This window comes from Umezawaea sp. (assembly GCF_036375055.1).
In the GTDB taxonomy this organism is placed as follows: domain Bacteria; phylum Actinomycetota; class Actinomycetes; order Mycobacteriales; family Pseudonocardiaceae; genus Umezawaea.
In genome coordinates, this window is sequence record NZ_DASUSQ010000042.1 from 1 (window position 1) to 57,671 (window position 57,671).

Annotated in this window: 45 protein-coding genes and 2 pseudogenes (1 of these 47 running past the window's edge); 21 read left to right on the plus strand and 26 right to left on the minus strand. The window is 73.1% G+C overall.

Annotation, left to right across the window (positions count from 1 at the left end):
- Window positions 1–424, minus strand: a pseudogene (locus VFZ92_RS12780) (ABC transporter ATP-binding protein); the annotation flags it as partial.
- 243 nt (window positions 425–667) lie between these two features.
- On the opposite strand from VFZ92_RS12780, the gene VFZ92_RS12785 reads away from it, so the two are divergent.
- On the plus strand, window positions 668–2,299 hold the full coding sequence (locus VFZ92_RS12785) for a long-chain fatty acid--CoA ligase (RefSeq protein ID WP_330876094.1): 1,632 nt from the start codon (window positions 668–670) through the stop codon (window positions 2,297–2,299).
- A 10-nt stretch (window positions 2,300–2,309) separates the two neighbouring features.
- Here VFZ92_RS12785 and VFZ92_RS12790 read toward each other — a convergent pair whose 3' ends face one another.
- Window positions 2,310–4,091 carry a helix-turn-helix domain-containing protein gene (locus VFZ92_RS12790; protein ID WP_330876095.1) on the minus strand — a complete coding sequence of 594 codons (1,782 nt, stop codon included), beginning with the start codon at window positions 4,089–4,091 and terminating at the stop codon, window positions 2,310–2,312.
- A gap of 143 nt (window positions 4,092–4,234) precedes the next feature.
- Here VFZ92_RS12790 and VFZ92_RS12795 point away from each other — a divergent pair, with 143 nt between their 5' ends.
- Both VFZ92_RS12795 and VFZ92_RS12800 read left to right on the plus strand, forming a co-directional pair.
- Window positions 4,235–5,623: an MFS transporter gene (locus VFZ92_RS12795; RefSeq protein ID WP_330876096.1), complete on the plus strand. Its 1,389-nt coding sequence runs from the start codon at window positions 4,235–4,237 to the stop codon at window positions 5,621–5,623.
- Between the two features lie 188 nt (window positions 5,624–5,811).
- Window positions 5,812–7,308, plus strand: a complete 1,497-nt coding sequence (locus VFZ92_RS12800; protein WP_330876149.1) for a tannase/feruloyl esterase family alpha/beta hydrolase — start codon at window positions 5,812–5,814, stop codon at window positions 7,306–7,308.
- 106 nt (window positions 7,309–7,414) lie between these two features.
- Here the strand turns inward: VFZ92_RS12800 and VFZ92_RS12805 are convergent, their stop codons facing one another.
- Window positions 7,415–7,831 carry a VOC family protein gene (locus VFZ92_RS12805; RefSeq protein ID WP_330876097.1) on the minus strand — a complete coding sequence of 139 codons (417 nt, stop codon included), beginning with the start codon at window positions 7,829–7,831 and terminating at the stop codon, window positions 7,415–7,417.
- An 87-nt stretch (window positions 7,832–7,918) separates the two neighbouring features.
- Here VFZ92_RS12805 and VFZ92_RS12810 point away from each other — a divergent pair, with 87 nt between their 5' ends.
- Both VFZ92_RS12810 and VFZ92_RS12815 read left to right on the plus strand, forming a co-directional pair.
- The gene (locus VFZ92_RS12810; RefSeq protein WP_330876098.1) at window positions 7,919–8,974 is read left to right on the plus strand and encodes a YafY family protein; all 1,056 of its coding nucleotides are present in this window, start codon (window positions 7,919–7,921) and stop codon (window positions 8,972–8,974) included.
- A 274-nt stretch (window positions 8,975–9,248) separates the two neighbouring features.
- Window positions 9,249–10,688, plus strand: a complete 1,440-nt coding sequence (locus VFZ92_RS12815) for a trypsin-like serine protease (RefSeq protein ID WP_330876099.1) — start codon at window positions 9,249–9,251, stop codon at window positions 10,686–10,688.
- A gap of 46 nt (window positions 10,689–10,734) precedes the next feature.
- On the opposite strand, the gene VFZ92_RS12820 is transcribed toward VFZ92_RS12815, so the two are convergent.
- A complete protein-coding gene (locus tag VFZ92_RS12820) occupies window positions 10,735–10,884 on the minus strand; it encodes a hypothetical protein (protein WP_330876100.1) in 150 nt (49 codons plus the stop codon).
- A gap of 411 nt (window positions 10,885–11,295) precedes the next feature.
- Here VFZ92_RS12820 and VFZ92_RS12825 point away from each other — a divergent pair, with 411 nt between their 5' ends.
- From VFZ92_RS12825 to VFZ92_RS42585, 5 genes and pseudogenes are all read left to right on the plus strand, one after another.
- Window positions 11,296–12,096 (plus strand): M15 family metallopeptidase, encoded by an 801-nt coding sequence (locus tag VFZ92_RS12825; RefSeq protein ID WP_330876150.1) that lies wholly within the window; start codon window positions 11,296–11,298, stop codon window positions 12,094–12,096.
- Window positions 12,097–12,217: 121 nt separating this feature from the next.
- A complete protein-coding gene (locus tag VFZ92_RS12830) occupies window positions 12,218–13,738 on the plus strand; it encodes a substrate-binding domain-containing protein (RefSeq protein ID WP_330876101.1) in 1,521 nt (506 codons plus the stop codon).
- Window positions 13,735–15,474, plus strand: coding sequence for a hypothetical protein (locus VFZ92_RS12835; protein WP_330876102.1), 1,740 nt, complete (start codon window positions 13,735–13,737; stop codon window positions 15,472–15,474). Before VFZ92_RS12830 ends, VFZ92_RS12835 begins: the two co-directional genes overlap by 4 nt.
- Before the next feature lie 92 nt (window positions 15,475–15,566).
- Window positions 15,567–16,301, plus strand: coding sequence for a class I SAM-dependent methyltransferase (locus VFZ92_RS12840; RefSeq protein WP_330876103.1), 735 nt, complete (start codon window positions 15,567–15,569; stop codon window positions 16,299–16,301).
- A gap of 50 nt (window positions 16,302–16,351) precedes the next feature.
- Window positions 16,352–19,426, plus strand: a pseudogene (locus tag VFZ92_RS42585) (alpha-(1->3)-arabinofuranosyltransferase); the annotation flags it as partial.
- A gap of 900 nt (window positions 19,427–20,326) precedes the next feature.
- Here VFZ92_RS42585 and VFZ92_RS42470 read toward each other — a convergent pair.
- The gene (locus VFZ92_RS42470) at window positions 20,327–21,532 is read right to left on the minus strand and encodes a lipopolysaccharide biosynthesis protein (RefSeq protein WP_414719886.1); all 1,206 of its coding nucleotides are present in this window, start codon (window positions 21,530–21,532) and stop codon (window positions 20,327–20,329) included.
- A 101-nt stretch (window positions 21,533–21,633) separates the two neighbouring features.
- Between VFZ92_RS42470 and VFZ92_RS12850 the strand changes: the two genes are divergently transcribed.
- The 3 genes from VFZ92_RS12850 to VFZ92_RS12860 are packed head-to-tail and all read left to right on the plus strand — an operon-like array spanning window position 21,634 to window position 24,207.
- Entirely contained in the window at window positions 21,634–23,307 is a 1,674-nt protein-coding gene (locus tag VFZ92_RS12850; RefSeq protein WP_330876105.1) for a hypothetical protein, read from the plus strand.
- 2 nt (window positions 23,308–23,309) lie between these two features.
- Window positions 23,310–23,477 carry a hypothetical protein gene (locus tag VFZ92_RS12855; protein ID WP_330876106.1) on the plus strand — a complete coding sequence of 56 codons (168 nt, stop codon included), beginning with the start codon at window positions 23,310–23,312 and terminating at the stop codon, window positions 23,475–23,477.
- A gap of 1 nt (window position 23,478) precedes the next feature.
- On the plus strand, window positions 23,479–24,207 hold the full coding sequence (locus VFZ92_RS12860; RefSeq protein WP_330876107.1) for a class I SAM-dependent methyltransferase: 729 nt from the start codon (window positions 23,479–23,481) through the stop codon (window positions 24,205–24,207).
- Here VFZ92_RS12860 and VFZ92_RS12865 read toward each other — a convergent pair.
- From VFZ92_RS12865 to VFZ92_RS12895, 7 genes are all read right to left on the minus strand, one after another.
- Window positions 24,204–25,190, minus strand: coding sequence for a DUF3068 domain-containing protein (locus tag VFZ92_RS12865; RefSeq protein WP_330876108.1), 987 nt, complete (start codon window positions 25,188–25,190; stop codon window positions 24,204–24,206). The two genes, VFZ92_RS12860 and VFZ92_RS12865, sit on opposite strands and share 4 nt — an antisense overlap.
- Window positions 25,187–26,353, minus strand: coding sequence for a glycosyltransferase family 4 protein (locus VFZ92_RS12870; RefSeq protein WP_330876109.1), 1,167 nt, complete (start codon window positions 26,351–26,353; stop codon window positions 25,187–25,189). Before VFZ92_RS12870 ends, VFZ92_RS12865 begins: the two co-directional genes overlap by 4 nt.
- Window positions 26,354–27,109 carry a glycosyltransferase gene (locus VFZ92_RS12875; RefSeq protein WP_330876110.1) on the minus strand — a complete coding sequence of 252 codons (756 nt, stop codon included), beginning with the start codon at window positions 27,107–27,109 and terminating at the stop codon, window positions 26,354–26,356.
- An 841-nt stretch (window positions 27,110–27,950) separates the two neighbouring features.
- Entirely contained in the window at window positions 27,951–29,075 is a 1,125-nt protein-coding gene (locus VFZ92_RS12880) for a HAMP domain-containing sensor histidine kinase (RefSeq protein ID WP_330876111.1), read from the minus strand.
- Entirely contained in the window at window positions 29,068–29,751 is a 684-nt protein-coding gene (locus tag VFZ92_RS12885) for a response regulator transcription factor (protein WP_330876113.1), read from the minus strand. The genes VFZ92_RS12880 and VFZ92_RS12885 overlap by 8 nt, the downstream gene beginning before the upstream one ends.
- Window positions 29,752–29,994: 243 nt before the next feature.
- Window positions 29,995–32,802, minus strand: a complete 2,808-nt coding sequence (locus tag VFZ92_RS12890) for an AfsR/SARP family transcriptional regulator (protein WP_330876114.1) — start codon at window positions 32,800–32,802, stop codon at window positions 29,995–29,997.
- Between the two features lie 79 nt (window positions 32,803–32,881).
- Entirely contained in the window at window positions 32,882–33,814 is a 933-nt protein-coding gene (locus tag VFZ92_RS12895) for an AraC family transcriptional regulator (RefSeq protein WP_330876115.1), read from the minus strand.
- A gap of 115 nt (window positions 33,815–33,929) precedes the next feature.
- Between VFZ92_RS12895 and VFZ92_RS12900 the strand changes: the two genes are divergently transcribed.
- From VFZ92_RS12900 to VFZ92_RS12910, 3 genes are read left to right on the plus strand one after another with little or no spacing between them, the layout of a single operon-like run.
- The gene (locus VFZ92_RS12900; RefSeq protein ID WP_330876116.1) at window positions 33,930–34,451 is read left to right on the plus strand and encodes a (2Fe-2S)-binding protein; all 522 of its coding nucleotides are present in this window, start codon (window positions 33,930–33,932) and stop codon (window positions 34,449–34,451) included.
- Complete coding sequence (locus VFZ92_RS12905; RefSeq protein ID WP_330876117.1) at window positions 34,448–35,434, plus strand: xanthine dehydrogenase family protein subunit M; 987 nt, start codon at window positions 34,448–34,450, stop codon at window positions 35,432–35,434. Before VFZ92_RS12900 ends, VFZ92_RS12905 begins: the two co-directional genes overlap by 4 nt.
- Window positions 35,431–37,668 (plus strand): xanthine dehydrogenase family protein molybdopterin-binding subunit, encoded by a 2,238-nt coding sequence (locus tag VFZ92_RS12910; RefSeq protein ID WP_330876118.1) that lies wholly within the window; start codon window positions 35,431–35,433, stop codon window positions 37,666–37,668. The genes VFZ92_RS12905 and VFZ92_RS12910 overlap by 4 nt, the downstream gene beginning before the upstream one ends.
- 555 nt (window positions 37,669–38,223) lie before the next feature.
- On the opposite strand, the gene VFZ92_RS12915 is transcribed toward VFZ92_RS12910, so the two are convergent.
- From VFZ92_RS12915 to VFZ92_RS12930, 4 genes are all read right to left on the minus strand, one after another.
- Entirely contained in the window at window positions 38,224–38,658 is a 435-nt protein-coding gene (locus VFZ92_RS12915; protein ID WP_330876119.1) for a VOC family protein, read from the minus strand.
- A gap of 314 nt (window positions 38,659–38,972) precedes the next feature.
- Entirely contained in the window at window positions 38,973–39,659 is a 687-nt protein-coding gene (locus tag VFZ92_RS12920; RefSeq protein ID WP_330876120.1) for an SDR family NAD(P)-dependent oxidoreductase, read from the minus strand.
- A 145-nt stretch (window positions 39,660–39,804) separates the two neighbouring features.
- The gene (locus VFZ92_RS12925; RefSeq protein WP_330876121.1) at window positions 39,805–40,413 is read right to left on the minus strand and encodes a TetR/AcrR family transcriptional regulator; all 609 of its coding nucleotides are present in this window, start codon (window positions 40,411–40,413) and stop codon (window positions 39,805–39,807) included.
- Window positions 40,414–40,422: 9 nt separating this feature from the next.
- Entirely contained in the window at window positions 40,423–41,058 is a 636-nt protein-coding gene (locus tag VFZ92_RS12930) for a TetR/AcrR family transcriptional regulator (protein ID WP_330876122.1), read from the minus strand.
- 49 nt (window positions 41,059–41,107) lie between these two features.
- Between VFZ92_RS12930 and VFZ92_RS12935 the strand changes: the two genes are divergently transcribed.
- The 5 genes from VFZ92_RS12935 to VFZ92_RS12955 all read left to right on the plus strand — a co-directional run bounded on the left by VFZ92_RS12935 (window position 41,108) and on the right by VFZ92_RS12955 (window position 46,737).
- A complete protein-coding gene (locus tag VFZ92_RS12935) occupies window positions 41,108–42,064 on the plus strand; it encodes a quinone oxidoreductase (protein ID WP_330876123.1) in 957 nt (318 codons plus the stop codon).
- Window positions 42,065–42,153: 89 nt separating this feature from the next.
- Window positions 42,154–43,215, plus strand: coding sequence for a hypothetical protein (locus tag VFZ92_RS12940; RefSeq protein WP_330876124.1), 1,062 nt, complete (start codon window positions 42,154–42,156; stop codon window positions 43,213–43,215).
- Between the two features lie 57 nt (window positions 43,216–43,272).
- Window positions 43,273–43,944, plus strand: a complete 672-nt coding sequence (locus tag VFZ92_RS12945) for an AIM24 family protein (protein ID WP_330876125.1) — start codon at window positions 43,273–43,275, stop codon at window positions 43,942–43,944.
- Window positions 43,945–44,223: 279 nt separating this feature from the next.
- Window positions 44,224–44,679 carry an SRPBCC family protein gene (locus tag VFZ92_RS12950; protein WP_330876126.1) on the plus strand — a complete coding sequence of 152 codons (456 nt, stop codon included), beginning with the start codon at window positions 44,224–44,226 and terminating at the stop codon, window positions 44,677–44,679.
- A gap of 276 nt (window positions 44,680–44,955) precedes the next feature.
- The gene (locus VFZ92_RS12955; RefSeq protein WP_330876127.1) at window positions 44,956–46,737 is read left to right on the plus strand and encodes a thiamine pyrophosphate-requiring protein; all 1,782 of its coding nucleotides are present in this window, start codon (window positions 44,956–44,958) and stop codon (window positions 46,735–46,737) included.
- 87 nt (window positions 46,738–46,824) lie between these two features.
- Here VFZ92_RS12955 and VFZ92_RS12960 read toward each other — a convergent pair whose 3' ends face one another.
- The 10 genes from VFZ92_RS12960 to VFZ92_RS13005 all read right to left on the minus strand — a co-directional run.
- On the minus strand, window positions 46,825–48,081 hold the full coding sequence (locus tag VFZ92_RS12960; RefSeq protein ID WP_330876128.1) for a glutamate synthase-related protein: 1,257 nt from the start codon (window positions 48,079–48,081) through the stop codon (window positions 46,825–46,827).
- Complete coding sequence (locus VFZ92_RS12965; protein WP_330876129.1) at window positions 48,078–49,061, minus strand: asparagine synthetase A; 984 nt, start codon at window positions 49,059–49,061, stop codon at window positions 48,078–48,080. The genes VFZ92_RS12960 and VFZ92_RS12965 overlap by 4 nt, the downstream gene beginning before the upstream one ends.
- 85 nt (window positions 49,062–49,146) lie before the next feature.
- Window positions 49,147–50,382, minus strand: a complete 1,236-nt coding sequence (locus VFZ92_RS12970; protein WP_330876130.1) for an ATP-grasp domain-containing protein — start codon at window positions 50,380–50,382, stop codon at window positions 49,147–49,149.
- Window positions 50,379–51,620, minus strand: coding sequence for a methylaspartate mutase (locus VFZ92_RS12975; RefSeq protein WP_330876131.1), 1,242 nt, complete (start codon window positions 51,618–51,620; stop codon window positions 50,379–50,381). Before VFZ92_RS12975 ends, VFZ92_RS12970 begins: the two co-directional genes overlap by 4 nt.
- A 1-nt stretch (window position 51,621) precedes the next feature.
- Window positions 51,622–53,106 (minus strand): hypothetical protein, encoded by a 1,485-nt coding sequence (locus VFZ92_RS12980; RefSeq protein ID WP_330876132.1) that lies wholly within the window; start codon window positions 53,104–53,106, stop codon window positions 51,622–51,624.
- Window positions 53,103–54,338 (minus strand): ATP-grasp domain-containing protein, encoded by a 1,236-nt coding sequence (locus VFZ92_RS12985; RefSeq protein WP_330876133.1) that lies wholly within the window; start codon window positions 54,336–54,338, stop codon window positions 53,103–53,105. Before VFZ92_RS12985 ends, VFZ92_RS12980 begins: the two co-directional genes overlap by 4 nt.
- Window positions 54,326–54,781 carry a cobalamin B12-binding domain-containing protein gene (locus VFZ92_RS12990; RefSeq protein ID WP_330876134.1) on the minus strand — a complete coding sequence of 152 codons (456 nt, stop codon included), beginning with the start codon at window positions 54,779–54,781 and terminating at the stop codon, window positions 54,326–54,328. Before VFZ92_RS12990 ends, VFZ92_RS12985 begins: the two co-directional genes overlap by 13 nt.
- Window positions 54,778–56,019 (minus strand): MFS transporter, encoded by a 1,242-nt coding sequence (locus VFZ92_RS12995; RefSeq protein WP_330876135.1) that lies wholly within the window; start codon window positions 56,017–56,019, stop codon window positions 54,778–54,780. The genes VFZ92_RS12990 and VFZ92_RS12995 overlap by 4 nt, the downstream gene beginning before the upstream one ends.
- Window positions 56,016–57,080 carry an LLM class flavin-dependent oxidoreductase gene (locus VFZ92_RS13000; protein WP_330876136.1) on the minus strand — a complete coding sequence of 355 codons (1,065 nt, stop codon included), beginning with the start codon at window positions 57,078–57,080 and terminating at the stop codon, window positions 56,016–56,018. The genes VFZ92_RS12995 and VFZ92_RS13000 overlap by 4 nt, the downstream gene beginning before the upstream one ends.
- Window positions 57,077–57,671 carry the end of a cation:proton antiporter gene (locus tag VFZ92_RS13005; protein ID WP_330876137.1) on the minus strand. 806 nt of this gene lie beyond the right edge of the window, so the window shows 595 of its 1,401 coding nt (coding positions 807–1,401); its start codon lies beyond the right edge, outside the window; its stop codon occupies window positions 57,077–57,079. Before VFZ92_RS13005 ends, VFZ92_RS13000 begins: the two co-directional genes overlap by 4 nt.

Below are 57,671 nucleotides of genomic sequence, written 5' to 3' on the forward strand. Positions count from 1 at the left end.
ACGCGAAGCTCAGCAACCGCTTCGTGAGCGACCCGGCGAAGTTGTCGTGGAAGAACGCCGCGTCCTTGCCCAGCAGCTCGTCCACCGCGAACGCCGACAGGTTCTCGATCCCGCGCCCGTCCACGCGGTTGAGGCAGTGGAAGCCGATGCGCCACAACACCTCCGAGAGCAGCATGAGGCCGCCGAAGGCCAGCACGTACGGCAGCACCGCTCCGAGGCGGGTGTCCCCACCGCCCGCGAGGTGCCCGACGAGGGCGCCCACCGCCAGCGGCGCGAGGTAGAGCTGGCACGTGACGCCCAGCGCCGGCGAGACGAGGGCGCCCGCGGAGAGGAACCCGTGGCGCCGCAACTCCCTGCCGTACAGGCGCAGGGCGAGCAGAACCGCGTTCTCGCGGACGGGTTCGCCCGCCCCTGGCGCGTCCATCCGACTCCCTCCGGGAGCACCTCAGCGTCTTTTCATGGTGCCGCAGGAGGACGGGTCGCAGCGATCGAATATCGGGCGCGCTCCGCCGTCGCGAGGTGTGGGGAACCGCCGCCGAACCAGGCGGATGAGTGGCAGTTTCCCACCTCTTTCCCTTCCAGCATCGCATTTATGGTGACTAGCGGCAGCCGGCTCGACACCGCGTCGAGAGGGCGCCCGCCCCGTCGTACCGAAGGAGAACCGCCCATGCCCGATCAGTCCACCGTCGTGAACGGGCTGATGCAGCCGCGGCCGCTCACCATCGCGCACGTCCTGGAGCGCGCCGAGCGGCTCCACGCGCACAAGCTCGTCACGACGGCGGACGTCGAGCGGCTCACGTACGCCGAGGTGGCCGACCACACCCGGCGCCTGGCCACCGCGCTGGACCACCTCGACGTCCCGGTCGGGGCCCGCGTCGGCACGTTCGCGAGCAACAGCAGGCGCCACCTGGAGCTGTACCTCGCCGTGCCCGCCACCAAGCGGGTGCTGCACTCGATCAACATCCGGCTCTCGGCGGAGCACCTGGAGTACATCGCCGACCACGCCGAGGACGACGTGGTGTTCGTCGACCGCGCCCTGCTCCCGCGGATCTGGCCGAGCGCCGACCGGTTGCCGCGGGTGCGGTACTGGGTGGTGCTGCCCGACGGCAGCGACGAGGCGATCCCGGTGGACCCCAGGGTCCTGGACTACGACGAGCTGGTGTCCAGCGCCCCGTTCACGGGCTCGTTCGAGGACGCGTTCACGCTCGCGGACGAGAACCTGGCCTCCGGGCTGTGCTACACCTCCGGGACGACCGGACCGCCCAAGGGTGTGCTGTACAGCCACCGGTCGACGGTCCTGCACTGCCTCGGGACGCTCGCGGCCGGTCTCATCGGCATCTGCGAGAGCGACGTGGTGATGCCGATCGTGCCCATGTTCCACGCCAACGCCTGGGGCCTGCCCTACGGCGCGATCATGGCGGGCGCGTCGCTGGTCCTGCCCGGCGCGTCCGCCGAGCCCGCCCACCTGCTGCGGCTGATGGAGGCCGAGCGGGTGACGGTCGCGGGCGCCGTCCCGACGGTGTGGACGAGCCTGGTGCCGGAGCTGCCGTCCTACGACCTGAGCGCGACGCGGTTCCTGCTGGGCGGCGGCTCCGCCATCGCCCCCGCGCTGTCGGAGACCTACCGCGCGGTGATCGGGGTGCCGATCACCCACTCCTGGGGGATGACGGAGATCAGCCCGGTCGGGACCATCGGCGGCACCCGCACCCGGCACCGGGACGCCACCGAGGACGAGCGGGTGGCCGTGCGGGCCGCCCAGGGCCAGCCCCTGCCGCTGGTGAACGTGCGGGTGGTCGACGTCGAGACCGGCCGGGAACTGCCCCGCGACGGCCGCGCCGTCGGCGAACTCCAGGTGGCGGGCCCGTGGGTGGCGGGCGGCTACTTCCGGGTGGACGCCGCCGAGAGCTTCACCGCCGACGGCTGGCTGCGCACCGGCGACCTGGCCACCCTCGACGCCGAGGGCTACCTGCGGCTCGTGGACCGGATCAAGGACCTGATCAAGTCCGGGGGCGAGTGGATCTCCTCGGTGGAGTTGGAGGCCGCCATCGTCTCGCACCCCGACGTCGTCGAGGTGGCGGTGGTCGCCCGCCCCGACCCGCGGTGGGTGGAGCGGCCCGTCGCCTACGTCGTCGTGCGCGACGGCAGCACCACCACGGCCGAGGATCTCCTGCGGCACATCACGCCGATGGTCGCGAAGTGGTGGCTGCCCGACGAGTTCGTCTTCCTCGACTCGCTGCCCAAGACGGGCACCGGCAAGCTGTCGAAGACCACCCTGCGCGACTCCGCCCGCATCGCCTGAACCGCACGGCTCAGGCCGACCCAGCCGCAGCCACCCTCAACTGGTGCAACCTCAACCCGAGCCGCAGTTCCAGGTCGTTGTCCTGGCGCCAATCCACACCGAGAACCACGCCCGCACGGTCCAACCGCTTGATCAACGTGTTCACGTGCAGGTGCAACGCCCTGGCCGTCGCCGCGACGTTCGCTCGGTGCAGGTAGAACGCACCGAGGGTGTCCACGAGGTTCGAGCCGCGCCGCTGGTCGTGGTCCAGGAGCGGGCCGATGGAGTCGGCGAGGAAGCGGTCGAGTTCGTGGACCCGTTCGGGGTCGAAGACCGTGGCGTACAGGGCGTACCGGCCCGTGGTGGTGCCCAGGTCGGTGTGGCCGAGCGCCCGCGCGACGGCCCCGCAGCGGCCCGCCAGGGCGAACGCGCGCGCCCAGTCGTGGTGAACGGCCCGCTCCCCCACGACCACGACGGGGGCGCCCGAGGTGCGGCGCAGGCGCTGGTGGACCTCCTGGACGGTCCGGTCGTCGTCGGCGCTGTGCAGGATCATCGTCGCCCTGCCCAGGTGCTCGCCCGCCAAGCCCGCGCGCTCGCGGGCGATGTCGTGCAGGTGGCGCGAGAGGTCGGTGGACGACAGCGTGGGCGAGTCCGCCACGAGGACCAGGTCCAGGCGGTCGGCGTCGATGCCGCGGGCCCTGGTGCGGACGCGCTGGGCGGGGCTGATCCCTGGGCTGCCGACCATCAGTTCGGTCAGGAGTTCGCCGCTCAGCCGTTCGCTGGCCTCGGCGACGGCCTGCTCCTTGAGGATGAGCAGCCCCAGGATGTGGGTGGCCCGTTCGAGGGTGCGCAGGTCCACGTCGTCCGGGGCCGACTCCCGGCTCCACGCCAGCGCGCCGAGGTGGCTGTCGCCCGCCTGGATCGCGGCGACGCTGCGGGCGATCCCGTCGGCGTCGATCGAGGTGGTGCAGCGGCCCGAGCGGCGCGCCCTCTCGACGGCGTCCGCGAGGTCGCCCTCGGCCGGGGCGCCGCACGGGCTCGACGCCGAATCCCGGCGGAGGTCGGGCGCACCGCCGCGGTCGAGGAGCGTGACGCTCCCGCCGAGCTGGTCGGCGAGGAGCTGCGCGACGTCCCCCGGTGACCCGCCGCCCAGCACGGCACCGGTCAGCGCCTCGTGGATCGCCTGCGCCCGCTCCACGACGGCCACGTGCTCCTCGATCCGCCGGTAGGCGACCCTCAGCTCCCGCAGGGCGTCCCGGCTCTCCTCGTAGAGGCGGGCGTTGTCGAGCGCGACGGCGGCGTGGTCGGCGAACGCGCTCAGCAGCGCGATCTCACCGGGCTGGAAGGACCGCTCCGAGCGGTCGGCGGCGAACAGCGCGCCCACCGCCTCGCCCCGGATCACCAGCGGCACACCGAGGAGCGCGACGAGCGCCTCCGTGGTGACGAGGCGGTCGAAGTTCGGGTCGTGGTCGATGAGCGTCGAGGCGGCGTAGTCGCGCACCCAGTGCGGGCTCCGCGACGCCAGCACCTTGCCGCCGAGCCCCACGCCGACCGGGATGCACGCCGTGAGGAAGGAGGCGGAGATCGTGCCCTCCGACGCCCTGGCCGACAGCTTGCCGTCCGCGCCGACCAGCGAGAGGTAGGTGAAGTCCGTGCCGATCAGCTCGTGGGCGTGGTGGACGATCGACTGGAGCACGTCGTCCAGCTCGCCCAGCGCGGTCAGGGACTTGGCGGTCGCGTACAGCGACGCCAGTTCGCGCTGGCGGCGCACGAGGGCGCGCGACTCCACCTCACCGTCGGGATCTTCGGCCACGGTGCCGCCCTCCTTCGACGTCGGGTGGAGGAAAGACCCACCGATCGGCACGAGACGTGTGTGATGCGTACCTCATCCACAGCGTAACCGCGCCCTAACATGACCGTCATCACCTGCCTGTGCTCTCGACGAAGGCGGCATGTATGGCGACCCCGCTCACGCAACCCGAAGAAGAGTCCGGCAGCCTCGGCGGCGCCGTGCCCGCGACCCGAAGCCGAGCGTTCCGCAAGCTGCTGACCGCGGGGCTCGTCGGCAGCTCGATCGAGTGGTACGACTTCTTCCTCTACGGCACCGCGGCCGCGCTGGTGTTCCCCCGCGTGTTCTTCCCGAACTCCTCGGCGCTGACGGGGACCCTGCTCGCCTTCAGCACCTTCTGGGCGGGCTTCGTGGCGCGGCCGATCGGCGGGGTGCTCGCCGGGCACTTCGGCGACAAGTACGGGCGCAAACCGGTCGTCGTGGCGTGCCTGGCGCTCATGGGGGCCGCGACGTTCCTGATCGGCTGCCTGCCCAGCGCGGCGTCGGTCGGCGCGCTGGCCCCGACGCTGCTGGTCACGCTGCGCTTCCTCCAGGGGCTCGCGGCGGGCGGCCAGTGGGGCGGGATCATGCTCCTGCTCACCGAGTCCGCCAGCCCCAAGCGGCGCGGCTTCGCCGGGACGTTCGGGCAGACCAGCGTTCCCGTCGCCGTGATCATCTCGAACCTGATCTTCGTCGCGGCCAGCGGCCTGATGCCGAACGACGCGTTCCTCAGCTGGGGCTGGCGCATCCCGTTCCTGGTCAGCGTCGTGATGTTCGCGGTGGTGCTCTACATCCAGACCAGGGTGGAGGACACGCCGGAGTTCCGCGAGTTGCAGCGGCAGGTGTCCACGCCCAAGGCCGCCGTGGTCCGCGCTCCGCTCGCGAAGGTCGTCCGGAGCAAGTGGCGGACCATCCTCCTCGGCTGCGGGCTCCTCTCGGCCACCAACAGCCTCTTCTACGTCAGCATCGCCGGGCTCCTGAGCTACGGCACGAACTCCCTGGGGCTCCAGCGCAACGCCCTGCTCGCGGTGGTGCTGCTCAGTTCCGTGGCGATGGTCGTGGTCATCCCCTGGTCCGGCCACCTCTCGGACAGGGTGGGCCGCAGGCCGCTGATCCTGATCGGCGGACTGGGCGTCGCGCTCTGGGCCTTCCCGTACTTCGGGCTGGTGGACACGGCGTCGCTGCCGCTGATCTTCGTGGCCGTGGTGGTGGGCTTCGTGCTCCAGTGCCTCACCTACGGCCCGATGGCGGCCTACCTCGGTGAGCTGTTCGCGCCCAACGTCCGCTACTCCGGGGCGTCGCTGTCCTACCAGCTCTCCGCGATCATCGTCAGCGGCGGCACGCCGTTCCTCATGACGGCGCTCATCGCGAAGACCGGGAGCACCGCGTCGGTCGCCGCCTACATCGCGGCCATGGGGCTGATCACCTTCGCCAGCGCGTGGTTCCTGCCCGAGACGAACACGGCCGAGGTCCGCGCGGACCCGACCGCCATCCCCGGCACCCACCTCTACCGCTGAAGACCCAGGAGGACACCGGCGTGATCAGCACATCCGCACCGCCGCGCACCGGGACCCGTCGGCTCGCCGTGCTGGCGGCCGCGGTCCTGGTGGCGACCGCCGCCCACGTCGCCCCCGCCGCCGCGGTGGCCCCGACCGCGGTGCCCGCGTGCGCCGGGCTGGCCGGGTTGGGGATCCCGGCGTCGGTGATGAGCCTGCCGACCAGCGGGGGCGTCGTCCGGTCGGCCGTGACCAGGACCGCCGTGGTCAGCGGCGAGACGATCGAGTACTGCCAGGTCGACGCCGACATCCTCCCCGTCGACCCGGCCGCGCCCGCCATCAAGGCGCGGGTCGCCCTCCCCCGCGACTGGAACCGCAGGGCGCTGATGTTCGGCGGCGGCGGCTACAACGGCACCGTTCCCGACCTGACGATGACCGTGCCCTTCGGCCCGGCCGACCGGCCCGCGCCCCTGGCCCGGCGGTACGCGACGTTCGCCAGCGACTCGGGGCACCAGCAGAGCCCGACGGCCGTCCCCTCGCTCGACGGGTCGTTCGGCGTGAACGACGAGGCGCTGAGGAACTTCGCCGCCGGTGACGCGCTGAAGAAGACCCACGACGCGAGCCTGTTCATCATCCGGCACGCCTACGCCTCCGCCCCGGTCGAGGTGTTCTTCGCGGGGGGCTCCACGGGTGGCCGCGAGGCGCTGGAGGTCGCCCGCCGGTGGCCGCACGCGTTCGACGGCGTGATCTCCGCCTACCCGGCCTGGAACAACCTCAGCGAGGTCCTCTACCTGGGGTACCTGACGCAGGTGCTGTCCCGGCCCGGCGCCTTCCCCGGTCCCGAGAAGCAGAAGCTGCTGTACGACAGCGTCGTCGACGCGTGCGACGGCTCGGACGGCGTGGAGGACGGCGTCGTCTCCAACCAGCGGGGTTGCCACTTCGACCCCCGCGCGCTGCGCTGCCCCGACGGGCTCGACACGGGCCCGACGTGCCTGTCGGACGCCCAGGTCGGGGCCGTGACCGCGATGTCGACGCCGTTCCGGTGGCCGTACCGGATCGCCGGCGGCGAGACGCACTACCCCGGCTTCCCGTTCCTCTCGGGAGCGGACATGCGGACCCCGTTCCTCGGGTTCGGCACCACCGCGCCCGCCAACCCCATGCCCGTGACGAGCGGCTACGGGATGCAGTACTGGGAGCAGTGGGTCAAGCACTTCCTCACGCGGGACCCCGGCCACGACTCGCTCGCCGTCGATCCCCGCGACCCCGGCGAGTGGCTCGCCCGGATCAGCCACCTGTCCACCGTCCAGGACCGCAACGACGTGGACCTGCGCCCGTTCGCCCGCGCGGGCGGCAAGCTGATCCTGCTCCACGGCGCCGCGGACGAACTGGTGTCCCACCGGTCGACGAACGACTACTACCAGCGGGTGCGGGACCTGCTGGGCCCCGTCGCGACCGACCGGACCCTGCGGTACTACCTCGTGCCGGGGGCCAACCACGCGAACGTCGGCGCGCCGGCGTTCGCCGCGAACTGGGACTCCCTCTCGGCTCTGGAGCGCTGGGTCGACCGGGGGCAGCCGCCTGCGAACCCGGTCGTGGTCGACGCGAACCACGACCGGCGCACCCGGCCGCTCTGCGAGTACCCGGCCTGGCCCCGCTACCGCGCGGGCGACCCGAACAGCGCGTCGAGCTTCACCTGCGTGCGGTGAACCCGGTGCGGTGACCGCGCTCCTCCAGGGGCGCGGTCACCGCGCTACCGCTCGAACCGCCCCTCCCGAGCCCCCGCACGGCCGGGAGCGGGCGCTCGGTGGCCTCTCACGAGGCCGCCCGCCCCACACCGGAGAACTTCTCGACGGCCGCCGGGGTGACGGGCGTGAAGAAGTTCACCAGGTTGCCGTCGGGGTCGCGGAACAGCAGCGCGCGGTTGCCCCAGGGCATCGTGGTGGGTTCGGTGACGAACTCCCCCACGACGTCGACCAGGTTCCGGTGCACGGCGTCCACGTCGTCGACGAGGAACTCGACGACGACGCTGCGGTTGTCGGCGGGCCGGGCGGAACCGGGTGCGAACAGCGGCACGGTGCGGGTGCTCGCGATGGCGAGCGTGGCCGAGGCGGTCCTCAGCTCGGCGAAGTCCTCGGTGGCCCGGTCGGCCCGCACGCCGGTCACGCGCTCGTAGAAGGTGACGAGGCGGGCGACGTCGTCGGTGATGACGCGGATGGACACGAAGTTCACGGGATCTCCCTCGGTAGTGGTCGCACCCGGCACGCTAGAGCGGATACCGGGCGAAACCCGCCCGGTACGGCTGGGAGGATTCCGGGGGTGACCCGACCCGTGTCCCGCGTGCTCGCCCTGCTGGAACTCCTCCAGTCGGGAGGGCTCCGGACCGTGGCCGAACTCGCCGACCGGCTCGGTGTGGACGAGCGCACGGTGAGGCGGTACGCCCAGCACCTCACCGACCTGGACGTGCCGGTCGAGTCGGTGCGCGGTCGCTACGGCGGCTACCGGCTCGCGCCGGGCTACCGGATGCCCCCGCTGATGCTGAGCGACGAGGAAGCGCTCGCCGTGCTGCTCGGCCTGGTCGCGGGCCGCCGGGCGGGTCTGACGACGGCCGCGGGCACGGCGAGCGAGACGGCGGCGGCCAAGGTCCGCCGCGTGCTGCCCGAACGGCTGGGCCGCAGGCTCGACGCCGTGCTGGGCTCGCTCGCCTTCACCGCTCCGGCGGACGAGCACCCCGCCCCGGACGCCGCGGTCCTGCTGCCGATCGCCGACGCGGTGAGCCACCACCGCCCGGTGTCGATCCGGTACACCGCCGCCGACGGCGGGCGCAGCGAACGCGTGCTGCACCCGCACGGGCTCGTCGCCCACGCGGGCAGGTGGTACGTGACGGGTGCCGTGCCGGGGACCGGCGAGGACCGGACGTTCCGGCTGGACCGCATCACGGGCGCGACGACCCTGCCGGGCTCGTTCGACCCGCCCGACGGGCCGGACCCGGCGCGGCGCCTCCTGACGAGCCTCGCGACCGCCGCGTACCGGTACGAGGTGACCGTGCGGGTCCGGGGGACCGCCGCGCAGGTCCACGCCCGCCTCCCGGCGAGCGTCGCGGTCGTGACGGAGTCCCCCGGCGGCGCGGGGTCGTGGTCCCTCGTCGAACTGCGCGCCGAACGGCTCGACTGGCTGCCCGCCGCGCTGGCGTCGCTGGACCTGCCGTTCGTCGTCGAACGGCCCGCCGAGCTCCGCGACCTCGTCGTGGCGTTCGCCGACCGACTGGTCCGGTCGGCCCGGAGCCAGCGCGCCCGGAAGAAGTCGGGCGGGTCGGGTTCCTCCCGCGGCGACTCGGAGGAGCCGGGAGGACCACCGTGCGCCGACGGGATGTGACGCACATTCGCCACGTTCGCGTGCCACGCCCGTTCACCGCCGGGAACGCTTGCCAGATCGGGACGCTTGGTGAATCATCCGGTCAGCCGTCCCCCGCCCACCCGAGCACGGTGAACAGGGTGTGGAGTCTCATGTGGAGGGCGGCGGGCCGAGTTCGACAGGAACCGAAGAGCACGAACACGCGAGTGGTGATGAATCGGATGCGTGCTCGTTCCTCGGTTCATCCGGTTCCGCTCGCGGACAGGGCTCTTCGGCGAGGACGGAAAGGACGTTCATGCGGAGTGCGGGGAAAACAGCGATCACCATCTCCGCGGTGGTCGCGCTCGCCGCAGGCACGACGGGGGTGGCGACGGCTCAGCAGCCGGGGGTCGCCGCCGATTCGGTGCGCGGGTCCATCGCGTACCTGGTGGACCGGTACGGCGTGAGCCAGGCGGAGGCGCTCCGGCGGCTCGACCTCCAGCGGGTCTCGTCGCACCTGGACAAGCTGTTCAAGACGGCCTTTCCCGACAACTACGCCGGGATGCGGATCGACCAGGACGGCGGTGGCGTGCTCAGGGTGTCGTTCAAGGACCCCTCGGCCGCCACCGGTGCCCTGGCCGACGTGGCCGACCGCGCGCACGTGACGACCGAGCGGGTGGAGCACTCCCTCGCCGATCTGACCGCGGCGCGCGACCGGGTCGCCCAGGAGGTCGACGCCGGGCCGCTCTCGGCGTACCTGCCCGCGATCAGCCAGGCGGAGAACCGCGTGGTGCTGTGGGAACGGGAGTGGGTGGCCCAGGACACGACGCGCCTGGACTCGCCCGCGCGGGCGGGTGCCTCGGCCGCGGCCGAGGCGGACGCCGCCCGTCGTGCGGTCGCCGCCGACCCCGGTGTGGTCGTGGCGCGCACGCTCGTCGAGCCGAAGCCGTTGGCCGCCCAGGTGGTCGACCCCGACCAGTGCCACCCGCTGTCGTGCCTGGACCAGGGCCCGATGCGCGGTGGTATCCGGTTGAACCTGAAGCGGGACAACGGAACCTGGGGCGGGTGCACGGTCGGGTACAACGTGCGGTCCTCCGGTGGTGGGTTCGCGGGCAAGCCGTGGGTCCTGACCGCCGGGCACTGCATGGCGACGAAGACCAACAACACCCCGACCCAGCACCACGGGGTCGACGTCGTGGCGCAGCACGGGATCGAGAAGAACTCCTACCCCTACGACTACGCGGCCGTCCCCTACGTGGACGACGCCACCGCGCAGGAGTGGCTGGAGGGGCACTCGGAGCGCAACCTCGTGCTGAAGTGCGAGGGGGTGGGCGGGTGCGACACCCCGTCCACCCAGCAGATCACCACGGTGCACCCGCTCGCCGACATCATCCCCGGTTGGGTGGTGTGCGCGGCGGGCTCCGGCTCCAGCGCGGCCGACCACCCGGCCGAGGTCGACAGCGGGGCGGGCGCGGGCTACCAGCCCGGCACGCACTGCGGCCAGGTCCTGTCCACCGACGTCGGCATCAACACCGACGTGTGCGCACGCGCCGGGGACAGCGGCGGTCCGCTGTTCACCGAGGTGGACCGGGCGGGGCTGGGCATCCTGGAGGGCAGCCAGCAGGAGCGCAGCGGTCCGTGCGCTCCCGGTGAGCTGAACAACTACTCGCCCCTGGACACGATCCTGACGGATCTCGGGGAGCGGGTCGCGAGCCAGGGCTCGGTGTTCTCGGTGATCACGTCGCCGCAGGGCTGACACGGGTTCGGGGGTGGTGCGCCCCGGTGGCGCACCACCCCCGACCTCACCGGACGCGGAACGTCCACCGGCCCGATCCCACGTCGTGGACGGCCGTGCGGTCGTCGACCCGCACGAGTCGGGCTCCCGTGGTGGCCCTGAGCCGGTGGTCGCCCTGGAGCGGCACCTCCACCCTCGCGGTCGTGCCGACCGGCACCGCCACCTCCGGGCGGGACTCGCGGTCGGTCCCGCGCCAGCCGGACGCGACCGGACCGCGGCGACGGACGCCGAGACGTGGTCGAGCGTCGCGCGGACGTTCTCCGGCGGCACCAGCCCGAAGGCCTGCGGCACGATGCCGGCGACCTGGCGCCCACTGCCGCACGTCGTGCCGTCCGGGCTGATCAGGTGCGCGGTGAACGCGTCCCCGATGCTCACCGGGGTACTGCGCCTCGGCGGCGCCGCTGGGCAGCGCAGCCCGAATTGAAGCGATTCGTTCCCGCTCGACGCTACAAGCCGGGCGGGCGACGCGGAACGGCCCGACGGCCGAACCGCCGGTGCACCCGTCCGGTGGGAGCCGCCGTCCCAGCGGTTCCGCGAACGGGTCGCACGCGGTAGAACCACTGGCGTGATGCGACGCCGTTCCCGAACCCTGCCCGCCCTGCTGGCCGCGCTGACCCTCGTCCTCGTCCCCGCTCCCGCCTCGGCGGAGACCGGGCGGGCCGGGTTCGTCACCCTCAGGTCGATCGACCCGACGATCGTGCAGGAGATCCGCTACACCACACCCCACAACTTCGTCGGTGTCCCGATCGACGGCTACCTCGAACCGACCTGCCTGCTCACGAAGCAGGCGGCGAAGGCGCTGCGGACCGTGCAGCGGCGGGTGCGCCCGCTCGGCCTGACCCTGAAGGTCTACGACTGCTACCGCCCGCAGCGGGCCGTCGACCACTTCGTGCGCTGGGCCGAGGACCTCGACGACACCACGACGAAGGCCGAGTTCTACCCGCGCGTCGACAAGACCAGGCTGTTCCTCGACGGCTACATCGCCGAGCGCTCCGGGCACAGCCGCGGCAGCACGCTCGACGTCACGCTGGTGCGGCTGCCCCCGGCCCCGCAGCGGCCGTACGTGCCCGGCGAACCCCTGACGCCCTGCTACGCGCCGGTGGGCGAGCGCTTCCCGGACAACACCGTCGACATGGGCACGGGGTACGACTGCTTCGACACCCTCTCCCACACCGCCGACCCGCGGGTCACCGGTGTCGCGCGGCAGAACCGCGACCTGCTCGTGACCGCCATGGACGCGGCGGGCTTCACCAACCTGGCCGAGGAGTGGTGGCACTTCACCCTGCGCGGCGAACCGTTCCCCGACACCTACTTCGACTTCCCCGTGGCCCGCTCGTCGGTGGGCGGGCGTGCGGCGGACCGCGGGTGACGGATCGAACACGGCTGCCCGGCGACCCCTCGGTTTGCCGGGCGGTTTCGCCTACTCTGGCCCGACCGGTCAGCGGCGACGGGGGGTTGGTGCTGTGGCTCGGCGTTCGGACCCACCGGTGGTGGTCCTGAGCATCCTGCTCGTGCTGTCGCTCGCCGGGTGGTTCGGTTTCGACTACCTGCACGACCGGCTCTCCGCGTCGGACTGCGACGCGGTCACCGCGCTCAGCGTCGTCGCCGCGCCGGACGTCGCCCCGGCCGTGGCCCGCGTGTCCGAGCAGGGCGGCGACCCGTGCTACCGGGTCGAGGTGGTGTCGAGGGAGTCCGCCGAAGCGGTCGAGACCCTCGCGGCCGTCAAGCCGGACGTGTGGATCCCCGAGTCGTCCCTGTGGCTGCTGCGCGCCCAGCGCGGGGGTGCGTGGAACATCCCCGTCACCGGTCCGTCGATCGCGTCCTCCCCCGTCGTGCTGGGGCTGACCGAGACGGCCGCGCGGCAGTTCGGCTGGCCCGCTCGGGCTCCGACGTGGGCGCAGGTGTTCAGCGGCGAGACCGCGCTCGGGTTCGTCGACCCGGCCGTCGACCCGACCGGTCTGTCGGCGTTGATCGGCACCGGCGAGCTGACCGCGTCGGCCCCGGACCCCGCCGCGTCCTACGCGCTGATGCTGCGCAAGCTCACCAGGAACACCGTCCAGCGGCCCGCCGAGCTGTTCGACCCCGCGCGGCGGCTGGACGGCGTCGTGACCCCGGAGTCGGCCCTGGCCGAGCACGGCCTGGTCGGGGTGTACGCCGATCCCGCCGTGCCGTCGCTGGACTACCCGTACGTCGTCCTTCCCGGCTCCGACCAAGCGAAACGCGATGCGGCGCAACAACTCCTGAGCCGCCTGCTCGACCAGTCCTCGGCGGGGCCGTTCACCGAGGCCGGGCTGCGCGCGCCCGACGGCCTGCCGCTCGGGGGGACCACCGCCCCCGCGGTGCGGCCGGTCGCGCCGCCCGCCGACCCCGACCAGTTGCTCAACCAGTGGGCGGCGGTCAACCGCAGCGCCCGGATGCAGGTGCTGCTGGACGTGTCCGGGTCGATGGCGCAGGCCGTTCCCGAGGCCGACGCCAACCGGATGACGCTCACCATCCAGGCCGCCGAGTTGGGCATCAGGCTGTTCAAGCCCACCACCAAGGTCGGCCTGTGGCGGTTCTCCACGAACCTCGACGGCGCACGGGACCACCAGGAACTGCTGCCCGTGCGGCCGGTGGGCGAGCAGCTGACCGACGGCTCGCTCGACCAGCTCCGCCGGGTCAGGGCGATCCCCAACGGCGCCACCGGCCTGTACGACTCGGTGCTGGCGGCCTACACCTCGGCGCGGGAGAACTGGGAGCCCGGCCGGATCAACCTGGTCGTGGTGCTCACCGACGGCAAGAACGAGGACCCCTCGGGCATCACGCAGGAGGAACTGCTCGCCAGGCTGGCCGAGCTCCAGGACCCGAAACGACCGCTCCAGGTCATCGGGATCGGGATCGGCCCGGACATCGACCCGGTCGAGCTGCGGACGATCTCGCAGGCGACCGGTGGAGACGCCTACACCACCCCGGACCCGACCAAGATCGTCGACGTGTTCTACGCCGCGATGGGGAGGTTGCTGGAAACGTGACCACCACGACCACCGAGGAACCGCAGATCGTCCTGGCCCGGCCGCGCCCCGTCGTCCTGGCCGCGGTCGCGGTCGGCGTCGTGCCGTTCGCGCTGCACGCGTGGATGGCCCTCACCGGCTACTTCGGACACGACGACTTCGTGATCCTGCACCGGGCCGCGGCGCACGGCCCGTTCGACCTCGACTACCTCTTCCAGGACTACAGCGGCCACCTGGCGCCGGGCATGTTCCTGCTGGCGTGGTTCGTCACCGCGGTCGCGCCGCTGAGCCACGTGTTCGCCGTGCTCCCGCTGCTCGTCGTGCAGGCGGTGGCGTCCGTGCTGTTCTGGCGGGTGCTGACGCGGTGCTTCGGGTCGCGCTGGGCGCTGCTGCCGGCGTTCGCGGTGTACGCGTTCTCCCCGCTGGTCCTCTACCCCACGCTGTGGTGGGCCTACGGCGTGCAATTGTTCCCGTTGCTGCTGACCGTGTTCGGCGCGATCAACGCGCACCTGACCTACCTGCGCACCCGCGCGCCGAAGCAGGTCGTCCCGACCCTGCTGTGGATCGTCGCGGGCATGGCCTTCTACGAGAAGGCAGCGCTGGTCGTCGCCGTGCTGTTCGGGCTCACGCTCCTGCTGGGCGAACGGGTCCCGAGGTGGGTGTGGTTCGCGCACGGCGGCGTCGTGGCCGGGTTCGCCGTCCTCTTCGTCGCCCTGACCACGAGCCGCGTCAAGAACGACCTGCCGTCGGCGGACTTCATCGCGGAGTTCACCGGCAACGCGGTGCTGAACACGTTCCTGCCGGGGCTGTTCGGCGGCCCGTGGACCGCTCCCTCGGCCGGTGCCACCATCTCGACGTCACCGCTGTGGCTGCGCCTCGCCGTGGCCGCGGTGGCCGTGGCGGTGCTCGTCGTCGCGCTGGTCGGGGCACCGAGGCGCGCGGGACTGGCGTGGCTGATGCTGGCCGGGTACCTCGCGGTCGACCTGGGGCTGGTGATCGTGACCAGGCTGCCCGAGATCGGACCGCTGATCGGCAACGACCCCCGCTACATCGCCGACGCCGTGCCGATCGCCGTGCTCTGCGCGACGTTCGCGTTCCTCGACCCCGGCGAGCGCACCGGCGGCCTCGGGCGATCCGCCGCGCTCGGTCTGGTGGCGGTGCTCGGGATCAGCGCCACGTTCAGCTTCCTGTGGCTCGCGCCCGGTCTCCAGTTCACCAGGTCGGCGCAGTACGTCAGCACCGCGCGGGCCGCGCTGGCGGCGAACCCGTCGATGGCGCTCTACGACACGCAGGTCCCCGACGCGGTCATGTCGGTGTGGCTCGTCGAGGACGGCAAGGCGTCCAGGGTGGTCGGCCTGCTCCCGCAGCGGCCGAAGTTCGACCAGCCCGCCGAGGAGATGTTCCTGCTGGACGACGACGGGTCGCCGCACCGGATCACCGGCGTCGGGGACCCGGTCATCGGCAGGAAGGGACCGGTCGCCGACTGCGGCTGGCCGGTGGGCGGCCAGGTCGTGACGATTCCGTTGAGCAGCAGGGTGGAGGGCAGACGGCTGCTGCGGGTGGAGTACTACACCTCCAGCGCGGGCCCGGTGCGGCTCGGTCTGGGAACGTCCGTGCAGGAGGTGAACTTCGCCGAGGGCCTGCACGTGCTGTACGTCGTCGTGAACGGCGGCTCCGACCGGCTGGAGGTCAACCGCCGTACGGAGGTCGACCCGATGTGCGTGGTGGACGTCCGGATAGGTTCCCCCAGGACATGACCCGACGCAGTGCCTCGACCGGCGACCTCCGCCGCGCCTTCGGCCGCCGAAGACGGGGCACAGGCCGCCGGCCAGGCACTAGACTCCGGCGAATGACCTTCGACCAGGTGCGCCGCGACTGGACCCGGCTAGGCGAAGCGGATCCCCTGTGGGCGGTGCACGTCGCGCCGGACAAGCGCGGCGGTCGGTGGGAGGTCGACCAGTTCCTCGAACTGGGCAGGCGGGACGTGGCGGTGGCCCGCGAGTGGCTCGCCCGGCTCGACCTGCCGGTGACCTGGCGGCGGGTGCTGGACTTCGGGTGCGGCGCTGGACGGCTGTCGCAGGCGCTGGCCGAGCACGCGGACGAGGTCGTCGGCGTGGACGTCTCACCGCCGATGCTCGCCACCGCCGAGGAGCTCGACCGCAGCGGCGGGAAGTGCCGGTTCGTCCACAACGAGACGCCGGACCTGCGCCGGTTCCCCGACGGCGACTTCGACCTGGTCTACACCGAACTGGTGCTGCAACACCTGCCGCGCACGGCCATCGAGGCCTACCTGGCGGAGTTCCTGCGCGTGCTGCGCCCCGGTGGCGTGGCGGTGCTCCAGTGCACGACGAGTCCTCTGTGGACAGCGCGCGGCGTGGTGTGGCGGTTCGCGCCCTACCGGCTGGTGGCCTGGGGGCAGCGGGTCGTGCTGCGCTACCCGGCGCCGATGCGGATGACCGCGCTGGCACCGGACCGGGTCCGCGCCGTGGTCGCCGCGCACGGCGGTGAGGTGGTGGACAGCGTGTCCGAGGACGTCCCCGCGACCCACTGGCGGTCCACGAGATACGTCGTCCGCAAGAGGTGACGCGCGCCGGGGTGGCCGTGGGCCTGCTCCGCAGTCCCACGACGTGGATCGTGCTGGGTCTCACGCTGCTGTCGTTCCTGCAACGGCCCGGCCGCACCACCTTCGACACCAAGCTGGACCTGGTGGTCGACCCGCTGGCGTTCCTCGGCCGCGCGCTGCACCTGTGGAACCCGGCGGCCAGCGGCGGCGAACTCCAGAACCAGGCCTACGGCTACCTGTTCCCGATGGGCCCGTACTTCGCGCTGTGCCAGCTGCTCGGGCTGCCGCCGTGGATCGCCCAGCGCCTGTGGTGCGCCCTGCTGCTGTGCGCCGCGTTCGGCGGGGTGCTCGCGGTCGCGCGGGCGCTGCGCGTCGGCAGCGCCCCGGCGCAGTACCTGGGAGCCGTCGCGTACGCGCTGGCGCCGAGGATGCTGACCGAGATCGGTCCGCTGTCGGCGGAGATGGTCGCGGCCGTGATGCTGCCGTGGATCCTGCTGCCCCTGGTGCGGGCCGACCGGATCGGGTCACCGCGCCGGGCGGCCGGGCTGTCCGGACTGGCGGTCCTCGGCGTCGGCGGGATGAACGGCGCGCTGGTGATCACGGTCCTGCTGCTGCCCGGACTGTGGCTGCTCACCCGGCGGTGGACCGCGCGGCACGTGCGGCTCGTGCTCTGGTGGTCCGGCGCCGTGGTCGCGTCCGTGCTCTGGTGGCTGCTGCCGTTGATGCTGCTCGGCGAGTACAGCCTCCCGTTCGTCGACTACGTCGAGTCGGCCGCCAACACCACGGCGCCGACGTCGCTGTTCCAGGTCCTGCGCGGCACCAACCAGTGGGTGGCCTACATCGTGCAGGGCAGCCCGTGGTGGCCGTCGGGCTTCGTGCTGGTCGACAACCCGGTCCTGATGCTGGCCACCGGGCTCGTCGCCGCGGTCGGCCTCGCCGGGCTGGTCCGCCGAGGGCTGCCGGAACGGCTCTTCCTGACGCTCGGCGTCGTCGCGGGCGTCACCGTGATGACCATCGGCTACGTCGGGGAGCTCGACAGCCCGCTGTCCCACACCGTCCGCGCGCTGCTGGACGGGCCGCTGGCCCCGCTGCGCAACGTGCACAAGTTCGAACCCGGCCTGCGGCTGCCCCTGGTGCTCGCGTTCGCGCACGCCGTGTCGCGCGTGCGGGTCCCGGCCGCCGCGGGCCGGGCGTTCGCGGGCCGGGCCCGGCTCGCCGTCGGTGTCGTGCTGGTGGCCGTGACGGCCGTGCCCGCGTGGACGTTCACGCTGCGGCCGGGACCGGGGTGGCAGGACGTCCCCGACTACTGGCGCTCGGCGATGACGTGGCTCGCCGACAACGACCCGGACGCCCGCACCCTGCTGCTGCCCGGAACCGGGTTCGGCGAGTACACCTGGGGCAGGACGGTCGACGAGCCCGCGCAGGCGCTGGCCCGGTCGCCGTGGGCGCTGCGCAGCCAGATCCCGCTCGGCTCGGAGGGCAACACCCGGCTGATGGACGCGGTCGAGGACGCGCTCGCCAACGGCAGGGGCTCGCCGGGCCTCGCCGACTTCCTCGCCCGCTCCGGGCACCGGTTCCTGCTGGTGCGCAACGACATCGACCGACCCGCCACGGGCGCGCCCCCGGTCACGGTGGTGCGGGACGCGCTGGCCCGCTCCGCCGGGATCGAGCGCGTGGCGACGTTCGGCCCCGAGGTCGCGCCGCGCGACCAGCCGGTGGCGGGCGCGATCGACCTCGACGCCGCACCGGCGCCCGCGCTGGAGGTCTACGAGGTGGAGCGGGCGGTGCCGCGCGCGGTCGCCGTGCACGCCGAGGACCTCGCGACGGTGAGCGGTGGCCCGGAATCCCTGCTGCCGCTGCTCGACTCCGGAGTGCTGCGGGGCGATCGGCCCGCCGTGCTGGCGGGCGACGGCGGCGCGCCCGCGAGCCGGGACTGGCTCGTGACCGACGGCCTGCGTCACCGCGAGCGCAACGTCGGGCGGGTGCGGGACAACCTGAGCCAGACGCTCGCGCCCGACGAGCGGCCGAGGCAGGACCGACCGGCCTCCGACATCCTGCCGTTCTCCGGCCCCGAGCACCTGACCTTCGCGGCCTACCGCGGGATCCGCGGCGTCACGGCGTCGAGTTCGACCGGGTTCGCGGACTCCGTCCGGGCCTCCGACCCGTCGTCCATGCCGTTCGCGGCGATCGACGGGGATCCCTACAGCGCCTGGCAGTCCTCCACGCTGGACGGTCCGGCCGGGCAGTGGCTGGAGGTCGGGCTGGACACGCCGAGGGTCGTCGACCAGGTGTCGCTGCGGGTGGTCGACGACATCCGCGTCGGCTGGCCGGTCACCAGGATCAGGATCACCACCGACTCCGGTTCCCGCGAGCACGAGGTCGCCAGGGGTGCCGCGCCGCAGGCGTTCGCGGTGTCGCCGGGGCTCACGAGCAGGGTCCGGGTCACGGTGCTGTCGGTGGCGGCCGAGCAGACGACCGGCTCCGTCGGCATCGCCGAGCTGTCGGTGCCGGGGGTGACCGCCCAGCGGGCGCTGCGCGTGCCCGCCGACGTCGAACCCGGTCCGGAGCAGCGGACGACCTTCGCGTTCAGCCGCGGCGCCCAGCCGCGCTACTCCTGCACCGGCACCGACGGCGACCAGCGGTGCGACGTGGGGTTGGCCAGGAGCGGCGAGGAGCCCGACGGGGTCCACCGGCTGTTCCGCACCCGCGACGACGCGAACTACGTCCTCGCCGGGACGGTCCTGCCGACCGTCGGCGGTGTGGTCCCCGTGACCCCGGCGGGGGTGACCGTCTCCAGCACGACCCAGCTGGCCGGTGATCCGGCCGCCGCGCCGCTGGCCGCGGTCGACGTCAACCCCGCCACGACGTGGATCGCCGACTACACCGACGAGGAACCCACGCTGCGCCTGGCGTGGTCCGGCGCCCGCGACGTGACCGGGCTGCGGCTGACCACGTCGGCGCTGTCCGGCGCGTCCCGCCCGACCGAGGTGCGGATCACCACCCCGGAGCTGAGCCGCACCGTGCCGGTGTTCTCCGACGGCTCGGTCGAGTTCGCCGCCACCACGGACCGGCTGGACATCACGGTCCAGAGGAGCGAGGGCGTGCCCGACCGCGTTCCGGGGCCGGTGGGCATCAGCGACGTGGAGATCGCGGGCGCGCCCGACCTGGTGCGGCCGATCCCCCTGGACACCCCGTTCACCGTGCCGTGCGGTTCGGGCCCGGCCGTCACCGTCGACGGAACCTCCTACGCCACCACGGTGTCCGGCACGCTGCGGGACGTGTTCCAGCACCGGCCGCTGCCGCTGGGCACGTGCCGGGACCTCGTCGAGGGCGTCGACCTCGACGGCCGGGAGCACGAGGTGAGCACCGCCCGGTCGGACTCCTTCGTGGTGCAGGACCTCACGCTGCGGCCCAGCGCGGCCGGAGCCGACCAGCCGGAGCCGGGACGGCGCGCGATCGACGTCGAGCGGTGGGACGTCGCCCACCGGCAGCTGCGGGTGGACGCCGGACCGGCCGCGGTCCTCAGCGTCCCGGAGAACGCGAACGACGGCTGGGTGGCGAAGGTCGACGGGAAGCCGCTGGACCGCACCAGGGTCGACGGGTGGCAGCAGGCATGGGTGCTGCCCGCCGGTGGCGCGACGACCGTGGTGCTGGACTTCGAGCCCGACACGACCTACCGGCAGCGGCTGCTGGTCGGTGCCGCGGCCGTCGCGATCCTGCTGCTGGTCGCGCTCGTGCCGGTGCGCGGGCGGGTCCGGATCACCACTGCGCCCGGCGGCGGCCGGTGGGTGCCCGCGGCGCTGGTCGTGCTGCTCGCGGCCGTCGGCGGCGTGCTGCCGGTCGTGCTGCTGATCGCGAGCCTGCTCGCCCGCGCCGTGGCCCAGCGGTACGGCGCGCGGTTCAACGTCACGGCCGGGATCGTCGTCGCCGGGATGGCGACCGCCACGGGGATCGCGGTCGTCGGGCGCTTGCAGGGCCACGGGCAGGACTGGGCGTACGGGACGGCCACGCAGGCGGCCATCCTCGTCGCGCTGGCCGCGGCGGTCTCACCCTGCCTCGACTGGTTCGACCCGCGACCGGAACTCGACCAGGGCCCCGAGGCACACCAGCAGGGCGGTGGCGGTGACGGCCCCGGTGACGACCTGGACGGCCGACCCGTGCCACCAGAGGAGGACCAGCACGACCTCGAACCCGACCGCCAGCCACGTCAGTGACGTGGTCCGTCGGTCGGCGTCCGCGATCCTGGAGTACAGCAGGATCTGCACGAGCGCCAGCAGTGAACCGACCAGCGCGAACGGCCACACCGGGAGGCTGCTCGCCGCGTAGGCCGAACCGCCGACGAGCGACACGACCGTGCGGCCGAACAGCGCGCACCCCAGCACGACCACCGCGTCCGCGGCGGCGCAGACCGCCAGCGCGATCGGCACGATCCGGCGGCGGGCCGTGGCGTCGGCCAGCCTGGGCAGGACGACGACGGCGATGGAGTACGGGAGCCAGTAGGCGATCTTCGTGATCACCGAGCCCACCGCGTACTCCCCCGCCGCGCCCGCGGGGAGGGTGTGCCGGGCCAGCACCAGGTCCAGGTTCACCAGCAGCACCAGCGCCAGCAGCGCCTGCACGGCGTGCAGCACGTCGCGCACGTGCCCGGCGCCGCGCGGTCCCGGCACCGGTCGGCCGCAGATCAGCCAGCCCGCGCAGGCGACGAGGACGGACCCGGCGAGGGTGCCTGCGAACGCGCCGGCGGGCGTGCGGAGCAGGAGCAGGCCCGCCAGCGTGCCGCCGACCCGTCCGACGGCCTCGGTCGCGATCAGCCGGGCCATCGACCGGAACCGCTGGGTGCCCTGGAGGATCCCGTGGCACAGGCCGACGAGCGTGATCGGCGCGAGGGCGCAGGCGAGCAGCAGCACCGCCCACGGCCCCGGCAGGTGCAGCAGCACCACCAGCACGGGTGCGGCGGCCAGCGCGGTGGCGAAGACGGCGCCGCCGGTCATCAGGCCCAGCGTGACCAGGGGCCCGCGGTCCTGCTCGGGTGCCCGCGCCACCCGCAGGGCCACCACGGTCTGCAAGCCCATCGCGGGCACCGCGCCGATCGCGAGGACCGCCAGCAGCGAGCCCAGTTCGCCGAAGACCGACGGGGCGAGCAGCCGCGCGGCGATCAGCGTGAGCAGGTAGCTGGCGACGTTGCTGCCCCCGAAGGCGACCGCGACGACGACCGCGTCGAGGCGTGTCCTGGCCGGAAGGGTGTCCGCCATCGGCTTCGTCCCCTAAGTTCGGGTTACCGCGGGGTAGTCCTCGGGGAACCCTAAACCCGCGGCCCCGGTTCCGGTGCCGCCGAGGAGAAGCGACGGGTGCGATGCGGCTGGTCCTGCCCGCGGTGTCCGCCGCGCTCGCCCTGCTCGTGCTCACCCCGCTGCTCGGCCGCGGCTTCGTCCTGAACTACGACATGGTGTTCGCCCCGGACCAGGCGCTCCTGCCCGACGGCCTCGGTCTCGGCTCGGCGCTGCCCCGGTCGGTCCCGGCGGACGCGGTGGTGTCGTTCGCGACCGCGCTGCTGCCCGGTGACGTCGTCCAGAAGCTCGTGCTCCTGGCGGCCCTGTTCGCGGGTCCGCTCGGCGCGGGCAGGCTCGTGCCCGCGGAGTCGGTCGCGATCCGGGTCGTCGCCGCGGTCTGGTACGGCTGGAGCGCCTACCAGGCGGAACGGCTCTTCATGGGCCACTGGCCGTACCTGGTGGCCTACGCCTGCCTGCCGTGGATCGCGGCGGCCGGGCTCGCGGTCCGCCGGGGCGAACCCAAGGCCCTGGCGAGGCTGGTCCTGGTCTGCGCTCCCGCCGTCCTGACGCCGACCGGCGGGATCATCGCCGCGGTGCTCGCGGTCGTGTGCTCGGGCCGCCGCCGTCTCGCGGTCACCGCGCCGGTCGCGGTGGTGCTGAACCTGCCGTGGCTGCTGCCCTCCGTGCTGCGGCCCGGCGGCTCGCTGTCGAGCCCGGACGGCGCCGCGGCGTTCGCCGCCAGGGCCGAGAGCTGGGGCACGCCGGTCACGAGCGTGCTCGGCCTCGGCGGGATCTGGAACTCCGAGGTCGTGCCGGGCAGCCGGGCGATGCCGCTGGCCCCGGTGCTCACGCTGCTGTCGGTCGCGGTGGCCCTGGTGGGGCTGCGCTCGCTCGCGCCGCGCTGGGGCGTGGCGCCCGCGCGGTCGTTCGTCCTGCTCGGCGCGGTCGGTGTCGCGGTCGCGGTGTTCGGCACGGTGCCGGGCGGTGGTGACGCGCTGGCGTGGGCGGTGTCGCACGTACCCGGCGCGGGTCTGCTGCGGGACTCGCAGAAGTGGGTCGCGTGGTGGGCGCTCCCGCTCGCGCTCGGGGTCGCCCTCGGCGTCGAGGCGGCGGGCAGGCACCTGGCCGACCGGACCGCGCTCGTGTGGCTGGCCGCGCTGCTCCCGCTCGTCACGATGCCCGACCTCGCCTGGGCGGGGGCGGGGCGCCTGGACACCGTCGACTACCCGGCCGACTGGAGCGCCGTGCGGACCGCGCTGGCGGCGGACCGCGGCGCGGGCGACGTGCTGTCCCTGCCGATGTCGGCGTTCCGGCGGTTCGCCTGGAACGACGACCGGACCCAGCTCGACCCGGCGCCCCGGTTCCTGCCCAGGACGGTCGTCACCGACGACGTCGTGCACGTCGGCGGCAGGCCGGTGTCCGGAGAGGACGGTCGGGCCGCCGCGGTGCGCGAGGCGCTGGCCCGCGACGCCGACCTCGGTGCGCTGGGGATCGGCTGGGTGCTGGTGGAGCACGGGACTCCGGGCACGGTCGACCCCCGCGTGCTCGACGGTCTGCGGGAGGTGTGGTCCGGGCCGTGGCTGACCCTCTACCGGGTGCCGGGACCGGTCGCGCCGCCACCGGCCGGAGCACCGGTTTCGCCTGTGCTGGCAGGCGATCTGGCCGCACTGGCACTCGTCGCGTCCGGCCTATTGTGGCTGCTGTTACCAGCCGGTAGATTCAGACGGCCGGGGGTCTCACGGACAGTCGAGGAGTAAGCGTGCGCACAGTGATCGGTGCCGTCGTCGCCATCGTCGCCGGACTCGCGTTCGCCGGGGCCGGCACGTTCGTCCTCGTCAACTCACTGGCTCCGGACAGGGCGGTCGAGTTCCGGAACGCGCCGGAGGCCAACAACGCGAACGGTGTCGTCAACTACGGCACGCCGTAAGGTGCCGAGCCGAGCGACGCTGGACCGGTCAGTCCGCCTGTTCAAGGCCTTCCGCGACGAGCAGACCGACCGGGACGCCTTCTACCGGCTGCTGGCCGCCGATTCCGCCGGGCAGCTCGCCGGGTTCACGCCCCTCTCGGGCCGCAGCCTGCTCGACGTCGGCGGTGGCCCCGGCTACTTCGCCGACGCGTTCCGCGCGGCGGGCGCCCACTACGTCGGCCTCGACCCGGACGTCGGCGAGCTGTCGGCCCGCGGCGCGCACTCCGAGGGCATGATCCGGGCCAGCGGCACACGACTGCCCGTTCGAACGTCCTCTGTGGACATCTGCTACTCGTCGAACGTGCTGGAGCACGTGGACGAACCCCGCGCGATGCTCGACGAGATGGTGCGCGTGACGAAGCCCGGCGGGACGGTGTTCCTGTCGTTCACGCCGTGGTACTCCCCGTGGGGCGGCCACGAAACCTCGCCGTGGCACTACCTCGGCGGCCACCGCGCCCGCCGCAGGTTCCTGGCCCGCAACGGCCGCGAGCCCAAGAACCGGTACGGCGAGAGCCTCTTCGCGGTGTCCGTCGGCTCGGCGCTGCGCTGGGCGCGCACCCACCCGGACGCGCGCCTGGAACGCGCACTCCCCCGGTACCACCCGTGGTGGGCGACCTGGGTCGTGCGCGTTCCCGTGGTCCGCGAGGTCGTGTCCTGGAACCTCGTCCTGGTGCTGCGGAAGAACGCCTAGTGCCGTGACCGGCGGCCGACGAGCGTCAGCGCGGCGGCGGCGGCCAGCAGGACGCCTCCCGCGATCCACAGGACCACCGGAAGACCGGTCAGCAGCCACAACCGCGACTTGTTCGCCTCGGCCGCCCGCACGTTGGCGTCGACCGTCTTCTGGTTCAGCTCCAGCGTTCCGTCGAACACGGTGGTGCCGCGACCCGCGCCCTGGTCCGGACCGCGCAGCTCCTGCTTCACCGACTGGCGCACCTTGATCAGCGCGCCGGTGTCCGGCTCGATCCACATCGTCTTGTCCACCTGGTAGTGCAGCCGGACCGCGACCGTCGCGTCGGGCTTGCCGACCAGCGAGCCCGGCACCTGCCTGCCGTCGATGTCGGTGGGCGGTACCGACACCGTGAACCGGTACACCGGCAGGCCCTGCACCTGGTCCTCGCCGTCGAACGTGGCGTCGACCTGCTTGCCGACCCCCGTGTCGTACCAGGGGTAGGTCCGCTTCTCGGTCTGGAACGGGAACTTGAAGTTCAGACCGGGGAACTGCGGCTGGCCGCGGGTGCCTGGCACCTTCGTGTCCTTGCCCGCCTCCTTGGTCTTCTGGACGTACTGCGTGGTGCAGGGCGCGACGGCCTCCGCGGAGTACCGGTCCAGGCAGAGTTCGCGCACGCTCGCGCTGAGCGTGAGCCCGTCCCGGTCCTCGGTGATGCGGGTGGCCTCCACCCACGAGGTCACCCGGCTGTCCGCCTTGACCTCCGGTGCCCGCATGTCTCCGGAGACGAACGTGCTCGACGTGAGGCTGAGGTTCCGGCGGATCTCCGGCTGCGTCGGGGCCCCGTTCTTCTCCACGTAGACGAGCGCGGTGATGCCGCTGCCCTGGGCCACCGCGGACGTCTTGGGGTCGTGCGGGATCTTGGCGAGCGCCGGATAGGCGTAGAACCGCAGCAACAGCCCGGTCGCGATCGCGAACACGCCGAGTCCGAGCAAGACTAAGGTCACAACGCGTCGCAAAGGTCCTCCTCAGGAGCGGGGCCACCGACGCGGCCCGCGGTTGTACTGTCGAGCAGCCCGGACACCGCGGAGACGAACATCCGCCCGCTGGTGGTCCAGTCGAAACGGGCGGCCCACGCCCGGCACGCGTCGGCCACGGCCTCGGCGTCGTCGGGCCGCGCCAGCAGCGAGAGCGCGTCGTGGACGGCACCGCCGACGTCCCCGCCCTCCGGCACCAGCCAGCCGGTCTCGTCGTGCCGCACCGAGTCCCGCAGGCCGTCGACCTCGCGGCACACGGTCGGGACGCCGTGCGCGGCGGCCTCGACCACCGCCAGTCCCCAGCCCTCGCCGTCCGACAGGGTGACGTTCAGCCAGGACTCCCGCAGCAGGGCGCTCTTCGTCGAGTCGTCGACGTAGCCGTGCACCACGACGGCGTCCCCGAACGGCTCGGCGGCCCGGCGCAGCGCGGCCTCCTCCGGCCCCCGGCCGATCACGTGCAGGCGCAGTCCGGGCCAGCGTCCGCGCAGCGCGCCGACGATCCCGATCAGCCGGTCGACCCGCTTGTGCGCGACGAGCCTGCCCAGGCACACCAGCGACGGCTGTTCGGAGCGCGTGCCGTCCACGGGCGGCGGCCGGTCGAGGCCGTTGGGCACCACGAAGATCCGGCCGCGCCAGGCGAGGCGCTCGCGCATCGCCCGCACGGTCGACCGCGACACCGCGACCGTGACCGCGCGGCGGTAGACCCGGCGCGCGGCCGGACCCTCCAGCCAGCACCCGATCCTGGCCAGCCACGGCGGGAAGTGCACGGCGAACTGGGCGTCGTGCACGTGGTGCACCACCAGCACGACCTTCGTCCACCTGGCGACCACCAGGGGGCTGAAGAAGGGGATCCCGTTCTGGCAGTCGATCACCAGGTCGACGCTGCTCCGGTTGCGCAGCAACCAGAGCAGCGCCCAGAAGTAGACCGTCCACCGGCCGCCGCGGCGCACGGTCGCACCGTCGCCCCGGTCCTGCCCCTCACCCCTGGCGGTGAGGAAGGTGACCTGCGCGCCCGCCGCGGTCATCGCGTCCGCCATCCGGGCGGCGTACTCCTCGGCGCCACCGGCGAGCGGGTGCCCCCGGTCGCGCCAGTTCACCACTACCACCCGCGCACCGTTGAGCGGTGGTCGCACTCAGGCCACCTCCGCCACGGGTGTCATGACCGGCACGGCGGCGCGGGGCTTCTCCGCGCCGAGGATCGCCCGGATCCTGGCGAGCGCGGCGAAGCTGCGGTAGCCGTCCCGCATCGGGCGGAACGTGGAGCCCGGCACGTCGGTCCAGCTCACCGGCAGCTCGACGATCATCGCGCCGATCCGCTGCGCCCTGGCGAGCAGTTCGACGTCGAAGGCCCACCCCGGCGTGCGCAGCGGCTGGAAGATCGCGTCGGCGGTGCACCGGTCGAAGAACTTGTAGCCGCACTGGGTATCGCCGACGCCCGGCACGATCGAGCCCGCCGCGTGGCGGAAGGCCCACGCGCCCGCCTGGCGGATCTGGGTGTGCCTCGCCCGCACGATCGAGTTCGGGTGCGCCCGCGACCCGACGACCACGTTCACGCCGGTGCGCAGGAACCGCAGCGTCGGCACCAGCGCCGCCATGTCGGTCGCCAGGTCCGCGTCGCAGAAGCCGACGTAGCGGCTGTCGGTCCGCAGCACCCCGGTCCGGACCGCGGCGCCCTTCCCCGGCTGGTCGCACCGGATCAGCCGCACCGGGACCGGTCCGGACCGGTGCCCGCGGGCGACCTCGCCGCTGCGGTCGGTGCTGGTGTTGTCGACCACGACGACCTCGCACGGCTCGCGGGTGGCGGCGAGCGCCGTCGTGAGCGCGGCCAGCGTGGTCGACAGGCGCGACTCCTCGTTGCGCACGGGCACGACGACGGAAAGCAGGGTCATGGGTTCGCCGCCGGTGTTCCGGGCGTGCAGAACCCAGCACGGTGTCGCAAGAGTCCTCCCATGACGTGACGCAGGTCTCAGGGCGGCGAAAGTTACCCAACGGTAGTTCCCCGGAAATAAAAGGTCAGTGTGATATACGTCACATCGCTTGTCCAAGCAACGCCCGCCTTCGAACTTTGTGCCGTTCAGAGCCCGAATTTGCGCTGGACGGGCTAATCAGCATGGCGATGACCAGACGGCGATCGATCTACTGAACAAAGATCCGGTGAAAGCCACCCGTTCGCTGGACAAGAGCATCGCCAGCAGACGAAGAACGCAGGTCACATCATCTGAATGGATCTACCACTAGGACGAACACCCTGGTCAGGCGCTCGCGATACCACACGTCCGCGCGATTGACGGCGATCCACCAGGCGTCGATCGCATATCGGTTCGCCCGAGAACGGCCCACATTCAAATAGGTAACGGATCGATCCCGTTCCGTAATAAAACCTAGATAGCGCGTTGTTTCAAGACCAATCCGATACTGCCCTTACTCGTAATCATGCCGTTCCCAGAGCCTCGACCTGCCGCGTGACATGGGCAAACACGCTTTTTCAGCCAGGTCGCACCCGCCTGACACGTCGACATCTCCGCAGGTCAGCGTCATGACGAGCAGTTCGGGCGATCGGGCGCCCTCCGGGAATGCCAAAGGTGACCACCCGGTCTATTCGACGCCATCAGTCCCGTCCACCAAAACCGGATCCGGCGGATGTCCGGACGGAATATCCAACCCTGACCGCCACGTCCCGCGATTCTTGCGCGACGACTCGCTGACGGCCCGCGCACCCGACCACCGGCCTCATCCGCGGTGCCAGGGGTCGGCGGTGGGACCGCCGTGGGGCAGCCGGAGACCGGGGAGCCGGATCGTGACGAGGAGACCGCCGGTGGGGCGGGCCGCCAGGGTGAGGGTGCCGTCGTGGGCGCGGACGACGCTGTGCACGATGGCCAGCCCGAGGCCGACGCCCCCGTGCTCGTCGGTGCGCGCGCGCTCCGCCCCGCGCTGGAACGGTTCGGTGAGGGTCGGCACCAGGTCCGGTGCGAGCGGGAGGCCGGTGTTCTCGACCCGCACCACGCTCGCGCCGTGCCGCGACTCGGTGTGGACCACGACGGTGCCGCCCTCGGGGAGGTTGTGGACGACGGCGTTCTGGACGAGGTTCGTCATCATCCGCAGCACCAGCGCCGCCGAGCCCGCGGTCCGCGTCGTCCCGCCGGTGACCTCCAGGGTGATCCCGCGCCGTTCGGCGAGCGGGAGCAGCGTCTCGGCGACCTCCTCCGCGATCAGGGAGAGGTCGACGGGTTCGCGGGTGAACCCGCCGCGGTCGGCGCGGCTGAGCAGCAGGAGGGCCTCGGTGAGGTCGATCGCCCGCGTGGTGACGGTGTGCAGGCGCTCGACGAGTTCCGCCCGGTCCACCTCGGGGTCGCCGCGGGCGACGTCGAGGAGCGCCTTCGAGATCGCCAGCGGGGTGCGCAGCTCGTGGGACGCGTTGGCCGCGAACCTCCGCTGTTCGGCCACGTGGGCTTCGAGGCGCGCGAGCATGGCGTCGAAGGCGTCGGCGAGTTCGCGGAACTCGTCACCCGGGCCGGGCAGCCGGATCCGGTGGGAGAGCGACCCGGTCCCGGCCAGGCGGGCGGCCTCGGTGACGCGGGTCAGGGGGGCGAGCATCCGTCCCGCGAGGACCCACCCTCCCACGAGGCCGAACACGAGCAGGGCCGCCATGGCGAAGGCCAGGAACGGCAGGAAGGCGCGGACGATCGAGGTGCGGTTGATCATGAAACTGCCGGTGGAGTAGATCGCGTCGGCGGGCAGGCCGCCGAAGTAGAAGACGCCCGCGACGGCGAGCAGCAGGGTGACCGCGAGCATGAGGAACCCGGCGTAGCTGAGGGTCAGCTTGAGGCGGACGCTCAGACCGGGTTCCCTATCCACCGCCCGCTCCCCCGCGCCCGGTGTCGATGCGGTAGCCGACGCCGGTCACGGTCGCGATGATCCAGGGTTCGCCGAGGCGCTTGCGCAGCGCCGAGACGGTGATGCGCACGGCGTTGGTGAACGGGTCGGCGTTCTCGTCCCAGGCCCGCTCCAGCAGTTCCTCGGCGCTGACGACACCGCCCTCGGCGGCGACGAGGACTTCGAGGACGGCGAACTGCTTGCGGGTGAGCGCGACGTACTGGCCGTCGCGGTAGACCTCGCGGCGGAACGGGTCGACCCGCAGGCCCGCGATCTCCCGCACGGGTGGCCTGCTGTGGCCGCGCCTGCGGTCGAGGGCCCTCAGCCTGAGCACGAGTTCGCGGAGGTCGAAGGGCTTGGTGAGGTAGTCGTCGGCACCGAGTTCGAACCCGGACGCCTTGTCGTCGATCCGGTCGGCGGCGGTGAGCATGAGGATCGGGATGCCGCTGCCGGACGCGACGATGCGCCGGGCGACCTCGTCGCCGGAGGGGCCGGGGATGTCGCGGTCGAGGACCGCGAGGTCGTAGGAGTTGACGCTGAGCAGCGCCAGGGCGGCCTCGCCGTCGCCCGCGACGTCGGCGGCCATCGCCTCCAGCCGAAGACCGTCACGGACGGCTTCGGCCAGGTAGGGCTCGTCCTCCACGATCAGCACCCGCACGGGCGGATCCTAGGGAGGGCGGCGTATCGCGCGCATATGCGAGCCGGGTCGGGGGTCGTGGACCGGTCCGGGCCCGCGAACCGGGTCGACGCGCCGCCCGCCGGTCCGGATGTGCGAACCGGTGAACGGGCCGCCCACCAGCGCGGACGTGCCAACCCGCCAACCACCAGCCCGGACACGCCAACGGGTCACCGCACCACCGGCCGGTCCACGTGCACGAACCAGCCAGACCAGCCAACCCGATCACCGCACCACCGGCCGGTCCAGGTCGTCGAGCTGCCCGCGCACGCGGTCGGCGTCGGCGTCCTTGCCCTGGTCGCGGTAGAGCGCCGCCGCCTCCTCCCAGGCCGCGCGCGCCTGGTCGTGCTGTCCGAGGGCGGCGTGGGCGTGGCCCAGGTGGTCCAGGGTGCCCGCGACGTAGCGGGTGTCGCCGTGGGTGCGGAACAGGGTGAGGGCCTGCTGGTAGTGGTCGACGGCCTGCCGGTGGTCGCCGGTGCGGTGGGCGATGAGCCCGAGGCTGTCCAGGGTTTCCGCCTCCCCCACGGGGTAGTGGTGCCGCCGGTGCAGGGCGAGGGCGGCGCGGCAGTGGTCTCGGGCGGTGTCGTGGTCGCCGAGGCGGGAGGCGCACCAGCCCACCATGTTGAGCGCGTCGGCCTCCCGCACCGGGTGGTCGCCGGAGCGGAAGAGGTCGAGGGCGTGCCGCGCGTGGTCGAGGGCCTTCCGGTCGTCCCCCCGCGCTCCCCACGCGAGGGAGAGCGCCATGTGGGTGTTCGCCAGCTCGTCCGGGTCCTGGTGGCGCGCGGCCAGGTCGAGGGCCCGCTCCATGTGCTCGACGGCCTCGTCGTGCAGCCCCTGCTGGGAGCAGGCGTGGCCGAGGAACCGGTGGGTGCGGCTGAGGACGGCGGGATCGGGCAGGTGGGCGGCGGCGTCCAGCGCCAACCGCCACGAGGTGAGCGCGTCCCGCCCGTACCCCCGCCGGGCGCGGAAGAGGCCGAGCACGCGGGCGAAGTGCCACACGACGGCGTGGCGGCGCAGGGCGACCGCGGCGTGCTGGGTGGCCACGAGGGTGGGGTGCTCGGCCTCCAGCCAGGCCAGCGCGGACGCGGCGTCGGGCAGCGGGTGCGGGTGGACGCCGGGCGCGGGCGGGTCGAGCCGCACGACCTGGCGGTGGGGGTCCAGCAGCCGGTCGGCGGTGCTCGCGGTGTGCAGGTAGAAGTCCACGACCCGTGTCAGGGCGTTCTCCCGCACGTCGGCGGGCAGCTCGTGGGCGGTGGCGGCGGCGTAGTCGCGGACCAGGTCGTGCATCGCGTACCGGCCGCGCGGCCTGCGCCCGATCAGCGACGCCTCCTCCAGCGCCGACAGCGCCGTGCGCGCGCTGGTCGGGGACAACCTGGTCAGGGACACCACGGCGGGCAGGGTCGTGTCGGTGCCGGGGGCGGTGCCGAGCAGTCCGAACACGGTGCGCTGCTGGTCGGTGAGCCGGTGCAGGGACCAGGACAGCACCGCGGGCAGGCTGGTGTGGGGGTCGTCGGAGTCGAGCGCGTCCAGGCCGAACTCGCGCAGTTCGGCGGCGATGTCGTCCACGAGGCCGGGGTGGGTGCGGATGCGGGCGGCGACCAGGCCGAGGGCGAGGGGGAACCCGCCGCACAGACCGACCAGCTCGGTGATCGCCCGGTCCGCGCCGGGCGTGCGCACGCCGCCGAGCGCGGCCGTGAGCAGGGCTCGGGCCTCGGTCTCGGTGAGCACGTCGACGTGGACGGGGTGGGCGCCGTGCCGGGTGAGGAGCACGGGGAGCCGGTGGCGGCTGGTGATCAGGACGGTGCACGAGTCGCCGCCGGGCAGCAGGGGCACGACCTGGTCGGGGGTGGCGGCGTTGTCCAGCAGGACCAGCATCCGCCTGCCGGTGGTGTGGGTGCGGAAGAGCGCGGCGCGGGCGTCGAGCCCCGGCGGCTGCTGGTCGCGGTCGACGCCCAGGGCGGCGAGGAAGTCGGCGAGCACGTCGGCGGCGTGCTCGGGCTCGCTGGGGCTGAAGCCGCGCAGGTCGACCGAGAGCTGCCCGTCGGGGAAGCGGTGCAGGTTGCGGTGCGCCCAGGTGAGGGCGAGCCAGGTCTTGCCGATGCCTCCGGTGCCGCCGATCGAGGAGATCACCGCGGTCGCTCCCGCGGGCCGGGGCGAGGTGTGGTCACCAGCGCGGGCCAGGGCGCGGTCGAGTTCGGCCAGCTCGGGCACGCGGCCGGTGAACCGACCCGGTGCGCCCGGCAGCTGGGCGGGCACCACCGGCCGCCCGCCCGTCCCCGCGGCGGCCGTGGACAGGGTGGGATCGGCGGCCAGGATCCGCCGGTGCAGGTCGCGCAGCGCGGCGCCGGGCTCGGTGCCCAGCTCCTCCACGAGCCGCCGCCGCAGCAGGCGGTGGTGCTCCAGGGCGTCGGCGGTGCGCCCGGCCTGGTGGAGGGCGAGCATGTAGTGGCCCGCGACGTGCTCGTCCAGCGGGTGCTCGGCGGCCCGCGCCGCCAGTTCGGCCACCAGGTCGGCGCCGAGGCCCCTGCGCAGCCGGGCGTCGGTCAGGTCGCGCTGCACGGCGAGCCGCTCCAGGCGCAGCCGCTCGCGCTCGGCCTGCACCCACTCGCTGTCCACCCCGGTCAACGCCTGCCCGCGCCACAGCCGCAGCGCGTCCGCCAGCAGCCGCGCGACCTGCTCGTCGTCGGCGTCCGCGTCGGCCGCGGCGCGCAGGGCGCGGAAGCGGTGCACGTCCACCACCCCGGTCGCGTCGGTGATCAGGGCGTAGCCGCCGGACCGGCGCACGAGGGCCACGCCGTCCACGCCCGCCAGCGCCCGCCGCAGCCCGGAGACGTAGGTGTGCAGGGTCGACCGCGCCCGCCGCGGCGCGTCCACGCCCCAGACGCGCGTGACCAGCCGGTCCACCGGCACGGCGCGGTCCGCGTCGACCGCCAGCGCGGCCAGCACGCACCGCTGCCTGGGTGAGCCCAGGTCGACGGCGCGCCCGTCCACCTCCACGCCCACCTCGCCCAGCAGGTGCACCGCCACCGCCATGCCCGCTCCCCTCCGCGCGTGCCCACCACCAGGCATAGCAGGTCGAGGGCTCGGGCCGCGGTCGTTCGAGGTCGGGACGTCAGCGGGCCGACGCCTCCTCGCGCACGCGGTACCGGTAGCGCAGCGGCGACTCGCCGACCTCGCGCTTGAACGCGGTGCTGAAGGCGCTGTCCGAGGAGTAGCCCAGCTCGGCGGCGAGGGAGCCCACGCGGGCGTCGTCGTCGCGGAGGGCGCGCTGGGCCAGCATCATGCGCAGGCGGTTGAGGTAGGCCACCGGGGGCACGCCCGCGACGGTGCGGAAGCGCTCGGCGAACGACGTGCGCGACATCGCCGCGGCACGCGCCAGTTCGTCGAGCCCCCAGTGCCTGCCGGGCTCCGCGTGCATGAGGGCGAGCACCGGGCGCAACCGGTCGTCGGCCAGCGCCCGCAACCACCCCGGCGGCAGCGCGGCCTGGTCGAGGTAGGCCCGCACCACCTCCAGCAGCACGAGCTGGCAGTACTGCCGGATCGCGAACGCCGAGCCGATCCTGTTGCCGCTCACCTCGTCGAACAACCGGTCGAGGCTGGTGCCCAGGGCGGTCGCGGAGGCAGCCGTGCCGCGGACGTGGCCGACCGGCGGGAGCGCCTGGAGCAGCAGCGCCCGACCGGCGTCGTTGATGTCGACCCGGCCGCCGAGGACGATGTCGTCGACGTCGAGGTCGGCGCCGACGAGGGCGGCGCCGGGGTCGATCTCCTCCGGCACGAGCTCGACGGGCGGCCCGTCCCCGGTGCCGCCGCGCAGCTCCACCCACGACCGGCTGTTCAGGACCGCGACGTCACCGGGGGCGAGGTCGATCGGGCGGTCGAGGCCGTCGGTCATCAGCCGCACCCGGCCGGACACCACCGCGAGGAGCTTCAGCGAGTCCCGGATGACGCCGCGCGACACCCACGGGCCCCGCACGGCGAACCCGCCGGACAGCAGGCCGCGGACCTCGATGAGGTCGAACACCTCCGACAGCTGGTCCCCGCTCATGTTCGTACTTTCGCGCAGGAAAAGCGGACTGGCAACCATTCGGAGTACGGACCGACCGGCGCAGAGTGGGAGCAGGACGGAGACCCCTCCGCTCCCACGACCCGAAGGAGGCCGGATGGCCGGCGAGAACCCATCGATCCGGATCAACGGAACGGCGGTCGACCCGCCCGACGACCCGCGCACGTCGCTGCTGGACCTGCTGCGCGAGCGGCTCGGCCTGCACGGCACGAAGAAGGGCTGCGACCAGGGCGCGTGCGGGGCCTGCACGGTGCTGGTCGACGGCGCCCGCGTCGTGTCCTGCCTCCTGCTGGCGGCGCAGTGCGCGGGACGGGAGGTCGTCACCGTCGAGGGCCTGGCGCAGGGCGACGAGCCACACCCGCTGCAACGGGCGTTCGTGGAGCACGACGGCCTCCAGTGCGGGTACTGCACACCCGGTCAGATCTGCTCGGCGGTGGGCATGGCGGCCGAGGTGCGGCGCGGCGTGCCGAGCAGCGTCACGCGCGACCTGTCGGCGGACCGGGTCGACCTCACCCACGACGAGCTGCGCGAGCGGATGAGCGGCAACCTGTGCCGGTGCGGGGCGCACAACGGCATCGTCGCCGCCGTCGCCGCGACCTACGCGGGGGGCCGCGCGTGATCCCCTTCACCTACACCCGCGCGGACGACGCCTCGGACGCCGTCCGGTTGAGCGGGACGACGGGCGGCAAGTACCTCGGCGGCGGCACCAACCTCGTCGACCTCCTGCGGGAGACGGTCGAACGACCACCCGCGCTGATCGACGTGACGGGGTTGTCCTCGACCGTGCGGCGGCGGCCCGGCGGTGGGCTCCTGATCGGTGCGGCGGTGCGGAACACCGCGCTGGCCGAGCACCGCGACGTCCGCACCCGCTACCCCGTCCTGGCCCGCGCGGTCCTCTCGGGCGCGTCGGCGCAGATCCGCAACACCGCGACCGTCGGCGGCAACGTCCTCCAGCGGACGCGGTGCGCCTACTTCTACGACGTCGCCGGATCGCGCTGCAACAAGCGCGACCCCGGCCGGGGTTGCGACGCGATCGACGGGGTCAACCGCACGCACGCCATCCTCGGCGCGTCGGCCGCGTGCGTGGCCACCCACCCGTCGGACCTGTGCGTGGCGCTCGCCGCGCTGGACGCCGCGGTCCACGTCGAGGGGTCGGCGGGCGAGCGGACGGTCCCGTTGACGGAGCTGCACCGGCTGCCGGGGGCCCACCCGGAGGTCGAGACGGTGCTCGCGCCGGACGAGCTGATCACGGCGGTCGAGCTGCCGCCGCTGCCGGCCGCCGCCCGGTCGACCTACCGCAAGGTGCGCGACCGGTCCAGCTTCGCCTTCGCGCTGGTGTCGGTCGCGGCCGTGCTGGAGGTGCGGGACGGCGTCGTCGAAGGAGTGCGGCTGGCGCTGGGCGGTGTGGCGCCCAAGCCGTGGCGTGCTCGGGGGGCCGAGGAGGCGCTCACCGGCGGGCAGGCGACGACGCGGGCCTTCCGCGCCGCCGCGGAGGCCGAACTGGCGTCCGCGGAGCCACTGCGCGACAACGGGTTCAAGGTGGAACTCGCGATCCGCACGATCACGGCCGTGCTCGACGAGCTGGCAGGGGGAACCGCGTGAACGACAGGGGGACGACGGCGGCCGGGGGCCGGGGGTGGGTCGGCGATCCGGTGCCGCGCCTCGACGGACCGCTCAAGGTGCGCGGTGAGGCGCCGTTCGCGGCCGAGTTCGCCTACGACGGCCTGGTCCACGCCGCCCTGGTCCACAGCACGATCCCGAAGGGGCGCGTCACGGCGCTCGACACGGCCGCCGCGGAGGCCGCGCCGGGGGTCGTGCTGGTGATGACCCACCACAACGCTCCGCGGATGCGGCCGATGCCGCTGTCCGGCACGAGCGAGAAGGCGGGCGGGCCCGACGACCTGCCGGTCATGCAGGACGACCGGGTCCGCTGGAACGGCCAGACGATCGCGGTGGTGCTGGCCGAGACCCCGGAGCAGGCCGACCACGCCGCCTCGCTGGTCGGGGCCGAGTACGACGCGGAGCCCTCGACCACGTCCCTCGCGCGGGCGAAGGCCGACGGCACCCACACGGCGGTGCTGTTCGGCCACGAGCTGCACGTCGAGGTGGGCGACGCGGAAGCCGCGCTGGCGGCGGCGGACGTGGCGGTGGACGCCACCTACCGCACGCCCTACCAGAACCACAACGCGCTCGAACCGCACGCGCTCACGGTGGTGTGGCACGGCGACGACCTGGTGGTGCACGACGCCTCGCAGGTCGTCGTGCACACCGCCTGGACGCTGGCCCACATGTTCGGCATCGAGGAGGAGAGGGTCCACGTCACGGCCCCCTACGTCGGAGGGCACTTCGGCGGGAAGGGGGTGTGGAGCCACCAGCCGCTGGCCGTGGCGGCGGCGAAGCTCGCGGGCAGGCCGGTGCGGCTCGCGCTCTCGCGGAAGAGCGTGTACCGCCTCGTCGGGGGCCGCTCGCTCACCGAGCAGCGGGTGGCGATCGGCGCATCGGCGGACGGCCGCTTCGAGGCGCTCATCCACACCGGGACCTCCGCGCACACCAGGAACGACGCGCTCGTCGAGGCGTTCCCGTTCACCAGCCGGAGCGCCTACGCGACGCGCACCCTGCTGATCGACTGCCAGGGCGCGTACCAGGACATGCTCACCCCCTCCACCATGCGCGCGCCGGGCGAGGCGGTCGGCAGCTTCGCCCTGGAGAGCGCCGTGGACGAGGTGGCGGTCGCCCTCGGCCTCGACCCCGTCGAGCTGCGGATCCGCAACGAGCCCGCCGTGGACCCGACCAGCGGCAGGCCGTTCTCCTCGCGGCACGTCGTCGAGGCCTGGCGGGCGGGTGCCGAGCGGTTCGGCTGGGCGAAGCGCAACCCGGTCCCAGGCGCCGTCCGCGAGGGCGAGTGGCTCGTGGGCACGGGGTGCGCGGCGGCGTCGCACCTCTACGTCCGGCAGCCGGGCGGGCGGGCACGGCTCACGCTCACCGCCGACGGTGCCGCCACGGTGGAGATCGCCGCGCACGACGCGGGCATGGGCACCGCCACCGCGCAGACCCAGGTCGCCGCCGAGAGCCTGGCGCTGCCGCCGGACCGGGTGACGATCCGGTTCGCCGACTCGACGCTGCCCGGACTGGTGGCCGCGCTCGGGTCGAGCCAGACGGTCACCGTCGCGGCGACCGTGCTCGCGGCCCGGCGCGCGCTCGTGGCCGAGCTGCTCACACTGGTGGGGACGGGTTCGCCGCTGGCGGGTCTCACGCCGGACGAGGTCGGCCCGCACGACGCGGGCCTCGCGAGGCTCGGCGATCCGGGACGGCACGAGAGCTACGCGTCCATCCTCGCCGCGGCAGGCCGCGCCGACGTCGTCGTCGAGGCGAGCGCCCCTCCGCCGACGGAGATGGCCGAGTGGTCGATGCACTCCTACGGCGCCATGTTCTGCGAGGTGCGCGTCAGCGCCGTCACCGGCGAGGCGCGGGTGAGCCGCTTCCTCGGCTCGCTCGACTGCGGGCGCGTCGTCAACCCCACGACGGCGGGCGGCCAGTTCCGCGGCGGCATCATCATGGGCATGGGGCTCGCGCTGACCGAGCAGACGCTGGTCGACGAGCGCAACGGCCGCATCATGAACCCCGGCCTCGGCGAGTACCACATCCCGGTGCACCTGGACGTGCCGGAGATCGACGTCATCTGGACCGGCGTCCCGGACCCCCGCTCGCCGCTGGGCGCGCGCGGCATCGGTGAACTCACCATCACCGGCACGGGCGCGGCCATCGCGAACGCGATCCACAACGCGACGGGCAAGCGGGTCCGCGAACTGCCGATCACCCCGGACAAGCTGTTGTGACCGCGGGGCACGTCCAATCGGCGTCCACTGTGGACAATTGGGTCACGGGGCCGGGCACCGGTGTCGCCGCTCCGGACGAGGTCGACGTCGTACCGTTGCCCATGAGGACGTGGCGGGAGTGGTCGTCCCCAGGCAGGTGCAGGCACGCCACGATGCCTTCGAGGTGCGCCGCCTCACCCTCGGCCTGCTCACCGAGTGCGTGGCGTCCAGGCGGCTGAGCGAGCCCGGCAGGGCGGCGGCGATGGTCTCCCGGCCCGTGATCGGGGTGTCCCACCGACCGCCGCATACCACTGCTCGACACCTGTCCAACAGCGCTAGACCCGTCGACCGAGGCCCGTGTCCGAAGTGGACCCGTGCTGCGAGCGGGCCGGAAGGACGCCGGCCCGCCGCACACCCACGGCCGGGAGGACGAGAGCCGGGTGGTCCTCTCCGGTCGTGTCCGGTGCCGAATCGGGTCGACCGCTCGCGCCGAGTGCGAGGTGCGCGACGGAGGAGGGCGTGAACCACCTGACGGACGACCGGGCCTCCGGCGCGTCCGCGCAGCGCGGGCGCCGGTCAGTCGAGGCAGAACTCGTTGCCCTCGACGTCCTGCATCACGATGCACGACTCGTCGACACCGTCGGCGGCCAGCAGCCGCACGCGCACCGCACCGAGCGCGACCAGCCGAGCGCACTCGGCCTCCAGGGTGGCGAGGCGCTCCGCGCCGACGAGTCCGGCACCGGCCCGCACGTCGAGGTGCACCCGGTTCTTGACGACCTTGCCCTCGGGAACGCGCTGGAAGAACAGCCGAGGACCCGCGCCCGTCGGGTCGACGCAGGCGTACGCCGCACCCCGGCGCTCAGGAGGCAGCCCCAGGTCGAACTCGGCCCAGGACGCGAACCCCTCCGGGGGCGGCGGCACGACGTACCCCAGCACCTCGCACCAGAACCGGGCGACGCGCTCGGGCTCCGCGCAGTCGAAGGTGACCTGGACCTGCTTGACCGACCCCATGGGAGCACCCTAACGGGACGGGCCGCGCGGCGAGACCCGAATTCGGCCGCGGGCGGGAACCCCGCGGTGGTGGCACCCGGCTGAACGGGCCGTCGGCGGCGGGCACCGCGCGCGGCTCGCGCACGGCCTCGACAACGGACGGACCCGCAGGTCGGCGAAGTCCCACAGGCCAGCGGAGTCCCATCAGCCGACGAAGTCCCACCAGCCAGCGAAGTCCCACCAGCCGACCAAGTCCCACCAGCCAGCGAAGTCCCGCCAGCCGACCAAGTCCCACCAGCCGGCGGGGCAGCGCGAGGACACTGCCCCCCGTTCTCCTACCAGGGCAGGAGTTCGCCCTCCTCCTGGAGGGTTCCCGTCGGACCGTCCACACCGAGGGTCGCCAGGCGCACGACGGCCCTGGCGCTCTCCTCCGCGGGCCGTCCGATGCCGAACGCGGCGGTCATGTCGGTGGCCGTGGTGCCGGGCTCCAGCGCGTTGAACTTGATGCCGGGCTGGGACTTGGCGTACTGGACCGTGAGCATGGTGGCCGCCGCCTTGGACGCGGAGTAGAGCGCGAGCGGCATCCCGAACTCCGGCCGGTCGGGGTTGGTCACCGCCCAGAACGACCCGAGGCTGCTCGACACCGTGACCACGGTGGGGTTCGAGGACTTGCGCAGCAACGGGAGCGCCGCCTCCGTGACGCGCACGATCCCCACCGCGTTGGTGTCGAAGACCCGCAGCGCCGCCGGACCGGTCGGGGGCTCGTTCCCGAGGACGCCCGCGTTGTGCACCAGGACGTCGAGCAGGCCCTCGTCCGCACCGATCGTCGCCAGCGCGGCGCTCACCGAGTCGTCGTCGGTCACGTCGAGCCGCACGAACCGCGCGCCCAGCTCCGCGGCGGCCTTCTCCCCCCGCTCGACGTCACGCGCTCCGACGTAGACGGTGTGCCCCAGCTCCACGAGCTGTTTGGCGGTCTCGAAACCGATGCCCTTGTTGGCCCCGGTGATCAGTGTGACGGTCATGCCCATCCTCTCGAAAACCCGTGCTCGAACCGTTCTCCGCGCGGGCGGTCGACGTCGAACAACAGTTCTGTAGTGATCGATGCAGAACTCGACCGTAGCACGTTCCGCATCGATCACTGCGGAAGTGGCGGACGCCCGCCGGGGATCAGGCCGGCGGCCAGGCGCGCAGGGCGGCGTCGGCCAGGTCCTGGAGTTCGTCGCGGCCGACACCGCCTGCCGCCTGCACGGCGATGCCGTAGGCCAGGGAGGTCACGTAGCGGGCGAGCAGCGCCGGATCTGCGCCCGGCGGCAGGTCTCCGTCGTCGACGGCGCGCTCGAACCGCTCCCGGACGCTGGAGTAGCCGCTGTCGCGCCACTCGACGAGCAGGTCGTGGGCTCCCCGGCCGGACTCGCCGGTGGCCAGTGCCCCCTGGACGCCCAGGCACCCGTTGGGGCCCGTCGGACTGGTGGTGGTCCGCACGACGCCCGCGAGGACCGCCGTGGCGACGCCCAGCGCGGTCGGCTCGTCCAGCGCCCGGACCAGGTACGCGCTCGGGCCCTCGGTGTAGCGCTCCAGCGCCTTGCGGAACAGTTCGTCCTTGTTGCCGAAGGCCGCGTACATGCTCGTGGTGGAGATGCCCATCGCCTCGGTGAGGATGGCCAGGCTGGCCCCCTCGTAGCCGTGCTCCCAGAACACCAGCACCGCGCGTTCGAGGGCCTCGTCGGGGTCGAACCCCCGCGGGCGGCCGGTCGGACGGGGCTTCCTGGTCTCCACCTCGGCAGCCTACTCGTTCCGCACCGATCGATGCGGAACGACGGGTCGGGCCCCGGACTGCACCGGGACCAGCAGGTGGTCGAGGCACAGGTCCAGCGCGGCCTCCAGGTGGTCCGCGGAGCCGGTGGAGAGCAGGACGCTGACACCGCCCTGGACCGCGGTGACCACGGCCGCGGCCGTGCGGTCGGCGTCGAGCGCCGGGTTCGCCTCACCGGCCGCCTGCGTGGCCTCGATGCCGAGCCGGACGGCGTCCTGCCACCGCCGGACGAGCTGCGTCGTGACGGCCCGCGCCGCCGGGCTGTACCGGCCGACGTCGGCGATCAGCACCCCGAGCGGGCAGTGCGGCCCCTGGCGGCGGCAGGTCGCGACGACGGCGTCGCGCCACCGCTCCCACGCCGCGCGCGAGGCGAGCTGACCCAGGTAGGGCTGCTGGTCGTCGAAGACGTGCCGGGCTTCGAGCTCGGTGACCGCGAGCAGGAGCTGTTCCCGCCCCTCCGGGAAGTAGTGGAACAGCTGGCTCTTGCCGGTGCCGCTGCGGCGGCACACGTCGTCGAGCGTGGTGGCGAGCGTGCCGCGCTCCCGGATCTCGGCCGCCGCGGCCTCGACGATGCGCTGACGGGTGGCGGCGCCCTTCGCGGTGGTCACGACCAGGATTGTACTTGCGGGTACATTTTGCCGACCCTACGTTCGCCGCATGAGAGCGATCGTGATCGACGAACCGGGTGGACCCGACGTGCTGCGGCCGCGCGAGCGCCCCGCACCCCGTCCGGGTCCGGGAGAGGTCCTGGTGGACGTCCGCGTGGCGGGCGTCAACTTCTTCGACACCGCCATCCGCCGGGACGGCCTGGCCGAAGTTCCGGGAGCGGAGGGCTCCGGTGTCGTGGCGGAGACCGGCGACGGCGTGCACGGGTTCGCGGTGGGCCAGCGGGTGGCGTGGATGAACACCACCGGCCACGGCGGCTACGCCGAGCAGGCGGTGCTCCCCGAGGACCGCGTCGTCGCGGTGCCCGACGCCGTGGACGACGAGACCGCCGCGGCCCTGGTGCTCCAGGGCCTGACCGCGCACCACTTCACCACCGTCTCGCACCCGGTGCGGCCGGGCGACGTGACGCTCGTGCACGCCGCCGCGGGCGGGGTCGGGATGCTGCTCACCCAGCTCGTCAAGGCCCGTGGTGGCACCGTGATCGGTCTGGTGTCGCGGCCGGAGAAGGTCGAGGTCGCCACCGCCGCGGGCGCCGACCACGTCCTGGTGTCCACCGGTGGCGCGTTCGTCGAACCGGTCGGGGAGATCACCGGCGGCGCGGGCGTGCACGCGGTGTTCGACGGCGCGGGCGCGACCACGTTCGACGCGTCGCTGGAGGTGTTGCGCACGCACGGGACGCTGGTGTTCTACGGGCCGCTGATCGGCGAGGTGCCGACCATCAGGGTGAACCGGCTACCCCGCAGCGTCCGGCTCACCTACCCCACCACCGACGACCACGTCCGCTCCCCCGGCTCGTTCGCGGCGTTCGCGACCGAGCTGTTCACGCTCGTCGAGAAGGGCGAACTGGTCGTCCGGATCGGAGGCCGCTACCCGCTGGCCGACGCGGCCCGCGCCCACACCGACATCGAATCGCGCGCCACCACCGGGAAACTGCTGCTGTTCCCCTGACCTTCGCGCCCGTTCCCCGACCAGCACCTCCTTCCCCACCACACGCCCCGGCGTCGATCAGTAGGCTGGCGCGTGGTGAGAGGAGTGCGATGAGCTATTCCACCCCCTTCCGACGCGAGGACGACGTCGTCCGCCAGAAGCGCGAGACCGACTCCTCGCTCGTCGACAGGGCGCGGAAGGCGGCGGAGCAGCTCCCCGCTCCACGGCCCGAGGACGACACCGTCGTCGCGGAGCGGCGACGCCACGACGAGAAGACCTCCGCCGCGCCACCCGTGCTCGAACTCCTGCTGTACCACGAGGAGGAGCGGGCGGCGGCGCGCGCCGCGGGCGACCAGCGGCTCGCGGCCAAGGCGCTGGTCGGGGTCGTCGGCGACCTCGACGTGCTGCTGGACGGTGCGGAGGAGCACCTGCGCCGGTCCGGCCGGGGCAGGTCGCGGCAGCGCGTGCGCGACGCCGTGCCCCGGCTCGTGGCGATCTCCGCGATCTCCGCGCTGCCCTTCGAGGCGGTGGGCGAGTTCCTCGGTCTGCCGCCCGACCGCGTCAGCGCGGTCGTGGACGCGTTGGCCGGGCACGGCGGGCTCACCCCGGCCCAGCGGCTGCGGGCGCTGGAGCAGATCACCTGGCTGCGCCAGCGGTTGCGGCAGGTGCTGGCCACCGAGGACCAGTCGCTGCTCGACCGGCTGGTGGCCTTCGTGTCCAGGTTCGTCCTGCTCGGGGCCGTCGCGCTCGCCTCGGCGGCGTCGGGCGCGTTCGCCGTGGGCGAGTCGGCGCTCAAGGAGGCCGTCAAGACGGGGGTCGTGGTGCTCGTCGCCGCCGCGCTCCAGGTGGGCGCCGACCACGTGCTGGCCGGTCGCACCGGGAGCGGGAAGCGCGCGGCCGCGGGGGAGGCGCACGCCGCGCTGCTCGCGGAGCTGTCCACCGCGAGCAGGTTGTGGGAGCCACCGGCCTACGACGGGGAGGCCGTCGTCGTGCGGACGCGGCTGGCGGTGCGCGCGTGCGCCGTGCGGGTCGCGTCGATCCCCCTGGAGTGGCCGGACAAGTGGTTCTACTGGGACCTGCTCGACGACCTGGCCGCGGCGCTGGAGGAGGACGCACCGGACGGCCTCCTGGTCGTGGCGCGGAGGATCACCGCGCTGAGCCCGCCCGCGTGAGCCCGCACCGGCGTGGCGCGGGGTGCGTTCGCCGATGATCACCTGCATCATCTGGGTATGCGCAGTTCACTGTTCAACCACGCCGAGCGGGCCGTCGAGCCCGGTAGTTTCCAGTTGCAGAACGACCGCATGCTGAAGGTGGACCTCACCGGCAGCGGCGGGTTCTTCTTCGCCAAGCAGGGGTCGATGGTGGCCTACCAGGGCGACGTCGACTTCGCCTACGAGGGCAGCGGCGGTCTCGGGAAGCTGTTCAAGAAGGCCTTCACGGGTGAGGGCATGTCGTTGATGAAGGTGTCGGGCAGCGGGGACGTGTTCCTCGCCCAGGACGCCGACGAGGTGTTCGTGCTCTACCTGGAGGACGAGGGCGTCACGGTCAACGGCAAGAACGTGCTCGCGTTCGACAGCTCGCTCACGTGGGACATCAACCGCACCGAGGGCGCGTCGATGCTCAGCGGCGGCCTGTTCAACACGACGTTCAAGGGCACGGGGGCGCTCGCCGTCACCGCCTACGGGACGCCGGTCGTGCTGAACGTGGACGTGCCGACGTTCGTCGACATGCAGTCCGCCGTCCTGTGGTCCACCTCGCTCCAGTCCTCGATCCGCAAGACGGCGAAGCTCGGTGCCGTCATCGGCCGCGGCTCGGGTGAGGCGTACCAGCTCGCGCTGTCGGGCCAGGGCATCGTCGTCGTGCAGGCGTCCGAGGGGCACCCGCAGCCCGCCGCGCAGTGACGGCCACGGCCACCGGCGGCGTCGAGCGCCGCCGGTGGCCGTCGCGTGGAGCGGGCCGCACCGGGCTGTCCATCCGGGCCGGAACCGCGAGGTCGGGTGCGTCGGTCGTGCAGGACCTCCAGTCGGTGATCACCGTGGTGCTCGGGGCGCGGCCGCCGGGAGGCTCGCGTCAAGGCGACCTGCGGGACCGGGGTGGGGGCCGGGGGGTCTCACGGGCTCGGTGGAGCGCCCCGCTCGGGCAGCCTGGAGCGAGCCGACCGAGACGCGGGAGAGACCACGATGTCCACGATCCACTTCGTCGAGAAGACCACCGCGACGCCCGAGCAGGTACTCGCCGCGCTCACCGACTTCGGACCCGGCCGCGCGCTGCTGTTCGGCAACAGCGCCGACGAGTACCTGGAGGTCCACGACAGGGGCTCCGACTGGGCCGACGTGACCGAGGGCGCGGGCGGGATCTGGGAACGCCTGCGCTACGACTGGTCGGACCCGCGCAGGGTCGTCATGACGACCACCGACTCGAACACCTGGGGCGGGCGGTCGGGCCACACGTACACGCTGACGCCGCAGCCGGACGGCACGACCGTGCTGGACGTCGTGGTGGTGCGCGAGGGCCGCAACCTCAAGGGCCGCGTGACCGGCTTCCTGCTCGGGTCGGTGGGCAGGGGTGTGCTGGGCAAGGCGCTGAAGAACACCGTCGAGGCCATCGAGGCCCGCAGCGGCGCCGTGGCCGGGTGAGCGGGCTCGCGCCTCGGCCGAGGCGCTCCCGCGCGGTTCCACGAGGTGGTCGTCGGGCGGGAGGAGCGCGGCACGGCGTCCGGTCGCGCCGTGGTCGGTCCACTTCGGACGCGCCCCTACCCACGGCCGCGGCGTTCAAACGCGGTGACCGGTCCGAAGGCGACCCCGGCTCGGCCGTTTCGGACGCCGTGTCGCGGGAAAACCCCGGCGATCGGGCTGAGGAGGACACATGCGGTTGTCGACGGGACGCGGTACGCGGAAGTGCGGGGCGGCGTGATGGCCCGCACGGTGGCGGACGCCGTGGTGGAGCGGTTGCGCACCTGGGAGGTGCCCAGGGTGTTCGGCTACGCCGGGGACGGCATCGACCCGCTGCTGGCCGCGCTGCACCGCGCCGACGGCGACCCGGAGTTCGTGCCGGTCCGGCACGAGGAGATGGCCGCGTTCATGGCGACGGGCCACGCCAAGTACGCGGGCACGCCGGGGGTGTGCGTGGCGACCCAGGGGCCTGGTGCGATCCACCTGCTCAACGGCCTCTACGACGCCAAGCTCGACCGCCGCCCGGTCGTCGCGATCGTCGGCCAGATCGTCTCCAGCGCGCTGGGCACCGGCTACCTCCAGGAGGTGGACCTGCACACGCTGTTCAAGGACGTGTGCGGCCAGTACCTCCAGACCGTGTCCGCGCCCGAGCAGCTGCCGGTGCTGCTGGACAACGCGATGCGCACGGCCATCGCGACCGGCACGCCGACGTGCCTGATCATCCCGCACGACGTGCAGCGCGCCGACGCCGTCGACGACCTGCCGCACAGCCACGGCGTCGTCCCCTCCTCCGCGGTCACCGGCACGCCGAGGCTGCTGCCGAACGAGGACGACCTGCGGCGGGCGGCCGACGTCCTGGGCAGGGGCCGCAGGGTGGCCGTGCTCGCGGGTCGCGGCGCGGCCGGGGCCGTCGCCGAGGTCGAGCGGCTCGTGGACGTGCTGGGCGCCGGGGTGACCGTGTCCCTGCTCGGGAAACCCGTGCTGTCCGAGCGGGAGCCGTGGCACACCGGCGTCATGGGCCACCTGGGCACGACCGCCAGCGCGGAACTGCTGTCCGGGTGCGACACGCTGCTGATCCTCGGGTGCAACGACCCGTGGACCGAGTTCTACCCGGAGCCGGGGCGGGCGCGGGCCGTGCAGATCGACGTCGAGGCCCGCGTGGTCGGCAGCAAGTACCCGGTGGAGGTGGCGCTGGTCGGCGACGCGGGCGAGACGCTGCGCGCACTGCTGCCGCTGCTGCCGCGCAACCCCGACCGGGCGTGGCTCGACCGGGTGGAGGGCAGCGTGCGGCGGTGGCGGGCGCTGGCCGAGCAGCGGGCGCTGGAGCCCGCGACGCCGCTCAACCCGGAGCGGGTCGTGCGCGAGCTGTCCGACCACCTGCCCGCCGACGTCCAGGTGGCCGTCGACGTCGGGTCGTCGACGTACTGGTACGCCCGCCACCTCGCCCTGCCCCCCGGCGTGCCCGCGCACACGTCGAGCTACCTGGCGTCGATGGGCTGCGCGCTGCCCTACGGGCTGGCGGCGAAGCTGCACGCCCCGGACCGGCCGGTGGTCGCGCTGGCCGGTGACGGAGCGATGCAGATGAACGGCCTGCTGGAGCTGATCACCGTGGCGGACCGGTGGCGCTCGTGGAGCGATCCTCGGTTCGTCGTGCTGGTGCTGCACAACGGCGACCTGAACGAGGTCAGCTGGGAGCAGCGGGAGATGGAGGGCGACCCGCGCTTCCCGACGTCGCAGCGGGTGCCCGACTTCCCCTACGCGCGCTACGCGGACCTGCTGGGGCTGCGCGGGATCCGGGTCGACTCCCCGGACGCGGTGGCCGAGGCGTGGCGGGAGGCGTTCGCGGCCGACCGGCCGGTGGTCGTGGAGGCGGTCGTCGACCCGGCGGTGCCCCTGCTGCCCCCGCACCTGCCCGACGAGAAGGCCGAGATGGTGCACCGGGGGTTGGCGCAGGAGCCCGACGGTGACGCCGCGCGGCGGAACGTGGAGCGGCAGCGCGAGGCGGACGCGGACGACAGGTGACCCGTGTGCGCGGGTGGATCGGGGGACGCCGCGCGGCGCGCCGGCGCCGCGGTCGTGGCAGGCGGGCCTCGGCTCCGCGCCCGGCGGTCAGGGCTGCGGCGTTCCCGGCGGCGGGTGCCCGCACGGGGCGGGCCACAGGTCCTCGCGGCCCAGGTCGGCGACCGCGTACTTGCCGAGCGCGCTGATCAGGAGCCGCAGTTCCAGCGCGAGGCACCGCACCAGGTTCACGAGGCCGTCGGCGCGGCGCTCGTGGACGGCCAGCAGCGCCGCTCGCCCGAGGCCGATCCCGGTGGCCCCCAGGGCCAGCGCCTTCGTCGCGCGGGTGCCCTCCCACATGCGACCGCTGGCCAGCAGGCTCGTCGCCGGGCGGCCGATGCGGGCCAGGCACTCACCGAGGGGGAGCCCGACGTCGAGGAAGGACGTCGGGGCCCAGCCGGTGCCCGCCTCGGCCCCGTCGACGGTGACCGCGTCCGCGCCCTCGGCCCAGGCGATGGCCGCGGCGTCGGCGACGTCGCGGCCAGGAGGCAGCTTCACCCAGATCCGGCAGCGGGGGAAGTTGTTGCGCATCAACCGGACCTGGCTGCCCAGGATGTCCGAGGTGAAGGTTCCCGGACTGCTCGACCGGTGGACCCGCGAGCCCGTCGAGGTGCCGAGCGCGTAGGTGTCGGCCAGGCGTTCCGCCGTGGCGGTGTCGACCAGCGTCATGCCGCCCAGGCCCGGCTTCGCGCCCTGGCCCACCTTCAGCTCGAACCCCAGGCGCCCGGCCTCCAGCAGCGGTGTCACGTTGGGATCGCTGTAGACGAGGTTCCACACCTCCGCGTCGGCGTCCTCGGTGCTCTGCTGCACCACGACACCGCCCAGCTCCGACCGGGACTCCTCGGCGTACGCCCGGATCCGGTCGAGCAGCATCGCCCGCCCCGCGGACTCCTCCACCCGTCCGTACCCCGTGACCGGCACGACGTTCTCGCCGACGACGAGCGGGACGCCCAACGCGCCCGCCTGCCGCGCGACGGCCAGGCCCAGGCCGTCGCTGGCCAGGCTCGTGGAGCCGAAGGCCGAGACGTACAGGGGCAGCGCCGAGCCGAAGCCGCCCAGCCGCGTGGTCAGGTCGACGTCCTCGGGCAGCGGTTCGCGCCCCAGCTCGACCAGCTTCTCCAGCCTGCGCGGCATCAGGACCGGTGGCACGATCCGCAGTGCGTCCAGCGGATCGCCGCCCGTGCCCGCCACCGAGCCGAACACGGCGCGGCCGTACTCCTCGTGCGGCGGGAAGGCCGCCGCCTCACCGCGTCGGGCGCGGTCGCGGACGGCGGTCTCCGGGAAACCCGGCGCGGACAGCGCCGTCACGGCGAGAACACCCCCGGCACCTTGGGGTACGCGCTGGCCTGCCACACCGCCGCCAAACCGGCCACGTACCGGGTGAGCCGCTCCAGGCCGATGCCGAACCCGGAGCTGGCCGGGATGCCCGCGCGGACGCAGTCCAGGTACCAGCCGTACTTCGCGGGGTTCTCACCGGTCTCGCGCATCCGCGTGACGATCCTCGCGTAGTCCGACTCCCGCTCGCTCCCGCTGGCGAGCTCGCCGTACCCCTCGGGCGCCAGCAGGTCGAAGTTGCGCAGCACACCGGGTTCGGTGCGGCTCTCGCGGTCGTAGAAGCCGCGGCTGCCCTTGGGGTAGTCGATCACGAAGAACGGCCTGGGGGCGCGCCTGGAGAGCAGTTCCTCGCCCTGCCAGTCGATCTCGGCGTGCGGGTCCTGCGGGTGGCCCGCGTCCACCAGCGCCGCCACGGCCCGCCGGTGCGGGAGCACGTCGAAGGTCTCACCGGAAACGGCCAGCGCGACGAGGTCGCGGCCGAGTTCGGCCAGCTCGCTCGCGCACCGGTCGAGGCACTCCTTCACCACGCGCGACACGAGCTGCTGCGCCAGCCGCATCACGTCCTCGCGCGTCGCGTCCGCCACCTCGACGTCGATCTGGTGGAACTCCGCCAGGTGCCGGTGCGTCACCGCGGTGTCCAGCGGCTCCAGACGCACGTTCGGCGCGATGGTGTAGATCGAGCCGAACGTCGCCAGCGTGGCCTGCTTGTACAGGATCGCGCTGGTCATGAGCCGGTAGCGCTTGCCGTAGTAGTCGACGTCGACCTGCTTGGCCCCTCGGGCGCCGGGGTCGGTCACCGGGCCGATGACCGGCAGCCTGACTTCGGTCCCCCCTTCGCCGCGCAGGAACTCCCGTGCCGCGTCGACCAGGCAGTTCTGCACCCGCAGGGCCGCCCTGGTGCGCGGAGACCTGAGGTGGTCCACCGGCGTGGGCGGTTCTGGTGTCGTGGTCACGACCGTCCTCCTGTCCGTCCGACGCGCGCGCTCGCCGCTTCGCGCGGGAAGCCGTCGGCCACCGCGATCCCCGTGCCGTCCCCGTTCACAGCAGCTCGTGCTCCAGTCCGCGCAGCAGCTCGTACGCCTTGTCGATCTCCCCCTGGTCGCGGTGCACGAAGAACGCCACGCCGGGAGAGGAGTTCAGGTCCACCGTCCGGCGGGTTCGAGCCCCGTCCGCGATCCGGAACCGCAGGCTCTCGAACGCGGGCAGCTCGGTCAGCGCGGCGCGGAACACCGCCGACGGCAGGGGGACCTCGCGCCGTGCGATCAGGTTGACGCACCGCGCCGCGGCCAGCCGCGGGTACCGTGACCGCCTGCTGGTCAGCGCCGTGGCGTCGGGTGCGTAGCACTCCAGCGTGAGGCCCACCTGGTCGGCGCCCGTGGCGCGGTCGAGAGCGGGCGGGTTGGCCAGGCCGGACACCCGTGCCGCCGTCTCCAGCAGGCACGGTCCGTCCGCCGTGAGCACCAGCTCGGTGTGCGCGGGCCCCTCCCGGATGCCGAGCGCGTCCAGCACGTCGGCGACGTAGGGCAGGATCACGTCCAGGTCGGGGTCGTCGGGCGGCAGCAGGTCCTCGTGGTCGTAGATCGCCCGCTTGTCCGCCAGCACCGCCTTGCGGCTGACCCAGGCGTCGGTGAACCAGTGCCGCCCGTCGCGGCTCACCGAGTTGACCACGAACTCCTCGCCGCACAGGTGTTCCTGGACCAGCACCGCGTCGTTGGTCCGCATCATCAGGTTGCGCTTGCCCATGGTGGTGTCGAACGCGGCCGCGATCTCCTCGTCGGTGTCGCACGTGTACACGTCGTCGGACCCGGCGCTGTCCACCGGCTTCACCACGACGCGGGCCAGCCCTTCGGCGCGCCGCCACGCCACCAGCTCCGCGACGCGCGTGCCACGCAGTTGGCGCGGGGTGCGGACCCCGCGGGCGCGCAGCACCTCCATCATGCGGGCCTTGTCGCGCCTGGCCGTGGACAGTGCGGGGTCGTTGCCGCGCAACCCCAACGCGTTCGCCAGCTCGTCGGCCACCTCCACACCGAACTCGCTGGCCGCGATCACCGCGACGGGCGCTCGTCGCGCCACCCGTCGCACCACCCCGTCCACGTCGTCGGGGTAGGTCAGGTCGTCCTCGAACAACTCCCGCGGCAGGCTCCCGGCGAACGCGGCCGGCATGTCCTGGCGAGACCTGACGTGCAGCAGCCGGTAGCGGTCCGCGGCGTGCCGCGCGAGAAGCGCGCCGGTCGAGAACGCGTCCACCAGCACCAGGACTGACCGGGGGGTCATGACGCCACCTCGCCGTCGTAGCGGCGCGCGACGTGGTTGAGCATCGCGAGCAGCCGGTCGGAGCTGAGCCGCTCGATCTCGCGCGCCGGGCCCGGCACCGGCACGTTCCCCGTCCGGCCCCACACCAGCGCACCGCGTCCGTCCACCACGCAGGTGGCGACGGCGCGGTTGTCCGGGTGGGGGCAGAACGGGATGTCCAGCACGCCGCGGGCGAACGCTCCGACGAGGGCCGACCCGATGTCCGGGTCGAGGTCGAGCACCGCGTCGACGATCGACCGGGCCTCGGAGAGGACCTCGTCGCGGAAGGCGTCCTGCACCGCGGTGGGTGGCTCCGGCGGCCCGGCGGCCTCCTCCGCGGCCAGGCGGAGCGCCGTCACGTTGTCCGCGACGCTGGGGATCTGCCACGCCTCGGAGACCGTCTTGACGATCAGGCGCTCGCAGCCGGTGTCGCGGGCCAACCGGGCGCCGGCCCGGATCAGTCCGGCCGCGCCTGCCGCGGTCCGGGGGAACTGACCCATGTAGGTGTAGAGCACGACGTGCCACGCGACGTCGCCGAGGTAGACCTCGGCGAGGGCCCGCAGTGCGCGCAGAGCCCCGCGGTCCTGCTCGTCGTGCGGGCCCTGCGCGTAGCTCAGCGACAGGTGGCGCAGGCCGTGCGCGCGGAAGTAGAGCCCCTCCAGCAACGTCGTCGCCACCAGCAGCGAGGGTGGGCACAGCTGGCCCAGCAGGCACCCGCCGAAGCTCTCGACGTGCCCGTGCTCGGTCTCCCCCGCCAGGAAGCGGCAGCTCTCCGCCCACGCCGCGACCGCCTCGGCCAGGGGGACCCGGCTGTAGGGCAGGCAGTAGGACACCGGACCGCCTTCGGTCGCGTCGAGGCCGACGCGCACCAGGCGGCGGAACACCCGTTGCGGGAGTGCCGTGCCGTGCCGCACCTGGATCGGGAACGCCGGGCCGTTCAGGCCGTCGAGCATGGTGCGGGTGGTCGCGACCGGGTGGGAGACCAGCGGGTAGCCGTTGAGCTCGTCGCCGTCGGCCAAGCGCCGCAACGGCGTCAGGTAGTCGCCGACGCGGGTGTGGCTGTCCAGCGTGATGGTGCCCACCACCGGCAGCTCCAGCGCCGCGACCGCGCGCAGGCCCTCCCGCATGGCGTGGACCTGCCCGAATCCCATGCGGGGCTGCACGACGAGCCTGTGGTGTTCCCGGTTCGCGGTCACGAACTGGTCCAGGTGGCCTCCCACGTCACCGCCCCGAGATCACTTCGGAGACGCGCTGCCCGTTCCGCGGGTCAACCGTCTGCACCCGGTGCTTGTGCGGGTCGCCCGCGCGGACGCGGGCGATCATGGACTCCTTGTCGTGGAAGTCCACCAGCGCGCTGCGGTAGAGCGTGCGCAGCCGCGCCACGCTCAGCGCCGACACGCCTTCGAGCCACGCGACGGCGTCCGGATCATCGGAATCGCCCCGCAGCACCGCGCGCAGCGCGGGCTCGTCGCCGAGACGGGCGGGATGGCACCGCTCCAGGAACGCGCGCAACCGCTCGCCCCCGTCGGTGAACGGTGAGAACACCATCGCCACCAGTGCGTCCTCCGAGAGGTCGAAGGCGTCCCCGGCGAACTCCTCGGCGATCCGCCTGCGCTCGGCCATCCCCTCCGGCGTGCCGTAGCGCCCCGTGGCGAGCCGGATCAACTCGTCCGGCATCTCCTTCATGCGCATCAACTGCTCCGCCAGCCGCAGGTACTCGGTGACGCCCTCCTCGTAGGTCCGGCCGGCGACGTACCGCGCGCGCAGCCCGCGCAGGTGGGCCATCAGGGAGGGGTTGCCGCAGTCGGACTCGGTGAAGCTGAACGCCAGGTCGTCGAACCGGAAGCCCAGGAAGTCCACGATCAGCTTCCAGTGGTCGTGGACGCGGTAGCCGACCAGGTCGTAGATGGACATGAACACCGGCTCGGAGGACGGGTCGCCCGCCGACACCTCGCGCTCGGCCAGCTCCGCCGCGCTGTCCTCGCCGAACAGCTCGCGCACGTACGCCTCGCCGATGCCGCGCAGCGCGGTCAGCACGGCCCCGAACCCCATCCCGCGCGTCGACGCCACGTCGATGCCGCACTCGACGGCCAGCCTGCGGATCCACGCCGCGTACAGCGCCTGCTCGCGCCGGGAGTCGCCGGTCATCACCGCGTCCACGCCGCCGCGCCACCACACCACGCGGCCGTAGAAGTCGGCCACCGCGAGGTTGCAGCTGTTGCAGAAGGTCGGCCTGCCGTCGCCCGCGCTGCGGTGGCCGTTCATCAGGACGTCGAGCCGGTTGACGGCACGCAGGCGATCAGGCATCGGCAGGTCGCGGCGGAACGGGCGGACCTCCGTGTGGTCGACGGTCAGCAGCTCGGCGCGTTCGTCGTCCAGCAGCCCCAGGACCCGGTAGACGCGGTCGATGTTGTCCATCACCGCCTGGGGAACGCCTGCGTGCCGCATGTTCGCCACGCGCATCACGAAGGTCCGGTCGTGGTCGAGCCGCAGTCGCAGTTGGACGGCGCGCACGAACGCGACGACGTAGGTGCTGTCCTTCCCGCCGCCGTAGGCGACCATCACCTTGTAGTCGGCCAGCTCGTCGACACCGCCCGCGGCCTGCACCAGCTTCGCGCCGATCGCGTCGACGCCCGCGAGTTCGACCTCGCTCAGGTAGCAGGCCAGGCCGTCGAAGAGTGCGCGGTCGTCCTCACGGGTGTTCACAGCGGCGTCACCTCCAGGTCGTAGTCCGCGATGATGTGGCGGATGTCGGCCTCCACGCGGTCCTCGTCGTCGCCGAGCAGGATGAACCGCCCGCTGTGCAGGGCGTCGTAGCTGCCGCCGGGTTCCAGCACGTCTCCGACGTGCGGCACCAGCTCGCGCCACACCGCGGGCACGCGCCCGGCCATCGACGAGGACCGCACCACCCGCACCGGCCGGTCGGGTTTGGGGATGATCAGCCAGCCGCCGCTGGAGTCGCGGTCCTTGACGGGCACGGGTACCGGCTCGTCGGACAGGTCGCGCAGCCAGGTCTCGTAGAGGTTGACGCCGAACAGCTTGTTCAGCAGGTGCGGCACGTCGGCGCCCGCCACCCGGCCGCCGATCTCCAGGAACACCAGCTCGTCGTCCGGCGTGACGAACAGCTCCAGGTGGAACGGCAGACGACGCATCCGCAGCACCGAGACGCAGTCGCGGGTGAACTCCTCGACCCGGTCCCGCAGCGCGGAGCGCCCGACGACCACGGACCCGAGCGGCGCGCCGGAGACGAAGTCGAGACAGTCGTTGACGTACCGGGACACGACCAGGAACGGGATGCCCGAGTCGGCGTCCGCGTACCCGTCGACGTGGAAGATCCTGCCCGGCACGAACTCCTCGATCTCGTAGCGGGCCAGGTCGACGGTCGGCAGCAGCGCGGTCAGCGCGGCCTCGTCGTCCACGCGGTGCACCCCGATGCTCCCCGCGCTGTTCACCGGCTTGAGGATCACCGGGTAGCCGTGGGCGGCGGCGAAGGCGCGGCACCGCGCGAGGTCCTCGCAGGGCTCGAACGCGGGCACCCGCACCCCCGCACCGGCGAGGACCTCCTTCATCCGGACCTTGTCCCGGTAGACCGCGACCTCCTCTGTCGTCGGCCCCGGAACGCCCAGGTCCTCACGCACCTGAGCGGCGATCTCCAGGGTGAACTCCGACAGCGCGATCAGCCGGTCCACCGGTCCGACCTCCTCCACCACCTCGGCCACCGCGTCGCGCAGGGACGTGAAGACGTTCACGTCGTCCACCAGCACCAGGTGCGCGATCTTCTCCTGGGCCACCAGGACGCCCCGCGCCCCAGGGCCGTCGACCACGTAGCTCACCCGGTGGCGGTCGTGGTCCACGAACTCCTCGTACCGGGTCAGCTCGTTGTCCCACCGCACCCCGTCGGAGAACCTGGGCCAGCGGTTGACGATCACAATGTGCACGACCGCACTCCCGTCTCGGTGGTGTCCCGCGCGCTCGGGTGGCGAACCGGCAGGCGCGCGCGCAGGAACTCCCGGAACCGGGGCACCGCGTCCTCCCCGGTGAACACCTCGGCGCACCCACGGGCCAGCAGGTCCTCGCGGACCCGGACGTTGTCCGACTCCGCGGTGGTGAGCTTCCCGCCCACCACGACGGCCACGTCCAGTCCGTCGCGGCGCAACGCCGACAGCAGCAGGCGGGCGCCGTGGTGGCCGTGGCCGTTCACGCTCGACACCACCAGCAGGTCCGGCCTGCGGCGGGCCACCGCTCGCACGACCTCGGTGATCGGCGTGCAGCAGCCGAGGTTCCGCACCCGCATCCCGTGCTCCTCCAGCAGCTTCTCCAGGTACACCAGGTTCCAGATGTGCGCGTCGGACTCCACGGTGCACACCAGGGCGCGTCTCATGCCGTGCCTCCCGCGGGAACGGGGGCGGAGGCGGCCAGCGCGCGCCGGAAACCGCGGATCGTCAGCGGCAGCAGCACCGAGCCGACCACGCACAGCAGCACCGCGAGCAAGGCCACCAGCCGCTGCGGGCCGAAGGCCGAGCCCACACCGGCCACGAGCAGGCCGCCGATCGGGTAGGACAGCAGGTTGAGCAGGTAGAAGGGGCCCATCACCTTGCCGAGGTGCGCGGAGGGGATGACCCGCACCCGCTGGGTCCGGTTGAACACGTTGAAGTAGGCGATCCCGGCCAGCGACAGCACGAACGCCGGTCCGTAGACCAGGAACGACGGCGCGACGCCCAGCACCACGAGCCCGACGCCCGCCAGCGCGAACCCGAACACGCCCAGCCCCTCCACCGGCACCTTCCGCAGCAGGAACGGGATCGCGAGCAGGTTGAGCAGACCGGTCACGCCCACGCAGGTGTTGAGCAGCGCGAAGGACGACTCCGGCGCCCGGAACACGCCGGTGATGAGCGCGGCGTTCGCGCTGAGCACCGTGGCGAAGACCAGGTTGATCGAGAAGTTCAGCGACCCGAGCAGCACCACCGGGCGGTTGGCCAGCAGCAGCGTCCAGCCGAGGCCGAGTTCGGCGAGGATCTCCCGCGCGCTGCTCCTGCCGGGGACCCGTTCCCCGCGCGGCAACGGCAGCCAACAGGCCGCCGCGACCGCGAACACGGTCGCCGCCACGACGAGCAGCCACACCTTGCCCACGACCAGCGCGGCCAGCAGCGCGAGCGCGGGCCCGAGCGCCATCGCCAGCAGCTCCATGTTCTGCACCAGCGACTGCATGGGTGCCAACCGCTCACCGCGCGCCAGCTGGGGGACCATCTTCTCGATCGACATCCGCACCGGCGCGACCAGCACGGACAGCACCACACCGCTGGTCAGCAGCGCCGCCGTGGTGAACGAGGGCGCCAGCAGGCAGATCAGCGCGACCACCGCCAGCACCACGGCACGCCCGCCGGTGACCCGCGAGAACAGCCGCGCACCGCCGTCCCTGTCGGCCAACAGCCCGGCGAACGGGTAGGCGATCAGGGCGGGCAGCCACTCCAGCGCGAACGCCAGCCCCAGGGTGCCGACGCTCCCGGTGTCCTGGAAGATCAGCAGCGGCACGGCGAACAGCACCATCTGCTCGGCGATCAGACCCAGCAGCACACCGCAGCCGAACAGGCCCCGGTGCGCGCGGGACACGGCCGTCATGACGCTCTCTCGGCGCGTTCGTGCTCGCGGACCAGCGGCAGCACGTGGGTGTAGAAGATCCGCATCTCGTCGCGGGTGGGCCACCCGGAGAAGATGAACTCGCTGACCCCCGACGCCTTGTACCGGTAGAGGTAGTCGGCGACCTCCTGGTAGCTGCCGACGACGCACAGCGCCGGACCGCCCCGGTAGGCGACCGCGCCGGAGTACAGCATCGGGGACAACCAGTCGTCGCCCGCCGCACCGGCCAGCCGGAAGGACGTCTTCACCGCCTCGGAGTCGGACTTCGCCACGAAGTCGTGGACCCACTTCCGGTGCTGCTCGTCCGGGTCGCGCATCATGTCCTCCAGCGCGAGCAGCGCCTCGGCCCTGCTCTCCCGCGCCAGCACGTGCATCCGGATGCCGACCGAGCAGCCCTGCGCCAGCACGGGCGCGGCGGCCCGCGCGATGCCCTCGGGGGTGTCGCCGTAGCGCAGCCAGCAGTCGCCGTGCTCGATCGCGGTCGCCTGCGCCACACCGGAGGCCCCGCTGATGTAGATCCTGGGGCGGCCACCACCCTTGTAGCCCAGGCCGAGTTGGGCCTCCTCGATGCGGTAGTGCGTTCCGTCGTGGGTCAGCGGCGACTCCCCCCGCCAGAAGCGGTGCAGCACGTCGAGGAACTCGTTCGACCGCGCGTAGCGGTCGTCGTGGGCGAGGAAGTCGCCGTAGTACGCCTGTTCGACGGGCGAGATGCCCGCGACCAGGTTCAGCGAGATCCGGCCGTCGGACATCCACGAGATGGTGTTCACCACCTGGACGAAGAGCGTCGGCGAGAGCAGGCCGGGCCGGTAGGCGAGGATGAACGTGGCTCGATCGGTCTCGCGGACCAGCGCGCCGATCATCGGCAGCGGATCGGGCATGTGGTAGCTGATCCCCATCAGCAGGGAATCCACGCCGAGGTCGTCCGCCTCCCGCGCGAAGTCGACGATCCCGTCGAAGTCGAGTTCACCGGTCTGGTACTTCTCGCTGGCCTTCTTCTGCCCGCTGTCCAGGGGAGAGCACCAGTGGAACCTCAACCCGCTCACTTCTGCCCCCTCGTCGGCCGCAGAGCACCACCGGCCGCGTCGTCGCGAGAACCCTCCGCCGCTTCCCCGGACGTCCGGGCCTCCTCGCCGGAGGACCCGAAGACGATGCCCCTCTTCCACCCGCTTCGCTCGAACACCCGCATGACCGGTGTGGCCGCGAAGGTGGTGATGATCGTCATCAGGGCGAGGACCGTGTAGAGCTGGTTGGTGATCAGGCCCGCGGAGAGGCCGATGTTGAGGAGGATCAGCTCCATCAACCCGCGGGCGTTGGCGAGCGCGCCCATCGCGCCCGCCTCGCGCCAACTCATCCCCTGCCACCGGGCCACCAGTCCGATGGCGCCGAACTTGCCCACGAACGACACGACCAGCACGACGACCGTCACCAGCAGCACCCGCGGATCGAGGATCAGGCTGAGTTCGGTGTTGAGCCCCGAGTAGATGAAGAAGGCCGGGAGGAGGAGGTAGGCGACCAGTGGCTCGAACCGCTCACGGATGGCGTCGAGGAACGCGCCGCGCGGCATCACCGCGCCCGCCACGAACGCACCGAAGACCGAGTAGATGCCGACGTAGTCGGTGAACCAGCTCGCCAGC

Bases quoted from the DNA above. Each gene is read 5' to 3' on its own strand.
- VFZ92_RS12795 (WP_330876096.1), top strand. From the start codon at position 4,235: ATGGCGACCCCGCTCACGCAACCCGAAGAAGAGTCCGGCAGCCTCGGC.
- VFZ92_RS12825 (WP_330876150.1), top strand. From the start codon at position 11,296: ATGCGACGCCGTTCCCGAACCCTGCCCGCCCTGCTGGCCGCGCTGACC.
- VFZ92_RS12785 (WP_330876094.1), top strand. From the start codon at position 668: ATGCCCGATCAGTCCACCGTCGTGAACGGGCTGATGCAGCCGCGGCCG.
- VFZ92_RS12800 (WP_330876149.1), top strand. From the start codon at position 5,812: ATGAGCCTGCCGACCAGCGGGGGCGTCGTCCGGTCGGCCGTGACCAGG.
- VFZ92_RS12895 (WP_330876115.1), bottom strand. From the start codon at position 33,814: ATGAGCGGGGACCAGCTGTCGGAGGTGTTCGACCTCATCGAGGTCCGC.
- VFZ92_RS12955 (WP_330876127.1), top strand. From the start codon at position 44,956: ATGGCCCGCACGGTGGCGGACGCCGTGGTGGAGCGGTTGCGCACCTGG.
- VFZ92_RS12915 (WP_330876119.1), bottom strand. From the start codon at position 38,658: ATGGGGTCGGTCAAGCAGGTCCAGGTCACCTTCGACTGCGCGGAGCCC.
- VFZ92_RS12815 (WP_330876099.1), top strand. From the start codon at position 9,249: ATGCGGAGTGCGGGGAAAACAGCGATCACCATCTCCGCGGTGGTCGCG.
- VFZ92_RS12850 (WP_330876105.1), top strand. From the start codon at position 21,634: ATGCGGCTGGTCCTGCCCGCGGTGTCCGCCGCGCTCGCCCTGCTCGTG.
- VFZ92_RS12990 (WP_330876134.1), bottom strand. From the start codon at position 54,781: ATGAGACGCGCCCTGGTGTGCACCGTGGAGTCCGACGCGCACATCTGG.
- VFZ92_RS12940 (WP_330876124.1), top strand. From the start codon at position 42,154: ATGAGCTATTCCACCCCCTTCCGACGCGAGGACGACGTCGTCCGCCAG.
- VFZ92_RS12945 (WP_330876125.1), top strand. From the start codon at position 43,273: ATGCGCAGTTCACTGTTCAACCACGCCGAGCGGGCCGTCGAGCCCGGT.
- VFZ92_RS12920 (WP_330876120.1), bottom strand. From the start codon at position 39,659: ATGACCGTCACACTGATCACCGGGGCCAACAAGGGCATCGGTTTCGAG.
- VFZ92_RS12840 (WP_330876103.1), top strand. From the start codon at position 15,567: ATGACCTTCGACCAGGTGCGCCGCGACTGGACCCGGCTAGGCGAAGCG.
- VFZ92_RS42470 (WP_414719886.1), bottom strand. From the start codon at position 21,532: ATGGCGGACACCCTTCCGGCCAGGACACGCCTCGACGCGGTCGTCGTC.
- VFZ92_RS12935 (WP_330876123.1), top strand. From the start codon at position 41,108: ATGAGAGCGATCGTGATCGACGAACCGGGTGGACCCGACGTGCTGCGG.
- VFZ92_RS12875 (WP_330876110.1), bottom strand. From the start codon at position 27,109: ATGACCCTGCTTTCCGTCGTCGTGCCCGTGCGCAACGAGGAGTCGCGC.
- VFZ92_RS12890 (WP_330876114.1), bottom strand. From the start codon at position 32,802: ATGGCGGTGGCGGTGCACCTGCTGGGCGAGGTGGGCGTGGAGGTGGAC.
- VFZ92_RS12900 (WP_330876116.1), top strand. From the start codon at position 33,930: ATGGCCGGCGAGAACCCATCGATCCGGATCAACGGAACGGCGGTCGAC.
- VFZ92_RS12995 (WP_330876135.1), bottom strand. From the start codon at position 56,019: ATGACGGCCGTGTCCCGCGCGCACCGGGGCCTGTTCGGCTGCGGTGTG.
- VFZ92_RS12970 (WP_330876130.1), bottom strand. From the start codon at position 50,382: ATGACCCCCCGGTCAGTCCTGGTGCTGGTGGACGCGTTCTCGACCGGC.
- VFZ92_RS12950 (WP_330876126.1), top strand. From the start codon at position 44,224: ATGTCCACGATCCACTTCGTCGAGAAGACCACCGCGACGCCCGAGCAG.